General features: G+C 71.5%; 50 protein-coding genes and 1 riboswitch (2 of these 51 running past the window's edge). Of the genes, 19 read left to right on the forward strand and 31 right to left on the reverse strand.

Annotated elements, in window-relative coordinates; translation table 11 throughout:
• Together macS and QIS96_RS04345 are read right to left on the reverse strand one after the other, a co-directional pair.
• Nucleotides 1-355, reverse strand: partial view of a MacS family sensor histidine kinase gene (gene macS / locus QIS96_RS04340; protein ID WP_282540998.1) — the 5' portion only. The gene continues 845 nt to the left of window position 1, outside the view; only the first 355 of its 1200 coding nucleotides appear in the window; it begins with the start codon at nucleotides 353-355; its stop codon lies beyond the left edge, outside the window.
• A gap of 53 nt (nucleotides 356-408) precedes the next feature.
• The gene (locus tag QIS96_RS04345) at nucleotides 409-1152 is read right to left on the reverse strand and encodes a lysophospholipid acyltransferase family protein (RefSeq protein ID WP_282541110.1); all 744 of its coding nucleotides are present in this window, start codon (nucleotides 1150-1152) and stop codon (nucleotides 409-411) included.
• Nucleotides 1153-1335: 183 nt separating this feature from the next.
• Here QIS96_RS04345 and QIS96_RS04350 point away from each other — a divergent pair, with 183 nt between their 5' ends.
• The 4 genes from QIS96_RS04350 (at nucleotide 1336) to QIS96_RS04365 (ending at nucleotide 7315) form a co-directional block, all read left to right on the forward strand.
• A complete protein-coding gene (locus tag QIS96_RS04350) occupies nucleotides 1336-2124 on the forward strand; it encodes an alpha/beta hydrolase (protein ID WP_282540999.1) in 789 nt (262 codons plus the stop codon).
• Nucleotides 2024-2782 carry a hypothetical protein gene (locus QIS96_RS04355; protein WP_408907118.1) on the forward strand — a complete coding sequence of 253 codons (759 nt, stop codon included), beginning with the start codon at nucleotides 2024-2026 and terminating at the stop codon, nucleotides 2780-2782. Before QIS96_RS04350 ends, QIS96_RS04355 begins: the two co-directional genes overlap by 101 nt.
• Nucleotides 2783-2990: 208 nt before the next feature.
• Nucleotides 2991-4964 (forward strand): serine/threonine-protein kinase, encoded by a 1974-nt coding sequence (locus tag QIS96_RS04360; protein ID WP_282541001.1) that lies wholly within the window; start codon nucleotides 2991-2993, stop codon nucleotides 4962-4964.
• A gap of 152 nt (nucleotides 4965-5116) precedes the next feature.
• Complete coding sequence (locus tag QIS96_RS04365) at nucleotides 5117-7315, forward strand: terpene synthase family protein (RefSeq protein WP_282541002.1); 2199 nt, start codon at nucleotides 5117-5119, stop codon at nucleotides 7313-7315.
• Between the two features lie 615 nt (nucleotides 7316-7930).
• Here the strand turns inward: QIS96_RS04365 and QIS96_RS04370 are convergent.
• From QIS96_RS04370 to QIS96_RS04395, 6 genes are all read right to left on the reverse strand, one after another.
• Nucleotides 7931-8680, reverse strand: a complete 750-nt coding sequence (locus QIS96_RS04370) for an endonuclease/exonuclease/phosphatase family protein (RefSeq protein WP_282541003.1) — start codon at nucleotides 8678-8680, stop codon at nucleotides 7931-7933.
• A 73-nt stretch (nucleotides 8681-8753) separates the two neighbouring features.
• Complete coding sequence (locus QIS96_RS04375; RefSeq protein WP_282541004.1) at nucleotides 8754-9707, reverse strand: ROK family glucokinase; 954 nt, start codon at nucleotides 9705-9707, stop codon at nucleotides 8754-8756.
• Between the two features lie 95 nt (nucleotides 9708-9802).
• Complete coding sequence (locus QIS96_RS04380; protein WP_282541005.1) at nucleotides 9803-10255, reverse strand: DUF5304 domain-containing protein; 453 nt, start codon at nucleotides 10253-10255, stop codon at nucleotides 9803-9805.
• A gap of 74 nt (nucleotides 10256-10329) precedes the next feature.
• On the reverse strand, nucleotides 10330-11475 hold the full coding sequence (locus QIS96_RS04385; RefSeq protein WP_282541006.1) for an ArsA family ATPase: 1146 nt from the start codon (nucleotides 11473-11475) through the stop codon (nucleotides 10330-10332).
• Between the two features lie 7 nt (nucleotides 11476-11482).
• Nucleotides 11483-11920 carry an SRPBCC family protein gene (locus QIS96_RS04390; protein ID WP_282541007.1) on the reverse strand — a complete coding sequence of 146 codons (438 nt, stop codon included), beginning with the start codon at nucleotides 11918-11920 and terminating at the stop codon, nucleotides 11483-11485.
• A 139-nt stretch (nucleotides 11921-12059) separates the two neighbouring features.
• Nucleotides 12060-12815 carry a metallophosphoesterase family protein gene (locus QIS96_RS04395; protein WP_282541111.1) on the reverse strand — a complete coding sequence of 252 codons (756 nt, stop codon included), beginning with the start codon at nucleotides 12813-12815 and terminating at the stop codon, nucleotides 12060-12062.
• 333 nt (nucleotides 12816-13148) lie between these two features.
• Here QIS96_RS04395 and QIS96_RS04400 point away from each other — a divergent pair, with 333 nt between their 5' ends.
• Nucleotides 13149-14957: an AMP-dependent synthetase/ligase gene (locus QIS96_RS04400; protein WP_282541008.1), complete on the forward strand. Its 1809-nt coding sequence runs from the start codon at nucleotides 13149-13151 to the stop codon at nucleotides 14955-14957.
• 239 nt (nucleotides 14958-15196) lie between these two features.
• Here the strand turns inward: QIS96_RS04400 and QIS96_RS04405 are convergent, their stop codons facing one another.
• Nucleotides 15197-16339, reverse strand: a complete 1143-nt coding sequence (locus QIS96_RS04405) for a glycosyltransferase family 4 protein (protein WP_282541009.1) — start codon at nucleotides 16337-16339, stop codon at nucleotides 15197-15199.
• A 69-nt stretch (nucleotides 16340-16408) separates the two neighbouring features.
• Here QIS96_RS04405 and QIS96_RS04410 point away from each other — a divergent pair, with 69 nt between their 5' ends.
• Nucleotides 16409-17668: a glycosyltransferase family 87 protein gene (locus QIS96_RS04410; protein ID WP_282541010.1), complete on the forward strand. Its 1260-nt coding sequence runs from the start codon at nucleotides 16409-16411 to the stop codon at nucleotides 17666-17668.
• A gap of 3 nt (nucleotides 17669-17671) precedes the next feature.
• Here the strand turns inward: QIS96_RS04410 and QIS96_RS04415 are convergent, their stop codons facing one another.
• The 5 genes from QIS96_RS04415 to QIS96_RS04435 form a co-directional block, all read right to left on the reverse strand.
• Entirely contained in the window at nucleotides 17672-18859 is a 1188-nt protein-coding gene (locus QIS96_RS04415) for a hypothetical protein (RefSeq protein WP_282541011.1), read from the reverse strand.
• Between the two features lie 57 nt (nucleotides 18860-18916).
• Nucleotides 18917-19972, reverse strand: coding sequence for a C40 family peptidase (locus tag QIS96_RS04420; RefSeq protein WP_408907119.1), 1056 nt, complete (start codon nucleotides 19970-19972; stop codon nucleotides 18917-18919).
• A gap of 451 nt (nucleotides 19973-20423) precedes the next feature.
• Nucleotides 20424-21449 (reverse strand): C40 family peptidase, encoded by a 1026-nt coding sequence (locus tag QIS96_RS04425; protein WP_282541012.1) that lies wholly within the window; start codon nucleotides 21447-21449, stop codon nucleotides 20424-20426.
• 856 nt (nucleotides 21450-22305) lie between these two features.
• Nucleotides 22306-23874, reverse strand: a complete 1569-nt coding sequence (locus QIS96_RS04430; RefSeq protein WP_282541013.1) for an NYN domain-containing protein — start codon at nucleotides 23872-23874, stop codon at nucleotides 22306-22308.
• Between the two features lie 31 nt (nucleotides 23875-23905).
• Nucleotides 23906-24145: a hypothetical protein gene (locus QIS96_RS04435; protein WP_161699610.1), complete on the reverse strand. Its 240-nt coding sequence runs from the start codon at nucleotides 24143-24145 to the stop codon at nucleotides 23906-23908.
• Nucleotides 24146-24326: 181 nt separating this feature from the next.
• Here QIS96_RS04435 and QIS96_RS04440 point away from each other — a divergent pair, with 181 nt between their 5' ends.
• From QIS96_RS04440 to QIS96_RS04470, 7 genes are all read left to right on the forward strand, one after another.
• Entirely contained in the window at nucleotides 24327-25145 is an 819-nt protein-coding gene (locus QIS96_RS04440; protein WP_282541014.1) for a rhomboid family intramembrane serine protease, read from the forward strand.
• Nucleotides 25142-25423, forward strand: coding sequence for an Lrp/AsnC family transcriptional regulator (locus QIS96_RS04445; RefSeq protein ID WP_282541015.1), 282 nt, complete (start codon nucleotides 25142-25144; stop codon nucleotides 25421-25423). Before QIS96_RS04440 ends, QIS96_RS04445 begins: the two co-directional genes overlap by 4 nt.
• Before the next feature lie 94 nt (nucleotides 25424-25517).
• Nucleotides 25518-25832 (forward strand): small secreted hydrophilic protein, encoded by a 315-nt coding sequence (locus tag QIS96_RS04450; RefSeq protein ID WP_282541016.1) that lies wholly within the window; start codon nucleotides 25518-25520, stop codon nucleotides 25830-25832.
• On the forward strand, nucleotides 25819-27258 hold the full coding sequence (locus QIS96_RS04455; protein WP_282541017.1) for a sensor histidine kinase: 1440 nt from the start codon (nucleotides 25819-25821) through the stop codon (nucleotides 27256-27258). Before QIS96_RS04450 ends, QIS96_RS04455 begins: the two co-directional genes overlap by 14 nt.
• Complete coding sequence (locus tag QIS96_RS04460) at nucleotides 27255-27920, forward strand: response regulator transcription factor (RefSeq protein WP_282541018.1); 666 nt, start codon at nucleotides 27255-27257, stop codon at nucleotides 27918-27920. The genes QIS96_RS04455 and QIS96_RS04460 overlap by 4 nt, the downstream gene beginning before the upstream one ends.
• A gap of 82 nt (nucleotides 27921-28002) precedes the next feature.
• Nucleotides 28003-29460 carry an SLC13 family permease gene (locus QIS96_RS04465; RefSeq protein WP_282541019.1) on the forward strand — a complete coding sequence of 486 codons (1458 nt, stop codon included), beginning with the start codon at nucleotides 28003-28005 and terminating at the stop codon, nucleotides 29458-29460.
• Nucleotides 29461-29488: 28 nt separating this feature from the next.
• Nucleotides 29489-30637, forward strand: a complete 1149-nt coding sequence (locus QIS96_RS04470; RefSeq protein ID WP_282541020.1) for a glycerate kinase family protein — start codon at nucleotides 29489-29491, stop codon at nucleotides 30635-30637.
• A gap of 157 nt (nucleotides 30638-30794) precedes the next feature.
• Here QIS96_RS04470 and QIS96_RS04475 read toward each other — a convergent pair whose 3' ends face one another.
• The 6 genes from QIS96_RS04475 to ctaE all read right to left on the reverse strand — a co-directional run bounded on the left by QIS96_RS04475 (nucleotide 30795) and on the right by ctaE (nucleotide 37939).
• On the reverse strand, nucleotides 30795-32171 hold the full coding sequence (locus QIS96_RS04475) for an aminotransferase class V-fold PLP-dependent enzyme (RefSeq protein ID WP_282541021.1): 1377 nt from the start codon (nucleotides 32169-32171) through the stop codon (nucleotides 30795-30797).
• 200 nt (nucleotides 32172-32371) lie between these two features.
• Nucleotides 32372-32489: riboswitch (SAM riboswitch) on the reverse strand.
• An 85-nt stretch (nucleotides 32490-32574) separates the two neighbouring features.
• Complete coding sequence (gene trpD, locus QIS96_RS04480) at nucleotides 32575-33642, reverse strand: anthranilate phosphoribosyltransferase (protein ID WP_282541022.1); 1068 nt, start codon at nucleotides 33640-33642, stop codon at nucleotides 32575-32577.
• A gap of 129 nt (nucleotides 33643-33771) precedes the next feature.
• Nucleotides 33772-35397, reverse strand: a complete 1626-nt coding sequence (qcrB, locus tag QIS96_RS04485) for a cytochrome bc1 complex cytochrome b subunit (RefSeq protein ID WP_282541023.1) — start codon at nucleotides 35395-35397, stop codon at nucleotides 33772-33774.
• Nucleotides 35394-36449, reverse strand: coding sequence for a cytochrome bc1 complex Rieske iron-sulfur subunit (gene qcrA, locus QIS96_RS04490; protein ID WP_282541024.1), 1056 nt, complete (start codon nucleotides 36447-36449; stop codon nucleotides 35394-35396). Before qcrA ends, qcrB begins: the two co-directional genes overlap by 4 nt.
• Nucleotides 36446-37255 carry a cytochrome bc1 complex diheme cytochrome c subunit gene (qcrC, locus tag QIS96_RS04495; protein ID WP_282541025.1) on the reverse strand — a complete coding sequence of 270 codons (810 nt, stop codon included), beginning with the start codon at nucleotides 37253-37255 and terminating at the stop codon, nucleotides 36446-36448. Before qcrC ends, qcrA begins: the two co-directional genes overlap by 4 nt.
• An 84-nt stretch (nucleotides 37256-37339) precedes the next feature.
• A complete protein-coding gene (gene ctaE, locus QIS96_RS04500) occupies nucleotides 37340-37939 on the reverse strand; it encodes an aa3-type cytochrome oxidase subunit III (RefSeq protein WP_282541026.1) in 600 nt (199 codons plus the stop codon).
• A gap of 210 nt (nucleotides 37940-38149) precedes the next feature.
• On the opposite strand from ctaE, the gene QIS96_RS04505 reads away from it, so the two are divergent.
• Nucleotides 38150-38551 carry a DNA-binding transcriptional response regulator gene (locus QIS96_RS04505; protein ID WP_282541027.1) on the forward strand — a complete coding sequence of 134 codons (402 nt, stop codon included), beginning with the start codon at nucleotides 38150-38152 and terminating at the stop codon, nucleotides 38549-38551.
• 87 nt (nucleotides 38552-38638) lie between these two features.
• Here the strand turns inward: QIS96_RS04505 and QIS96_RS04510 are convergent, their stop codons facing one another.
• The 4 genes from QIS96_RS04510 to ctaC all read right to left on the reverse strand — a co-directional run bounded on the left by QIS96_RS04510 (nucleotide 38639) and on the right by ctaC (nucleotide 43121).
• Nucleotides 38639-39883, reverse strand: coding sequence for a L,D-transpeptidase (locus QIS96_RS04510; RefSeq protein ID WP_282541028.1), 1245 nt, complete (start codon nucleotides 39881-39883; stop codon nucleotides 38639-38641).
• A gap of 138 nt (nucleotides 39884-40021) precedes the next feature.
• Nucleotides 40022-40420 carry a cytochrome c oxidase subunit 4 gene (locus QIS96_RS04515; protein ID WP_282541029.1) on the reverse strand — a complete coding sequence of 133 codons (399 nt, stop codon included), beginning with the start codon at nucleotides 40418-40420 and terminating at the stop codon, nucleotides 40022-40024.
• Nucleotides 40417-42165 (reverse strand): aa3-type cytochrome oxidase subunit I, encoded by a 1749-nt coding sequence (ctaD, locus tag QIS96_RS04520; protein ID WP_282541030.1) that lies wholly within the window; start codon nucleotides 42163-42165, stop codon nucleotides 40417-40419. Before ctaD ends, QIS96_RS04515 begins: the two co-directional genes overlap by 4 nt.
• The gene (gene ctaC / locus QIS96_RS04525; RefSeq protein ID WP_282541031.1) at nucleotides 42162-43121 is read right to left on the reverse strand and encodes an aa3-type cytochrome oxidase subunit II; all 960 of its coding nucleotides are present in this window, start codon (nucleotides 43119-43121) and stop codon (nucleotides 42162-42164) included. Before ctaC ends, ctaD begins: the two co-directional genes overlap by 4 nt.
• Before the next feature lie 378 nt (nucleotides 43122-43499).
• Between ctaC and QIS96_RS04530 the strand changes: the two genes are divergently transcribed.
• On the forward strand, nucleotides 43500-44879 hold the full coding sequence (locus tag QIS96_RS04530; RefSeq protein WP_282541032.1) for a cysteine desulfurase/sulfurtransferase TusA family protein: 1380 nt from the start codon (nucleotides 43500-43502) through the stop codon (nucleotides 44877-44879).
• Nucleotides 44880-44958: 79 nt separating this feature from the next.
• Here the strand turns inward: QIS96_RS04530 and QIS96_RS04535 are convergent, their stop codons facing one another.
• Complete coding sequence (locus QIS96_RS04535; protein WP_282541033.1) at nucleotides 44959-45933, reverse strand: carbohydrate kinase family protein; 975 nt, start codon at nucleotides 45931-45933, stop codon at nucleotides 44959-44961.
• Nucleotides 45934-46071: 138 nt separating this feature from the next.
• Between QIS96_RS04535 and QIS96_RS04540 the strand changes: the two genes are divergently transcribed.
• On the forward strand, nucleotides 46072-46272 hold the full coding sequence (locus tag QIS96_RS04540) for a hypothetical protein (protein WP_282541034.1): 201 nt from the start codon (nucleotides 46072-46074) through the stop codon (nucleotides 46270-46272).
• A 92-nt stretch (nucleotides 46273-46364) separates the two neighbouring features.
• Nucleotides 46365-47846, forward strand: a complete 1482-nt coding sequence (locus QIS96_RS04545; RefSeq protein WP_282541035.1) for a hypothetical protein — start codon at nucleotides 46365-46367, stop codon at nucleotides 47844-47846.
• A gap of 173 nt (nucleotides 47847-48019) precedes the next feature.
• Here the strand turns inward: QIS96_RS04545 and QIS96_RS04550 are convergent, their stop codons facing one another.
• A complete protein-coding gene (locus QIS96_RS04550) occupies nucleotides 48020-48376 on the reverse strand; it encodes a HesB/IscA family protein (RefSeq protein WP_030933606.1) in 357 nt (118 codons plus the stop codon).
• Nucleotides 48377-48651: 275 nt separating this feature from the next.
• Here QIS96_RS04550 and nadA point away from each other — a divergent pair, with 275 nt between their 5' ends.
• Both nadA and QIS96_RS04560 read left to right on the forward strand, forming a co-directional pair.
• Complete coding sequence (gene nadA, locus QIS96_RS04555) at nucleotides 48652-49848, forward strand: quinolinate synthase NadA (protein WP_282541036.1); 1197 nt, start codon at nucleotides 48652-48654, stop codon at nucleotides 49846-49848.
• Nucleotides 49849-49920: 72 nt separating this feature from the next.
• Nucleotides 49921-50847 carry a GNAT family N-acetyltransferase gene (locus QIS96_RS04560; protein ID WP_282541037.1) on the forward strand — a complete coding sequence of 309 codons (927 nt, stop codon included), beginning with the start codon at nucleotides 49921-49923 and terminating at the stop codon, nucleotides 50845-50847.
• A gap of 102 nt (nucleotides 50848-50949) precedes the next feature.
• Here the strand turns inward: QIS96_RS04560 and QIS96_RS04565 are convergent, their stop codons facing one another.
• The 5 genes from QIS96_RS04565 to QIS96_RS04585 all read right to left on the reverse strand — a co-directional run.
• Nucleotides 50950-54135 (reverse strand): efflux RND transporter permease subunit, encoded by a 3186-nt coding sequence (locus QIS96_RS04565; protein ID WP_282541038.1) that lies wholly within the window; start codon nucleotides 54133-54135, stop codon nucleotides 50950-50952.
• A 187-nt stretch (nucleotides 54136-54322) separates the two neighbouring features.
• The gene (locus tag QIS96_RS04570) at nucleotides 54323-55015 is read right to left on the reverse strand and encodes a response regulator (RefSeq protein ID WP_282541039.1); all 693 of its coding nucleotides are present in this window, start codon (nucleotides 55013-55015) and stop codon (nucleotides 54323-54325) included.
• A 28-nt stretch (nucleotides 55016-55043) separates the two neighbouring features.
• Nucleotides 55044-56261 (reverse strand): sensor histidine kinase, encoded by a 1218-nt coding sequence (locus QIS96_RS04575; protein ID WP_282541040.1) that lies wholly within the window; start codon nucleotides 56259-56261, stop codon nucleotides 55044-55046.
• Between the two features lie 229 nt (nucleotides 56262-56490).
• Nucleotides 56491-56769 carry a PspA-associated protein PspAA gene (gene pspAA, locus QIS96_RS04580; protein ID WP_282541041.1) on the reverse strand — a complete coding sequence of 93 codons (279 nt, stop codon included), beginning with the start codon at nucleotides 56767-56769 and terminating at the stop codon, nucleotides 56491-56493.
• A gap of 33 nt (nucleotides 56770-56802) precedes the next feature.
• Nucleotides 56803-57324, reverse strand: the 3' portion of a protein-coding gene (locus tag QIS96_RS04585) for a PspA/IM30 family protein (protein WP_282541042.1). It continues 276 nt past the right edge of the window; the window shows 522 of its 798 coding nt (coding positions 277-798); its start codon lies off the right edge, out of view; it ends in the stop codon at nucleotides 56803-56805.

Genomic DNA, 57324 nt, shown 5'->3' on the forward strand with positions numbered 1-57324 from the left:
TCAGGGCGAAGGCGAGCACGGCGCCCGCGGTCCAGATGGTCGGCAGCGTCGGCCCGTCGCCGTGGTTCGGGTCGGCCACCGTGGTGAGCAGGATGCCGACGAGGGCGAGCGTCAGATCGGTGGCCAGGAACCACCTGGTGCAGGCCGGTGCGCTCGACACGCGCGGCAGCGTCGCCAGGGTCCACACGAACAGGACGGCGAGATAGCCGACGGCGACGAACGGGCGCTGGTAGTCGGCCCACTGGTGCACGAAGATCGCGATCGCGTAGAGCGCGGTCAGCACGCGGTACCCGGACACCGCGCGCCACAGCGGCAGTTCGACGGACATCCGCATGACGCGTTCCCGCTTGGCCATGATTCCCCCCACGGTGCGGCCCGGCGGCCGGTGGCCCGACGGCCTCCCGGAATCTACGCCTTGGCGGCCTTGTCCTGCTCGGCCTTCTCCTGCTCGGCCTTTTTCCTCGCGGCTTCCGCCTTCTTCGCCTCTTCCGCGATCTGGCGCTTGGCCGCGGTCGCGTAGATGTCCACGTACTCCTGGCCGGAGAGCTTCATGATCTCGTACATGACCTCGTCGGTGACCGAGCGGAGGATGAAGCGGTCGCCCTCCATGCCCTGGTAGCGGCTGAAGTCGAGGGGCTTGCCGATGCGGATGCCGGGGCGCATCAGCTTGGGCACGACCTTGCCGGGGGGCTGGATCTTCTCCGTGTCGATCATCGCGACCGGGATCACCGGGGCGCCGGTGGCGAGCGCCACGCGCGCGAGGCCACCCGGTTTGCCGCGGTAGAGGCGGCCGTCCGGGGAGCGGGTGCCCTCCGGGTAGATGCCGAACAGCTCGCCGCGCTCCAGGACCTCGATGCCGCTCTTGATGGCGGCCTCACCGGCGCCGCGCGCGCCGGAGCGGTCGACGGGAAGCTGGCCCACGCCCTTGAAGAAGGCGGCCGTCAGCCTGCCCTTCACTCCGGGTGACGTGAAGTACTCCGCCTTGGCGATGAAGGTGACCTTCCGGTCGAGCATCGCGGGCAGGAAGAACGAGTCCGAGAACGACAGGTGGTTGCTCGCGAGGATCGCCGGGCCGTCCGCCGGAATGTTCTCCAACCCCTCGACCCAGGGCCGGAACACCGTCTTCAGACTGCCGCCGACGGTCAGCTTCATCACGCCGTAGATCACCGCGTACGCCTTTCTCATCTGTCGGACCGACCTTATCCCCTGCCCGGCCTGCGCTCCTTCCGGGACGACCCTGGTCGGTGTCGGTCCGGTCGCGTACGGTGAACGCATCCTCCAGTTCCACCCCCGCTCCACCCCCCTGATCCCCGATTCTCGTGAAGGAGACCGAAGGTGCCGGTCCTCCCCGGAGCCGAGCCGTACCGCCACGAGGGCGGTGAGGTCGGCGTGCTCCTCTGCCACGGTTTCACCGGAACCCCGCAGTCGCTCCGCCCCTGGGCGGAGTATCTGGCCGAGCGCGGCCTGACGGTCTCGCTGCCGCTGCTCCCCGGTCACGGCACACGCTGGCAGGACCTCGCAGCCACCGGCTGGCAGGACTGGTACGCAGAGGTGGACCGCGCCCTGCACGACCTGCGGGAGCGCTGCTCGCAGGTGTTCGTCTTCGGCCTGTCCATGGGCGGCGCGCTGGCGCTGCGCCTGGCCGCGAAGCACGGGGACGCGATCAGCGGCCTGGTCCTGGTCAACCCGGGCAACAAGGTGCACGGCCTGGCGGCCCACGCCCTGCCCGTCGCCCGGCACCTGGTGGCCACGATCCCCGGCATCGCCAGCGACATCGCGAAGGAGGGCAGCGAGGAGGTGGCGTACGCGCGCGTGCCGCTGCATGCCGCCCACTCGCTGCGGAAGTTCTTCCGCCTGGTCGACGCCGACCTGCCGCAGGTGACCCAGCCGCTGGTGCTGCTCCACAGTCCGCAGGACCATGTGGTGCCGCCGGCCGACTCCGCGCGTGTGCTCGGTCGCGTCTCGTCCACGGACGTGAGGGAGGTCCTGCTGGAACAGAGCTACCACGTCGCGACGTTGGACCATGACGCGGACCGGATCTTCGAGGAGAGCCTCGCCTTCCTCACCCGGCTCGCGCCCAGTGTCGGCGCAGGCAGCACAGAGGGGACGGCCACCGGTGGCTGAGCACGGCGCGGAGAGAGACGGCAGCCGGGAGGAGGACGACGGCCACCCCCGGCTCGACGAGGACGCGGCCTGGGAGGCGATCGTCGCCGGTTACGGCGAGGAGCCGCCGGACCCGCCGGGCGCCAAGCCGTTCAAGTCGGTCGAGGATCTGGCGGGCCTGCAGGCCGAGGCGAACGACGCGAAGACCACCTCCCGCCAGACCGCTGCCGAGGACGCCGCATCCGAGCCGTCGCCGGACGCCTCCGAGGACGACGACAAGAGCGGCGGCGACAAGGGCAGCGGCAAGGACAGCGGCAGCGGGGACGGCAAGGTCCTCGGCGGGTCGCTCACGTTCGCGCCCGGCGTCGGCCCCGGCCCGCGGGACTACAGCCCGTCGAGCGCCGCGGACGACGACTTCGACGAGGACGACGAGGGCCACTTCGTGCCGCCCGAGCCGCCGCCGCTGCCGGAGGCCGACACGACCGCCAAGTTCGCCTGGCTCGCGGTCGTCGGCGGCCCGGTCCTGCTGCTGCTCGCGGTGCTGCTCGGCTGGGACATGACGTGGTGGCTGACCACGCTCGGCATCGGCGGCTTCGTCGGCGGCTTCGCCACGCTGGTGCTGCGGATGAGCGGGGACGACGACGAGGACGACGACCCGGGCCGCGGCGCGGTCGTCTGACCGACCTCGCGGCCCGACCGGCCGGTCTCCGGTGATCGGTCTCCGGTGATCGGTCGCGCGGACCGCTTCCGGCCCGCCTCCGGTCGTCAACACCCCCTATCCTGACGGCTGTTCACGTTCCCGGGGCCTCCGTCCGCAGAACCGTCGGCGCCCTGCGGACGTCACAGCAGCAGTGACCACACAGGGGCGAACGGGGGCCGGTTCCGGCATGGGCAGCGCGAACGACAACCGGAACGGCGGCCCCGGCCGCATCGAGCCCCTGACCGAGCTCGACCCGCCCATCATCGGCCCGTACCGCCTGCTCGGCCGGCTCGGGGCCGGCGGGATGGGCCGGGTGTACCTGGCGCGGTCCGAGGGCGGGCGGACGGTCGCCGTGAAGGTCGTGCACGAGGAGCACACCTCAGACCGGCAGTTCAGGGCCCGCTTCCGGCGCGAGATCAGGGCCGCGCGCCGCGTCGGCGAGGAGTTCACCGCCCCCGTCCTGGAGGCCGACCCGGAGGCGGCACGGCCCTGGGCGGCAACCGGTTACGTACCCGGGCTCTCCCTTGAAGAGGTGGTCAGGGAGTACGGGCCGCTGCCGGCCAAGTCCGTGCACGCCCTGGCCGACGGGCTGCTGCACGCCCTGCAGGCCATCCACGACGCCGACATCGTGCACCGGGACCTCAAGCCGTCCAACGTGATGCTCACGGTCGAGGGGCCGCGCGTCATCGACTTCGGCATCGCGCGCGCCGTGCAGACCTCCGTCGAGTCCCTGCTCACCGGTACGGGCATGGCGATCGGCTCGCCCGGGTTCATGGCGCCCGAGCAGGTCCTGGCCGAGGAGGCGGGGCCGCGGGCGGACGTGTTCGCGCTCGGCTGCGTCCTCACGTACGCGGCGACCGGGCGGCTCGCGTTCGGGCACGGGGCGAGCAACCAGCACGCCCTGATGTACCGGATCGTGGAGGCCGAGCCCGAGCTCGACCTGGTCACGGACGCCTCGCTGCGCTCGCTGATCGCCCGCTGCCTGACGAAGAAGCCCGACGAACGCCCGGACGTGGCCGAGCTGTTGGCCGACCCCGCCCGCCCGCGCCCGTCCGCCCGGCGCGGGGCCTGGCTGCCGGGCGAGGTGGTGGCGCAGCTGGCCCACCAGTCGGCCCGTCTGCTCGACGTGGAGGCGCCCACGCCTGCTTCGGGGGTACGGCGGGTGGAGGCGGAACCGGAGCCCGAGGCCGAACCGGAACCGGAGCCCGAGCCGGAGGTCGAACCGGAGCCCGAGCCCAAGCCCGCGGAGTCCCCCGCACCTCCGGACAGCTCCACGGTCCGCCTCGGCCCCGAAGCGGAAGCCGAAACAGAAGCAGAACCAGACCCTGACCCGGAGCCGGAACCAGAAGCCGAAACGGAGCCGGAACCGGACCCGGAACCCGAAGCCTCCGAGCCCCAAGAACAGCGGCGTTCCCGGAGCCGAATGTGGCTCGTCGTCGCCGCCGTCCTCGCCGTCCTGGCCACGGGCAGCACGGTGTACCTGATCGACAACTCACCGGACATCCGGGGCGCCGGCGACCCCGGCGCCAGCGCCTCCCCCGGGCCCGACCGCCCCTCCGACTCCCCCTCGCCCTCGAAGTCCGAGAAGGACGACAAGCCGAAGGACGGGGCGAAGGGCGAGGACCGGAGCAAAGAGAGGGAGCAGGGGAAGGACAGCGCCGCGGGCGGCGGCTCGGCGGGCGCGGGAGGGGACGGCTCCACCGCCGAGGACGACGCGGACACCGAGGCCGACTCCCCTGCAGGCGGCGGCGGTTCGGGCGCGGACGGCGGTGGAGGCGGTGGCGCCGACGCCCCGCACGACGGCGTGCCCTCCTACTTCGTCGACACGTGGACGACCGGTGCCGCGTACGGCATCCCCGAGCGGATCGTCATCAAGCAGGCCGCGAACGGGCAGCCCGCCGTGACCTTCTACCGCAACGGCGGCGCCGGCGGTGGAGGGGGCGGCGACTGCGTGAACGTCGCCCGGCTGATCTCCGTGGAGAACGGCGGCGCCCGCCTCAACCTCGACACCGCGAAGGTCGACGCGGCCCGCTCCAGCGGCTTCAGCTGCGTCGACGAGAAGCCCTCGTACATCGACTCCTCGGGGCCGTCCGGGATCAAGTGGTTCAAGAGCAAGACCAACACCAGCGACAACAACGCCTGGCTCTACGCCCGCTCCTGAGCCGCCCGCCCCGTCACCCCCAACTCCCCGCGCTAGTACGACTATTCGCACGCCCGGATGGGCCGTACGGGTCACGGGTAGGCAACGGCAGATGCGATCACCGAGGGTCGTAGGCCGATGACTCCCCGTACTGCGAAAGGCGTGGCACACGCATGGCTCAGCCCTTCAAACTTCCCGACTTCTACGTGCCGTACCCGGCGCGGCTCAACCCCCAGGTGGAGGCGGCCCGTTCGCACACCAAGGGGTGGGCGCGGGCGATGGGGATGCTGGAGGGGTCGGGGGTCTGGGAGGAGCGCGACCTCGACGCGCACGACTACGCGCTGCTCTGCGCGTACACGCACCCGGACTGCGACGCGGAGGCGCTGTCGCTCGTCACCGACTGGTACGTGTGGGTCTTCTTCTTCGACGACCACTTCCTGGAGCTGTTCAAACGGACCCAGGACCGCGAGGGCGCCAAGGCGTATCTGGACCGGCTGCCCGCGTTCATGCCGAGGGACCTCGCCGAGGGCTTCCCCGAGCCGCTGACCCCGGTGGAGGCGGGCCTCGCCGACCTGTGGGCGCGGACGGTGCCGGGCATGTCGGAGGGCTGGCGGACGAGGTTCGCCGAGGCCACCGAGAACCTGCTGAACGAATCCCTGTGGGAGCTGTCCAACATCAACGAAGGGCGGATCGCCAACCCCGTCGAGTACATCGAGATGCGCCGCAAGGTCGGCGGCGCCCCCTGGTCGGCCGGGCTCGTGGAGTACGCGGCGCGGGCCGAACTCCCGGGCGCCGTGGCCGAGTCGAGGCCCTTGCGCGTGTTGCGGGACGCGTTCTCGGACGCGGTGCATCTGCGCAACGACCTGTTCTCGTACCAGCGCGAGGTCGAGGACGAGGGCGAGAACAGCAACGGCGTGCTGGTGATGGAGCATTTCCTCGGCTGTACGACGCAGGAGGCGGCGGACGCCGTCAACGACCTGCTGACCTCACGCCTGCACCAGTTCGAGAACACCGCGCTCACCGAGGTGCCCGGCCTGTGCGCGGAACACGGTCTGGACGCGGCGCAGGCGGCCGCGGTCGCGGCGTACGCGAAGGGGCTGCAGGACTGGCAGTCCGGCGGCCACGAGTGGCATCTGCGCTCCAGCCGGTACATGAACGAGGAGGCGGCGGGGAGCGAGCCGGGCGGCCTGAGCCTGCCCGGCACCGGGATGCGGTTCACGCGGCGGTCCGAGCAGGCCCGGCTGCGCAGCCACAGCCACCGGCCGCACCAGCACGTCGGGCCTTCCCTGCTGCCGGAGTTCAAGCTTCCGTATCCGCTCTCGCTGAGCCCGCATCTGGCGGGGGCGCGACCGCGGTGCGTGGAGTGGGGGCGCCGGATGGGCATGCTGCAGGCACAGCCCGGCCGCCCGCTGTCCGACATCTGGGACGAACACCGCCTCGCCGGCTACGACTTCCCGCTCTGCTCGGCCGGCCTCGACCCGGACGCCACCCCCGAGGAGCTGGACCTCTCGGCGAACTGGCTGACGTGGGGGACGTACGGCGACGACCTGTACCCGGCGCTGTACGGCCGCACCCGCGACCTGGCAGGGGCCCGCGCGGCCACGGAACGGCTCGCCCTGTTCATGCCGCTCGACGGCGGTGCGGCGCCGGAGCCGACGGACGCCCTGGAGCGCGGCCTCGCCGATCTGTGGGCGCGTACGGCGGGGCCGCTGCCGGAGCGGGACCGGGCGGCGTTCCGCAGGACCGTCGAGGACATGACGGCGAGCTGGGTGTGGGAGCTGGCCAACCAGGCACAGCACCGCATCCCGGACCCGGTGGACTACATCGAGATGCGCCGCCTGACCTTCGGCTCCGACATGACGATGTGGCTGTGCCGCCTCAAGCACCGCGAGCGGGTGCCGGAGGAGGTGTACCGCAGCGGCCCGGTCCGCTCCCTGGAGAACGCCGCCGCGGATTACGCCGCGCTGCTCAACGACCTCTTCTCGTACCAGAAGGAGATCCAGTACGAGGGCGAGGTGCACAACGGCGTCCTGGTCGTGCAGAACTTCTTCGACGTCGACTACGCCACGGGTGTGGCCCTCGTGGACGAGCTGATGAACTCCCGGCTGCGGCAGTTCGAGCATGTCATCCGGCATGAACTGCCCGTGCTTTACGGGGACTTGGGGCTGGATGCGGGTACGCGGGCGGTGCTCGACGGGTATGTGCGGGAGCTGCAGGACTGGATGGCGGGGATCCTGCACTGGCACCGTCGGTGCCGGCGGTACCGGGAGGAGGACCTGCGGTCGGGCACGGGCGCGCGGCCGTGGCGGCTCGGCGGGCCGACGGGGCTTGGCACGGCGTCCACGCGGCTGGGCCGGCTGCTGGCGGGCTAGCTTTTCTTTTCCCCACCCCGCCCCTTCCCGAAAGTCCTCAGCGGACAGCTCCGGGGGCTCCGCCCCCGACCCCCAGTCCGGGGCTGCCGCCCCTGGACCCCCGCTTCGGGGCCCGCCCCGGACCCCGTCTCGGGGGCCAGCCCCCGGACCCCCGCTCCTCAAACGCCGGAGGGGCTGGGTTTACCGGGGCGGGCTGGATTCAGCGGGCGTGGGCTGGACTTGCCGGGTGGACTGGATTTGGCGGGCTTGAGCCGGACTTGCAGGGGTGGGCCGGATTTACCGGAGGTCTGGACTTGCCGGGGTGGGTGGGTTTTTTAGGGGCGCGGGGAACTGCGCAACCAGCCACAACGGCGCAGCAGACGAAAAACGACCCCAAGGGCTGGAGGCGGAGCCCCGAAAGGGGCGCGGGGAACTGCGCAACCAGCCACGACGGCGCAGCAGACGAAAAACGACCCCGGAGTGGGGCTAGGGGCGGAGCCCCAAAAGGGGCGCGGGGAACTGCGCGAGCGGCCACGACGGCGCAGCAGACGAAAGACGGCCCCGGGGGCTGGGGGTGGAGCCCCCGAAGCTGTCCGCTGAGGACTTCGGGAAGGGGCGGGGAGGGGAAAGGAGAACTCAAGCCTCGGCCGGGACTCGCAGCGCCGCCAGCACCGGCAGGTGATCCGTGGCCGCCCGGAGGTCCGCCTCCGTGATGCCCGCGTGCTCGGAGGGCACCCCGCAGCCCAGGACCTCGATGCCCGACGTGGCGAAGATCGCGTCGATGCGCTGGTGCGGGTCGGTCGGGATCGAGGTGTACTCGCCGCCCCAGGGCTTCACCGCCCAGCAGTCCTGGAGCGCCGCGGCAAGCCGGCGGAACGTGCGCCCGCCCGGCCGGTCGTTGAGGTCGCCGCCCGCGACGGCGTGCTCGACGCCGAGCCCGGCGAGCCGGTCGAGGAGCATGCCGCCCTGCTCGTACCGCTCGTCGGTCTGCAGGCTCAGATGGCAGCTGAGGACGCCGAGCCGGGCCCCGCCGAAGCGCACCACGGCGGTGGCGAAGCCGCGGCGGTGCAGCCCGGGGGTGAGCGGGAGCAGCACGTCCTCGGTGCGCTCGACGGTGGCGCGCAGCGAGCAGAGCAGCGCGGGCCCGGCCGCGGTGCCGCCGCCGGAGAGGATCACCAGGTCGGAGGCGGCAGCGAGCTTGGCCAGCTTCTTGCGCCAGCGGAAGAACCGCGGCGCCTCCTGGATGAGGACGAGGTCGGGCTCGCAGGCGGCGATGACGCGGGCGAGGGCGTCGGTGTCGTCGCGCATGGAGCGGATGTTGTAGCTGAGGACGCGGATGACGGCCGAACCGTCCGGCTCTGCAAGGGAGTTGGGAAGGGCGGTCATGGCGGTCACGGTACGCGAGACGCCCGCCGCTTCCGTGGAGGATGCGACGGGCGTCCCAGGCGAAGGAGACGGTCTACATCACCGGGTCGGGCTGCCGGGCCAGGTCGGCGGCGCCCACGAGCCCCGCCTTGTTGCCCAGTTGGGCGGCGATGACCTCGGCCACCGGCCGCCAGTTGCTGCCGACCAGCCAGCGCTTGTACGACTTGCGGATCGGGTCGAGGACCAGCTCGCCCTCGTCCGAGAGCCCGCCGCCGATGATGAACGCGGACGGGTCGAACAGCGACGCCAGGTCGGCCAGGCCCGCACCGGCCCAGCGGGCCAGCTCGCGGTAGGAGTCCACGGCGACCGGGTCGCCCTGGCGCGCGGCGAGCGAGATGTGCTTGCCCTCGATGCCGTCGGGGGTGCCGTCCCCGTATCCGAGAAGGACCTCGGCGTTCTCCGGGGTGGCGTTGGCGCGCTGCCGCGCGTACCGCACGAGGGCGCGGCCGGAGGCGTACTGCTCCCAGCAGCCCTGCGAGCCGCAGCCGCACAGGAGGCCGTCCGGGACCATCCGGATGTGGCCGAATTCGGCGGCCACGCCGAAGTGTCCGCGGCGCAGCTTGTTGCCGATGATGATGCCGCCGCCGAGGCCGGTGCCGAGCGTGATGCAGATGACGTTACGGTGGCCCTTGCCGCCGCCGAAGCGGTACTCACCCCAGGCCGCGGCGTTGGCGTCGTTCTCCACGACGACCGGGAGGCCGACGCGGGCCTCGACCTTCTCCTTGAGCGGTTCCTGGCGCCAGTCGATGTTGGGCGCGAAGTACACCGTGGAGCGCTGGCGGTCGACGTAGCCGGCGGCTCCGATGCCCACGCCGACGATCTCGTGTCCGGCTCGGGCGCCCTCGACGGCCGAGGCGATCGCGTCGACGATCCCGTCAGGCGTGTTGGGGGTCGGCACCTTGAAGGTGGAGAGGATGTTCCCCTCTTCGTCGACCACGCCGGCCGCGATCTTCGTACCGCCGATGTCGACGCCGATGGTGAGTCCCATGTGTCCCTCAGTTTTCGGTTCGAGCCCCGCTAGGGCCAACCGTACCCGAGGGCGGACACCCCTCTGCCCCGCTCCGGTCCCGGCCCGGTCCCGGCCTAGTCCAGGTCGATGTGCTCCCCCGGGCCGGTCCCCTCGGGCTTTTCGCCGGGCCGGTCCTGGGGGCATGCCGCGTCCGGGCCCGCGGTCCAGCGGCGCTCGTGGCCGGAGACGGCGCTGCGGTAGGCGGCGAGCAGCTCGGAGCCGGCGTTGGCGAGGTGGTCGAAGACCTCGGGGTTGCGCTCGATGACCGGTTCGACGGCGGCCTTGGCCTGCTCGACGAAGTGCTGCACGGCGCCCTGTGCAGCGGCGCCGGCGATCGGGGCCTGGAACGAGGAGAGCTTCTCGGCGACGGCGTCCATCAGCTTGCGCAGCTCCTCGGCTGCGGAGCCGGGCTCGGCGGTCCCTTCGCCGTACCGCGCGCGGCGGCGGGCCTGCTCGGCGGCGAGGTCCTCGGCACAGGCCTTCTCCCAGGCGTCGGCGTCGGATGCGGTGCGCTCGGTGTCGCTCATGGGAGGCTCCTGCGGCGGCTGCGTACGGCGGGTGGCTGCGTACTGTCGACGGTACCCGAACGGCGGTACGCCGTTCACCGTCCTTGCGGCCACAGGCCGGGGTCGGGTGTGAAGCGGATGCGGAGCTCCCCGTCGCGCAGGCCCGCGCCCGCGACGGAGCAGCGGCGCAGGGCGGACGGCAGCGGCACCATGCGGCGGAACGGGCCGACGGTGACGACGAGTTCGTCGCCGCGCCGCACCAGGTCGAGCTCCTCGCGGACCGCGCCGGGCAGAGCGATCCGCCAGATCAGGAAGCCCTCGTCCTCCAGGCGGTCCTCGATCGGCCACTGCACCGGCTGCGGGGCCATGTCCGGGGCGGGCAGGGCGAACGCGGCCAGGTCGTCGGCGCCGCGCGGGTCCCGGCCGAGGTGGGCGGCGGTGCGCAGCGGGTACGCGCCCCGCCACTCGGCGAGGGCCTTGTCCTGCTGGGCGGCCGCCACGGCGAGCCACGGGTCGGCCGAGCCTGAAGGCAACACCCGGTTGGCGACGAGGAGTTCGGTGCGCAGGCCGTGCAGGGCGAGCCCGGTCGCGGTGGTGTGCACAGCGTCGGCCCCGGCCGGTCCGGGCTCGGCGACGAGGCGTACGGCGGTGGTGTCGGCCTCGACCGCCGACTGGACGGCGGCGAGGTGCTCGTCCCAGTGCGCGGCCGTCTCGTACAGCCACTGGGCGGGCATCGGGACGCCGGCGAGCTGGGCGAGCATCGGGCGCAGCGCGCGGGCGGCCTGCCGCTCGGGCGGCAGGATGCGGCGCAGATAGCGGCGGAGCTGGGCGGGGAGCGCGAGCAGCGCGAGGGCCTGCGGCGCGGGCGGCAGGTCGACGACGACCAGGTCGTACGGCTCGGCGGCCGCGTCCCGGACCGCGCGGAGCAGGGCGAGCTCGCCGGCGCCCGGGAGTTCGGTGAGCTCCTCCTCGTCCAGGCGCTGGGCGCCGAACATGTCGAGGGCGGTGGCGGCGCGGTCCTGGAGGGCGAGGAGTTCGCGCCGGAAGTGGGCGCCGCTGTCCACGTGCCGCACGGTGAGCCCGGTGCTTTCCCCGTCGCCGAGGACGGCGGGCAGGGTGTCGTGGCGGTCGGCGCTCAGGAGCAGGGTGCGCCGGCCGTCGCGCGCGGCGGCGAGCGCGGTGGCCGCGGCGACGGTGGTGCGACCGCCGCCGCCGGGGCCGGTGACGAGGAGGGTGCGCATGACGGGCTTAACTTCCGGACTCGACCCGCTTCTTGAGGCCCGCGAGCGCCCGGTCGATGATGACCTTCTCGGCCTTGCGCTTGATCATGCCGAGCATGGGGATCTTGACGTCGACGGTCAGCCGGTAGGTGACCTCGGTGCCCTTGCCCTTGGGGGCCAGGGCGTAGGAGCCGTCGAGGGCGCGCAGCATCTGGGACTTGACGAGGGTCCAGCTGACCTCGTGGTCGCCGGTCCAGGTGTACGCGAGGACCTGGTCGTCCTTGATCGCGCCGGCGTCCATGACGAGGTGGACCTGCTCGGCGCGGCCCTGCGCGTCGGAGGCGAGCACCTCGGCCTGCTTGACCTCACCGGTCCAGTCCGGGTAGCGGGCGAAGTCGGCGATCACCCCCATGACGTCGGCGGGCGCCGCATCGATCTCGATGCTCGAGCTGGTGTGTTCCGCCATCGCCGTGGCTCCTCCGGTGCGGTTCCGTCGAGGGTGTGATCGGCGGCGTACCACGTGCGCACCGCCCGCGTGAAGGCTACCGCGCTCGGTTGACTCGCCGTCCCAGGCCCCGGGCCTCAACTCTCCGGCGCCCGGGGCCTCACCACTCCAGGGCCCAGGGCCTTCCGGTGCCGGCGAAGTGACCGACGTTCACGCACTCGGTGACGCCGATCCGCATGCGGCGTACGAGGGGTTGGTGGACGTGGCCGAACAGGGCGTAGCGCGGGCGGGTGCGGTGGATGGCGTCGAGGAGGGCACGGCTGCCGCGCTCGAAGCGGCGGGCCACGGTGTCGTACACGAGCTCGGGGACCTCGGGCGGGATGTGGGTGCACAGGACGTCGACCTCGCCGACGGCCTCGACCTTGGCGGCGTACTCCTCCTCGCTGATCTCGAAGGGCGTGCGCATGGGGGATTCGAGGCCGCCGCCGACGAAGCCGAAGACGCGGCCGCCGATCTCCACCCGCTGGCCGTCGAGGACGGTGGTGCCCGCTCCGGCGTACTCGCTCCAGAGGGCCGGCATGTCGACGTTGCCGTAGGTGGCGTACGTCGGGGTGGGGAAGGCGGCGAACAGCTCGGCGTACTGCTTGCGGACCGCTTGCTCGATGGCCGTGGCGCGGTCCACGTCGAGCCCGGCCCACAGTCGCGCGCCCAGTGCGCGGGCCTCGTCGAAGCGGCGGGCGGTGCGCAGCTCGACCAGGCGGGATGCGTTCTGCGCGCCGAAGAGCTCGGGGAAGATGCCGCGGGAGTGGTCGGCGTAGTCGAGGAACAGGATGAGGTCGCCGAGGCAGACGAGGGCGTCGGCGCCGTCTCCCGCTCGGGCCAGCGCCTCCGCGTTGCCGTGCACGTCGCTCACCACATGTACCCGCATACCTGGCATGCCGATCACCCTAGGACGAGCCGCTCGGAGGCGGTAGAGGCCGCCGGACCTGCGACGACTTCCGGGTGACCCGCGAGGTGGATTACTGTGCGCGAAGAAGCACAGCGTGGTGCGACGCGATGTGTGACGCAGCGAACATCTGGCCCGACCCCCCTACCGAAAAGCCAGTACCGGTGGGTAACGTCCGGGCAGTCCAGTCGTGCTCGATGTACCCCACCTGCAATTTCAGCCGTCGAGCACCTGCCCGATCTTGGACCGCACCGTCGCATCGCACAGTGTCGTGGCGCCGGCGCCCTATGAGGAGCAGCAGTCTTGCGCGAGTTCAGCCTTCCGGCCCTTTACGAGGTCCCTGCGGACGGCAATCTGACCGACATCGTCCGCCGCAACGCCGCGCAGCACCCCGATGTTGCCGTCATCGGCCGCAAGGTGAACGGCACTTGGACCGACATCTCGGCCAAGGAGTTCCTCGCCGAGGTGCACGCCGCGGCCAAGGGCCTGATCGCCTCCGGCGTCGGCCCCGGCGACCGCGTCGGCCTGATGTCCCGTACGCGGTACGAGTGGACGCTCCTGGACTTCGCGATCTGGAGCGCGGGCGCGGTGACCGTGCCGGTGTACGAGACCAGCTCGCCCGAGCAGGTCCAGTGGATCCTCGGCGACTCCGGCGCGGTGGCCTGCCTGGTGGAGCTCGACGTGCACGCCAAGGCCGTCGAGGCGGTGCGCGACCGGCTGCCGGACCTGGCGCACATCTGGCAGATCGAGACGGACTCCCCCGCGACGGGCGCGGTCGAGCAGCTGCGGCTCGCGGGCGCGGGCGTCTCCGACGAGACCGTCGAGGAGCGCGGCTCGCTCGCCAAGGCGGACGCCCCGGCGACGATCGTCTACACCTCGGGCACCACGGGCCGCCCCAAGGGCTGTGTCCTGACGCACCGTTCGTTCTTCGCCGAGTGCGGCAACATCGTGGAGCGGATCCGCCCGCTGTTCCGTACCGGCGAGTGCTCGGTGCTCCTTTTCCTGCCGCTCGCGCACGTCTTCGGGCGGCTGGTGCAGATCGCCCCGATGCTGGCGCCGATCAAGCTCGGCCACGTGCCGGACATCAAGAACCTCACCGACGAACTGGCCTCGTTCCGGCCGACGTTGATCCTCGGCGTACCGCGCGTCTTCGAGAAGGTCTACAACTCGGCGCGGGCCAAGGCGCAGGCCGACGGCAAGGGCAAGATCTTCGACAAGGCCGCGGACACGGCGATCGCGTACAGCCGTGCGCTCGACACGCCTTCGGGCCCGTCGCTCGGCCTGAAGCTCAAGTACAAGACGTTCGACAAGCTGGTCTACAGCAAGCTGCGGGCGGTCCTCGGCGGCCGTGGCGAGGCGGCGATCTCCGGCGGCGCCCCGCTCGGCGAGCGCCTCGGCCACTTCTTCCGCGGCATCGGCTTCACGGTCCTGGAGGGCTACGGCCTCACCGAGTCCTGTGCGGCCACCACGTTCAACCCGCACGACCGGCAGAAGATCGGCACGGTCGGCCAGCCGCTGCCCGGCTCGGTGGTGCGGATCGCGGACGACGGCGAGGTGCTGCTGCACGGCGAGCACCTGTTCAAGGAGTACTGGAACAACCCGGGCGCGACCGAAGAGGCCCTGTCCGACGGCTGGTTCCACACCGGTGACATCGGCACGCTCGACGAGGACGGCTACCTCGCGATCACCGGCCGCAAGAAGGAGATCATCGTCACGGCCGGCGGCAAGAACGTCGCGCCCGCGGTGATCGAGGACCGCATCCGGGCGCACGCCCTGGTCGCCGAGTGCATGGTCGTCGGCGACGGCCGGCCGTTCGTGGGCGCCCTGGTCACGCTCGACGAGGAGTTCATCGGCCGCTGGGCCGAGGAGCACGGCAAGACCGGCAAGTCGGCGGCCGGGCTGCGCGACGACCCGGAGCTGCTCGCGGCGATCCAGCGTGCCGTGGACGACGGCAACGCGGCCGTGTCCAAGGCCGAGTCGGTCCGTAAGTTCCGCGTCCTGGGCTCGCAGTTCACGGAGGAGTCGGGGCACCTGACGCCGTCGCTGAAGCTCAAGCGGAACGTTGTGGCGAAGGATTACGCGGACGAGATCGAGGCCCTCTACCGGGGCTGAGCCCCGGCCCCCTCCTGCACGCCCACTCGCCGTGGGCCCTGCGGCTGTCTCGCGGCTTACAGCGCCGCTGTGCCTGGTCGCGCAGTTCCCCGCGCCCCTGAAGGCATGCGGCTTCGCCGCTGCCTTCCCCGATGAGATGCCGCACGCAGTGCGCATCTCAAGGGGCGCGGGGAACTGCGCGACCAGCCCCCACCGGCCCGCAGCCGCGCTACAGACGCCCGGGGGCACCCCAATAGGCGCTACAACAGCTCCCGCAACCGCTCCGCGAGGAGATCCCAGCGCCACCTCTCCTCGACCCACGCCCGCCCCCGCTTCCCCATCCGCTCCCGCAACTCCGGGTCCAGGAGGAGCGTGACGATGCGGTCGGCGGCCTCCGAGGGGGCGCCCCCTCGTACGACCCACCCCGTCTCCCCGTCGAGCACCGCGTCCGGCGCGCCGCCCGAGTCGCCCGAGACGACCGGCAGGCCCGTCGCCGAGGCCTCCAGGTAGACGATGCCGAGGCCCTCCACGTCGAGGCCGCCGCGGCGCGTACGGCAGGGCATGGCGAAGACGTCGCCGGCGCCGTAGTGCGCGGGCAGTTCCTCCCAGGGCACGGCCCCCGTGAAGCGCACGGAATCGGCCACCCCGGTCTCCGCGGCGAGCTTCCGCAGCTCGGACTCGCACGGGCCTCCGCCGACGATGAGGAGCACCGCGTCCGGCACCTTCGCGAGGATCGCGGGCATGGCCTGGATCAGCGTGTCCTGGCCCTTGCGCGGCACGAGCCGCGAGACGCACACCACGACCGGCCGGTCGCTGAGGCCGAGCCGCGCCCGGATCTCGTCGCCGCCCGAGCCGGGGTGGAAGGTCTTCTCGTCGACGCCCGGCGGGAGTTGCACCATGCGGGCCGCGGCGGCCGGGCTCAGGGCGCGCGAGATCCGCGAGCGGGTGTACTCGCCGAGGTACGTGATCGTGTCGGTGGACTCCCCGATCCGCCCCAACAGGCCGCGCGCCACCGGGAGTTGTGCCCAGCCCGCCTCGTGCCCGTGCGTCGTGGCGACCAGGCGCTCCGCCCCGGCCCTGCGCAGCGCGGGCGCCATCAGGCCGAGCGGCGCGGCCGCCCCGAACCACACCGACGTACAGCCGTGCTCCTTGAGCAGACCGGCCGCGCGGCGGGTGACGCGCGGGGTCGGAAGCAGCATCGTCGTGCGGTCCCGTACGACGGTGAAGGGCTGCTCGGCGTCGAAGGCGGCGGTGGCCTCGACGCCCTCGCGGCCGCGCTTCCAGGTGGAGGCGTAGACGACGAGCCGGTCCGGGTCCAGGCGCAGCGCCATGTTGTGCAGGAAGGCCTGGATGCCGCCGGGGCGCGGCGGGAAGTCGTTGGTGACGATGAGGGTCTTGTGCATCGCCGCCGACAGTACCGAACGGCCGCGCCTCACGCCCCGGCCGATCCCCTCCCGGCATCATGACTCCCCGTGCACCTCCGGCCCCCAGGTCGTCTCCTGGCCCTCTGGCTCACCAGCCGGACGCTGCTTCTGCTCTGCGTCCTGAAGGTGCTCACCGTGCCGGGGCCGGACGTCACCAGCGACGTGGAGGTCATCTACCAGAGCTGGTACGAGATCCTCCGCGCCGGCACCTTCCCGCTCGACGACGTCACCTGGCAGTACCCGCCCGCCGCCGCGCTCGCCGTGCTCTCCCCCGGCCTGCTGCCGTTCCTGGACTACCCGACCGCGTTCTTCACGCTGTGCTGCCTCTGCGACGCGGCGGTCCTCGCCCTGCTCCGGTACGCGGGCACGCGCCCCGGCCGCCGTACGACGGGGGCGTGGGCCTGGACGGTGGGCGTGCCGCTGCTCGGGCCGACGGCGTACGCGCGCTACGACCTGATGGTCACGGCCGTCGCCGTCCTCGCGCTGCTCGCGGGCGTACGGCACGCGCGCGTGCTCGGCGCTCTCGTCGCCCTCGGTGCCCTGCTCAAGGTCTGGCCCGCGCTGCTGCTCCTCGGAACGCCGCGCGGCCCGGTCACGCGCCGCGCGTGGCCGGCCGCCGCGGTGACGGCCTGCGTGCTGCTGCTCGCGTTCACCGCGACGATGCCCGGCGCGCTCGCCTTCCTGGACTTCCAGCGCGACCGGGGCACCGAGGTGGAGTCGCTCGGCGCCCTCGTCCTGCAGGTCGCGCGCGCCTTCGGCTGGCCGGGCCGGCCGCAGCTCAACTACGGCTCGGTGGAGTTCCTCGGCCCGTACGTCCCGCTGGTGAGCGCCGCCGCGCAGGCGCTGACCGCCCTTGCCCTCGGCTGGCTGCTGCTCTGGCGGCTGCGGGCGCGCACCTGGTCGCCGAGCACGCCCTGCGACGCGGCGTTCGCGGCGGTGCTGCTGTTCACGACGACGAGCCGGGTGATCAGCCCGCAGTACCTGCTGTGGCTGGTGGGGCTCGCGGCCGTCTGCCTCTCGTACGGCGCGGGCCGGATGCGGCGGCCCGCGCTGCTGACCCTGGCCGCGACGGGCGTCACGTTCCTGGAGTTCCCGGTCTGGTTCTCGCACGTGGTGGAGGGCGACGCGCTCGGCGTCTCGCTGCTCCTGGTCCGCAACGGCCTCCTGGTCGCCGCGACCGTGACCGCGTGCCTCGCCCTGTGGCGCCGGACGGTGACCGAGGTGCCGCCCGCCGGACCTCACCGGGTGCCCGAACAGCCCGTACGGGACGGGCAGTTGGTCGAGTCACGAGGCGGGGCCGCGCGGTGAGGGTCAGCCGAGCGCGCGGCGCACGTAGTCCCGCCACTCCCGCGTGAACGCCTCGGGGGTCAGGCCGAACACGTCCTGCAGCGCGCCCGCCACCGCGCCCGCGCGCCGCGGGTGGGCGCCGACCTTCCGGTAGAAGTCGACGAGCGCCGCCTCGCCGTGCCGCTCGGCGATCATCCGGCAGGCCAGCCAGCCGCTCTCGTACGCCCGCGCGAGGCGGCCCGCGTCGCCCGCGAAGCCGAACGCCTCGTCGTCCGGCAGCCGCTCCGGGGCCCGGCCGGCCCGCACCGCGCGGTGCAGTTCGGGCGCCGCCTGCTCGGGCGTGCGGCCCGTGCCGCGGTACCCGACCCAGTCCGCGAAGCCCTCCGAGAGCCACAGCGGGGTGGCGTCCGAGGTGTGCGCGCGGGTCGCCACATGGGTCGTCTCGTGGGTCAGGACGACCTGCTTGCCCAGGTCGCCGAGCAGGTCGTACGACTCGGGGTTGACGATCACCCGGTCCGCGGGCGCCTGCCCGTCGCCGCCCGCCTCGCCCGTGGTGACCGCCGCTATCCCCTGGTACGCGGAGGCGGCGGCGCCGAGCAGTCCGGCCATGTCCTGCGTCGAGTCCGGTACGAGGACCACGACGCGCCCCGGCCAGCCCCTCCCCCACGCGCTCTGCACGGCGGGCACGGCACGGTCGGCGAGGGCCGCGTACCGGCGCAGCCGCCGCTCGCCCTGGCCCACGCCGAGGACCAGGCTGCGCTCGCCGCGCACCGCCGTGACCGCGCCCTGTTCCCACAGCTGCTCGCCGGCGTCGGGGGCGGGCCGTTCGGCGGCGACCTGCCAGCGGCCGTCGCGGTGCGTCAGGTCGAGGGTGCGCCGGACGGTGACCGGGGCCCGGTCGTGGCCCTCGATGCGGTAGGCGAGCGCTGCCGTGGCGGTGGCGCCGGCGCGGGTGCGGTCGAGCCGGGTCAGCCGGTACTCCCAGGAGCCGAGCGGGACCTGCGCGAGGTGGTCGAACTCGTCGTCCGGCCGGCCGGTCGCCGCGTACGCCGCCTCGTCCCGGTCGAGGACGGCCGCCGCGCGCCGCTCCAGCAGATCCTCGACGGCGGCGGTGGCGGAGTCCTGCGGGGCCGGGGCCGAGCAGGACGTGCCGACGAGGAGCGCGGCGCACAGCGCCCCCGCCGCCCGCACCCACCGCGCCCGACCTGACATCCTTCCGATGTTACGAGGTCGGGGCCCGTACGGATCCAGGGTTGTCGGGGGCGGGGCTCAGACCCGGGTGATCCCGGAGATCGGCATCATCCCGACCGGGTCGTAGCGCACCGAGGCCCCCGGGTAGGGGGCGTGCACGACCTGCCCGCCGCCCATGTACATCCCGATGTGGCTGGCGTCGTCGCGGTACGTCACGAGGTCGCCGGGCCGGGCCTCGGCGAGGGTGACCTGGCGGCCCGCGCCCCGCTGGGCCTGCGAGGTGCGCGGCAGTCCGACGCCCGCCTGCCCGTACGCCCACTGGGTCAGGCCTGAACAGTCGAAGCTGCCGGGCCCGTTGGCGCCCCACACGTACGGGCGTCCGACGGCCTGCTTGACCGCGGCGACGGCGGCGGCCGCCCGGCCCGATGCCGCGGTCCCGGTGAGCTCGGGGACGGTGCCGGAGCCCTCCGCGTAGGCCAGACGGTCCTGCGGCGAAAGGGAGTTGAGCAGCCGCCGGGCCTCGGCGAGCTTGGCCTCGACCTTACGCTTGTGCCGGGCAACGGTCTTCCTGGACGCCTCCAGGTCGGCCAGCTTGCGCGTCGTCTCGTCGCGTTCCTGGGCGAGTTCGCGCTGGGCGGTGCGCAGCTTGTCGAGCCGGCGGGCCTGGTGGGCGTTGAGCCGGTCCAGGGCGGAGGACTTGGCGAGGTAGCCGTCGGGGTCCTCGGACAGCATCAGGGCGAGCGTCGGGTCGAGGCCGGCCGAGCGGTACTGCGCCCCGGCCAGCGAACCGAGCGCGCCCCGCATGGTGTTGATGCGCTCCTGCCCGCGGGCGACGCCGTCCTTGGCGTGCGCGATCTCGCGGCGCAGCCGGTCGGCCCGCTCGTCCGCCTTGTCGTACGCCTGCGTCGCCCGCTCGGCCTCCTCGAAGAGGCGGTCGACCTGGGCCTTGGTCCCGGCCGGGGTCGCCCGTGGGTCGGCGGTGGCGGTCGGTGCGGTGAGGGCGGCGGCCGCGGTGGCCGCGGTGGCCGCTGCCGCGGTCAGCACGGTGGTGGTGCGGGCGCTGCGGTCGCGGCCGAGCCCTGGCCCGAGTCCGAGTCCGAGTCCGAGCTGCGAAGGACGGCGATGGGACGCCACGGGGTACGTCGCTCCTTCCCGCGCCGCTGCGTCCACCGCCCTCGCGGGCGGCGGATCTGCCGGAGAACAGCGGCGGTCCGGACGTCCGCCGCGGCCCTCGGGCCACGGCTCCGGTCTGCTGTTCCGCGGCGCGGAGCGGCTCCCGGCGGGTTCCTGCTTCGCGGGCCGGGCCCGGGACTTCGTCCCGGCCGAAGAGGCCTCCACAGGCGTCACTTCCCGCCCGTCCGGCGGTAGGTCCGCGGCGCTCGCCGACGAACAGCGGGGAAGCTACCAGCAGCCGGGGCGCGCGAGCGGCGCACCACACTCCCGCCCGAACGCCGAAGCCCCGCCGTCCACGCAGGTGGACGGCGGGGCGCCGGGTCGGCACAAGATCGGTGAATTCGCCCGTTCGGAGGGCATGTTGGGGCCTGCCGAAGCCCCGGTGATCCGTTTCCGGACGCGTCAGAACGCGTCAGATACGTACGCCGAACATGAACGGCATGTTGTCGATCGACTCGTAGCGCACGGCGGCACCCGGCTTCGGGGCGTGCAGTATCTGGCCGTTGCCCGCGTAGAAGCCGACGTGGTGCAGGTCGTCGTAGAAGATCACCAGGTCGCCGGGCTTGAGCTCGCCGCGGCCGAGCCGGGTGCCGGCGTTGGCCTGGTCCTGCGAGATGCGCGGGATGGAGACGCCGGCCTGCGAGAACGACCACTGGGTCAGGCCCGAGCAGTCGAAGGAGCTGGGTCCGGTGGCGCCGTAGACGTACGGCGAACCGATCCTGGTCTTCGCGGCGTTGAGGGCGGCGGCGCCACGGCCCGAGACGGGCGCTTCGTCCCCGAGGTCGGCGCGGTCACCGGCGTCGCGGCTCGCGCGCTCCTCCTCGGCGGCGAGCGCGGCGCGCTCCTTCGCGGTGAGGGTGTTGAGAAGCTTCTGGGCCTTGCCGAGCTTGGCCTGGACTTCCTTCTTCTTCTCTCCCAGTTCCTTACGGGTGTCCTCCAGGTCCTTGAGCTTGCCGGAGGCCTCGGCGCGCTGCTGCGCGAGGGTCCGCTGCTTCGCCTGGATCTTCTGGAGGGCGTCGGCCTGCTTGCTCGTCAACTGGTCGAGCGAGGAGGCCTTGTCGAGATAGGAGTCCGGGTCGGACGAGAGGAAGAGCTGCACGGAGGGGTCGATGCCACCGGAGCGGTACTGCGCGCTGGCCAGCGAACCCACGCCGGAGCGCAGTTCGTTGAGCTCGTCCTGGCCGCGGGCCACCTTGTCCTGCAGGTCGTCGATCTGCTCTTCGAGCTTGTCCTGCTGCTCACGGGCGCCGTTGTACTTCTCGGTCGCCTGCTCGGCCTCTTCGTAGAGCTTGTCGACCTCTGCCTTGACTTCCTTCTTGCTCGGCTTCGGGTCGGCCTGAGCGGCCTGCGAGGTGAGAGCGACGGCGGCTGCGGCGGTCGCGGTGAGCACGGTCACGCGCGCGCGGCTCGGCTGCTTGGGTCGACGGTGGGACGCCACGGGGGCGGCTCCTTCTTCCTCCAGCCGCCTACCGATCGCGGTGGGCGGGACCCCCACCGCCACTCCTGATGAGTGATCAACCGAGCGGAGGTTCGAAGCCAGACACTAAGTGACCTCATCGTGATCGTTCAAATCCTGCCGAGGAAAATCTCGGCCGAGGGCGGGATTCTTTACTCTCAACGCACATGCGGTGATGGGTATTTGACGCGGTGTAGCGCCAAGGTCACGTCAAATCGGGCATTCGGCGCAGGAGTTGCCTTGTTCCTCGAATGCCGCGAGCGGGTACGTACAGAAGGTGAACGCCACATGCACCGCGGGCGCTTTGTCCCCTCCCCGCCCCTTCCCGAATCCGGGGCTTTGCCCCGGACCCCGGCTGTTGGTCGGCTTTCCCTCCGCCGTGGCTGATCGCGCAGTTGCCCGCGCCCCTGAACAACCAGCCCCTCCGAGAGCAGACCCCCACCAGGGGCGCGGGGCAGTGACAAAGGTGGCTGCACCGCGTGCGCGCACCCAGGGCCACAACGGGGCGGGGCGAAGCCCCGGACAGGGGCGCGGGGCTGTGACATTTGCGGCTCCGCCGCGTGGGCGCGACCGGCCACGACGGCGCGGCAGCCGAAAAGCAACCGGGGCGGGGGGGCGAAGCCCCGGACAGGGGCGCGGGGAACTGCGCGACCGGCCACCACGGCGCGGGCAGCCGAAAAGCAACCGGGGCGGGGGGCGAAGCCCCGTCAGGGGCGCGGGGAACTGCGCGACCGGCCACCACGGCGCGGGCAGCCGAAGAACAACCGGGATCCGGGGCGAAGCCCCGGACGGGGCCCGGGGGCGCAACCCCGGCGCCGCCCGCTGAGGTCGACGGAACCTACCCCCGCGACAACCTCTTCAGCAGCACCGCGGACGCCACCGGCCGAGCCCCCGCCCTCGCGATGCCGTCCGCCACCTCACGGTCCGTGGACACGACCGTCACCGGCCGTCCGGGCGGCTCCGCGCGGACGAGTTGACGGATCAGCTCGTCCGCGGTGACGCCCGGCTTCGAGAACAGCACCCGCACCCCGCGCGGCGGCGCGAGCAGCACCGGCGCGGCCAGCTCCGCACCGTCGAAGACGCACGTGACCTCCGCCCCGGTCTGCGCGGCCAGGGCGGAGAGCGAACCGAGCAGCCGCAGCCGCTGCTTCTCCAACGGCATCGTGGGATAGCCGGTCTTGGTGACGTTGTACCCGTCCACGACCAGGTGCGCCTGGGGCAGCGCGAGCAGCTGGTCGAGGATGGCCGGGTCGTTCTCGGACAGCGCCCGCGCGGCGATGTCCTTGGGCGTCATCCGTCCGGGCTCGACCGCGTCGACCGTCTCGGCGGGTCGTACGGACACGGGCGGCAGGGCGAGTTCCCGGCGCAGGCCCTGCGTGGACTCCAGGAGGGTGTCGAGCAGCAGCCGCACCCGCATGTCCTCCACGGACCGCCCCTCGCGGCTCGCCTTCCGGCTCGCTTCGAGCGCGGACTCGGCCTCGCCGAGGCGAGCCTTGAGGCGGCGGGCCTCGCTGTCGGCGGCGGAGAGCTGGGTGTGCGTCTCGGCGCGCACCGCCTCGGTCTCGGCGGCGGCCTTGCGCAGGGCCGCCTCGCCGCGCTTGACGTCACTGAGTGCCGCGCGCAGCTTGCGGTGCAGCGACTCGGCCTCGCGCTTGGCGGTGTCGAGCTCGGCGCGCAGCCGCTCCGTCTCGGACTTGGACTTGTCGCGCGCCTCGGCCAGTTCGCGGCGCAGCCGCTCCAGCTCCGAGCGGGTCTCCTCGCCGACGCGCTCGGCGTCGGCGCGCTGCGCCTCCTCGCCCGCGGCGGTGACGAGCTTGACCCAGCCGGCGGGCCGCAGGACGTACGCGGCGGCCGCGACGTCCAGCGGATCGGCGGCCGGGGGCGGGGTGCCGGAGTCAAGGGCGCCGGCGAGTTCGGGCTGTGCCTCACGGAGGCGCTCCCCGATCCGCTGCCGGAAGAGGGTGTCGCTCTCCAGGGCCGCGGCCATCGCGTTGCCCGCGAACTTCAGGCGCCGGGTGGGGGTGAAGCGCGCGTACTGCCGTAGCTGGGTGGGGAGTTCGCCGACGGTCAGGCCGCCGAAGCCCTCGGCGGCGATGGCCACGACGCGGCGGCGCACGCCCTCGGGCAGCGGGCGGTCGAGCGTCTCGGCGGAACCGTCGGCCGCACCGGCGTCGACCGCACCGGCGGACCCAGCACCGGCGGCCTCGGAGGACCCGGCGGACCCGGCGGACCCGGCATCAGCCCCGCCCACAGGCTCGGACCCGGCGGACCCGGCGGCGACCCCGCCCACGGGCTCGGACCCGGCGGACCCGGCGTCGGCCCCGCCTACAGGCTCGGTCCCGGCGGACGCAGCGTCGGCCGCCTCGGCAGGCTCGGCACCGGAGCCACGCTCACCTGCCTCCACCATCCGTCACCCCACTTGCTGTGGGCGGGACCCCTCAGGATTCCGCGCCCGGCCTGTCCACCAGTTCGATCTGGTCCACCGCGTTGCACCAGCGGCAGCGCACGGACTCGATGGTCTCACTGACCACCTCGCGTTCCTCCACCTTGGGCTCACCGGCCAGGTCGAGGTGGACGTACTCCACCACCTTCGACGAACGCGTGACGTCGAAACGCGTGAGGTTGCCGCACAGCGTGCAGCGCCAGCGGGTGGTGTCGGTCGGCAGGGGAACCGTCATCGCGCTCGTGCGCCTTTCCTCGGGGTGTGCTCGGTGGGAAACACTCCGTTTCAACCCTACGGCCTGCCGGTGGGCCTGGGTACGCCGCGTCCACGGGCCGGTACGGCGAGGCGGTCCGTCCCGTCAAGCCCCGTTAAGTCAGGATCTGTCACATGATCGCGGAACGGGGAACGGCAGCCTCATGAACCAGCACAAGGACCGGAACAAGGACCGGAACAAGGACCGGAGCAAGGATCAGCACAAGAACCGGCACAGGAACAGAAGCGATCCCAGCCCCGCCGCCAAAGCCCTCAAGGAGCTGCTGCTCGGCCACGGCCCCGTCGTCACGTACGCGCTGGTCGCGCTCTGCTGCGCGGTGTTCGTGCTCTCCCCGGCCTCCGGCCTGAACCCCGTGTACGGCACCGGAAGCGACGAGCTGCTCGCCGCTCAGCGCGGCTACTTCCAGCGCTGGGGGGTGATCCCGGCCGAGCTGTTGACCGGTGACCCGCGGGCCGCCCTGACGCCGCTCACCGCGCTGTTCGTGCACGGCAGCTGGCTGCATCTCCTCGGCAATGTGCTGTTCCTGTGCGTCTTCGGCGTGATGGTCGAGGAGCGGATGGGCCATCTCCAGTTCGCGCTGTTCTACCTGGGCTGCGGGGCTCTCGCCCTCTGTGCGTACGCGATGGCCAACCCGGACTCGCAGCAGACCCTCGTCGGGGCCTCCGGGGCGATCTCCGCGGTGCTCGGGGCGTTTCTGCGACTGTTCCCGAAGGCCCGGGTTACCAGCCTCTTCCCGTTCCTGTTCTTCGTGCCGCTGCGCTTTCCCGCGTGGATCGTGCTGCCGTTCTGGGTGGCCCTGCAGTGGCTGGCCGCGCAGCGCGACTCGGGCGGGCCGGGCGTCGCCTATCTGGCGCACCTGGTGGGGTTCTCGCTCGGCTTCGTCTACGCGTGGGTGCGTTATCCCCGTACGGCTAGGCTGGGGGGCACTGCGACGGCCACCGAGGGAGACAGTCAGCCGTGATCACCGCGATCGTGCTCATCAAGACCAGCGTGGACCGGATTCCGGAGATCGCCGAGTCGATCGCCGCGCTGGAAAGCGTCAGCGAGGTCTTCTCCGTCACCGGCACGTACGACCTGATCGCCATGGTGCGGGTCGCGCGCCACGACGACCTGGCGGACGTGATCCCCGGCCGGATCAGCAAGATCCCCGGCGTGGAGGGCACGGACACGCATGTCGCGTTCCGCACGTACTCCCAGCACGACCTCGAGGCGGCCTTCGCCATCGGGCTCGACTCCTGACGTTCGCACGACGTACGTGGTGAGCGGCGCCGGATGAAGGTTCCTTCATCTGCGGCTCATGCTGGCGCCGCCCTGCGTACCGCACGCTCGATGCATGGCTTTCTCCCATCGCATGGCGGCCCTCGCCGCCGTCGTCGCTATACCGCTCGGGATCGCGGCGACCAGCTACGCCCTCACCGACAGCCCCGAGCCGCCCAAGTCGCCGCCGAAGCTGGAGCTGGACAGCGGTTCGCCGAGCCCGTCCGGCTCGGGCTCCGGTACGTCGAAGCCGAAGCCGACGCCCAGCGACGAGGTCGTGTCCCGGCCGCCGGTGAGCGACGGCCCGTCGGGCGACGACGATGACGGCGGCGGCGCGGACGACGCCGACGACGACAGGAGCGAGCGCGGCGGAGACGGTGACGACGGCTGAACCCCTGCCCGCGCGGTGGATATCCGCGCGGGTCAGGATCCTGCTCTGGCTGCTCGTCGTGATGGCCGTGGCGCTCGCCGCGGTCGCGATGACGACCCGTTCCGTCCTGGTGCGCGACGTCGACCATCGGATAGCGCGGCTGCTCGCCCAGGAGACCAGCGAGTTCACCAACTTCGAGGCGCAGGGCGTCGATCCGGAGACCGGCCGCCCGTTCACCGACCCAGACCGGCTGATCCACGTCTTCCTGGAGCGGCAGTACGCCGACACCGACGAGGAGCTGCTCGGCCTGGTCGCCCGCGAGGGCCTCTCCCCCGCACAGCGCGTACAGCAGCGCGAGATCGCCGTGCAGCGGCCGCTGCACGAGGACGCGGCCGCCCGCCGTGCGATCTTCGCTGCCGACGAGGCCACCGGCGCCCTGGACCGCCCCGAGGGCGAGATCCGCTGGGCCAAGGTGAGCGTCGCCCGGCACGGCGGCGAACCCGAGGCGGCGTTCGTCGTCGCCTTCCACCCGGAGCGCGAACTGGCGCGCGTGGACGAGGTGTTCCGCCTGATGCTGGCGATCTCCGGGGTCGCGCTCCTGATGACGACGGGCATCGGCTGGGCGGTCGCGGGCCGCATCCTCAAGCCGGTACGCACGGTCCGCACCGCCGCCGCCCAGCTCACCGAGCAGGACCTGACCCGGCGCATCCCGGTGCAGGGCCGCGACGACGTGGCGGCGCTCGCCGAGACGTTCAACGCGATGCTGGACCGCCTGGAGCGGGCGTTCGCCGCGCAGCGCGAGTTCGTCGACGACGCCGGGCACGAGCTGCGCACCCCCATCACCATCGTCCGCGGCCACCTGGAGCTGATGGGCGACGATCCGGCGGAGCGCGAGGAGACCGTCCGCCTGGTCACCGACGAGCTGGACCGGATGAGCCGGATCGTCGAGGACCTGCTGCTGCTCGCCAAGGCCGAGCGGCCCGACTTCGTGACCCCGGCGCCGGTGCAGCTCGCGGAGCTCACCGCCGATGTCTTCGTGAAGGCCCGCACGCTCGGCGAGCGCGACTGGCAGCTGCCCGAAGTGGCCGACGGCGAGGCCGAGTTGGACGCCCAGCGGATCACGCAGGCGATGGTCCAGCTGGCCCAGAACGCGGTCCAGCACACCACCGCGGGCCAGACCGTCCGGATCGGCTCGCGCATCACCGGGGACCGGGTCGAGCTGTACGTCGCCGACTCGGGCCCCGGCGTGCAGCCGCAGGACGCCGAGGTGATCTTCGAGCGGTTCCGGCGAGGCACGGCCAGGCGCGGCGCCCGTACGTCCGGGGCCGGGCTCGGCCTGTCCATCGTGCGGGCCATCGCCGAGGGCCACCGGGGTGGGGTCCGGCTCGAACCGGCCGACGCCGGCGCCACTTTCGTACTCGATCTGCCGTTGGAGGAACCCCGGTGAACCGGATACTCATCGTCGAGGACGAGGAGCGCATCGCCTCCTTCGTCGAGAAGGGGCTGCGCGCCAACGGCTTCACCACCACCGTGGTCGGCGACGGCGACGCGGCCTACGACTACGCCCTGACCGGCGGCTTCGACCTGGTCGTCCTGGACATCGGCCTTCCGGGCCGGGACGGCTTCACGGTCCTTCGGCAGCTGCGCGAGGCCCGCGTCACGGTCCCGGTGATCGTGCTGACCGCCCGCGACTCCGTACGGGACACCGTGGCGGGCCTCGAAGGCGGGGCCGACGACTGGATGACGAAGCCCTTCCGCTTCGAGGAGCTGCTCGCCCGGGTACGGCTCCGGCTGCGCACCGCGGCCCGCGCGCCCGAGGTGACGGTGTTGCGCAGCGGCGAGCTGAGCCTCGATCTCCGTACCCGCAGGGCGCGTTCGGGCGAGCGGACGGTGGACCTGACGGCCCGCGAGTTCGTGCTGCTCGAACTGTTCCTGCGCCACCCCGGCCAGGTCCTGGCCCGCGAGCAGATCCTGTCCCACGTGTGGGGCTACGACTTCGACCCGGGCTCCAACATCGTCGACGTGTACGTACGGGCACTGCGCAAGAAGCTGGGCGCGGAGCGGGTGGAGACGGTGCGCGGGATGGGCTACCGGCTGCCGGGGGCGTGACGTAAAGGCAGGTCGCCGCGGGTGAAGTTCCTTTCATGTGCGGCTCATAGAGGACTCACGGCGGACCGCGAGGCTGCTGTGCGTGACCCTGAATCTCCGCCAGTCGGTGACCTTGTGCGTGGCGCTCTCGCTGTGCGCCCTGCTCGTCGTCCCCGGCAACTTCCCCGGCCTCGGCGGCGACGCCCGCCTCACCCTCGCCGTGTTCGCGCTCGCGACCTGCGCGTGGATCGGTACGCCGATCGACGACACGTACATCGCGCTGGGCGCCGGACTCGCGCTCACCGCGACGGGGGTGATCAGCAGCGACACCCTCTTCGGCACCCTCGGCGACGAGACGGTGTGGCTGCTGATCTGCGCGTTCGTGCTCGCCGCCGCCGTGGCGCGCACCGGGCTCGCGGGGCGCGCGGCGGTCTTCTTGCTTTGCGGGGCGCGATGGGGGTCCCCCCTGTCCGAGCGAAGCCGAGGACTTGGGGGAGTCCGGCAGTTGACGCACCTCACCACCGCCGCCCTGGTCGTGACGGCCTTCGCGGTGCCGGCCACCTCGGGGCGGGCGGCGCTCGCGCTGCCGGTGTTCCTGGCGCTCGCCAAGGTCCTCGCCGACCGTAAGCGCCTGGTGGTGATGCTGGCGCTGCTCTTCCCGACGGTGATCCTCCTTTCGGCGGTCGCGACGCTGATCGGCGCGGGCGCGCACCTGATCACGGTCTCGGTCCTGTGGGAGGCGACCGGCGACCGTATCGGCTTCACCCAGTGGCTGCTGCTCGGCCTTCCGCTCGCCGCCGCCTCCTCCCATCTGGCCGCGGAAATAGTCCTGTTGACGACGACCCGGCGGGCCGACCGGCGCGGCCCCGTCCGGATCACCGCCGACCAGATCCAGGAGCACAGCGAGCAGCCCGTCACCGGCCCGCTCTCCGCCGCCGAGGCGCGCTGCGCGCTCCTTCTCGCCACGGTGGTGGCGCTGTGGTGCAGCGAGCCGCTGCACCAAGTGCCGCCCGCCGTGGTCGCGTTGATCGGCGCGGTCGTCGCGTCATCGCCCGCGCTCGGCACCGTACGACTGAAGGACGCGCTGAAGACCGTGCCCTGGTCGCTGCTGCTCTTCATGGCCGCGACGATGGCGATGGGCGTGGCCCTCGCCGACTCGGGCGCGGCGAAGTGGCTGGTGTCGGGGCTGCCGGTGGCCGTGCCGCCGTGGCTCTTCCTCACCGTGGTCATCGCGCTCAGCACGGCCGCCCACCTGATCCTGCAGTCCCGCTCGGCCCGCTCGTCGGTCCTGGTCCCGCTGGTCGTGGCGGCGGCCGTGGGCGCGGGCGTCAACCCGGTGGCGGCCGCGCTCGCCTCCACGGCGGCCGCGGGCTTCTGCCACACCCTGCCCGCCTCGGCGAAACCCGTGACGCTCTTCTCCGACCTGCCGGGCACGCCCACGTACACCCCGCGCGACCTGCTGCGCCTGTCCGCCGTACTGGCCCCGGCGACGGCGGCCCTTGTCCTGCTCTTCGCGCTCACCGTCTGGCCGCTGCTCGGCGTGCCGGTCCTGAAGCCCTGAACCCGCCCTCTACTCAACGGAGTTGACCATGCTGACCCGTGTCGTCGTAGCCCCCAGCGGCTTCAAGGAGTCCCTGTCCGCCCAGGCCGCCGCCGAGGCCATCGCCGCAGGCGTACGCCGGGTGGTACCTGAAGCGGAGGTCGACCTGATCCCGCTGGTCGACGGCGGCGAGGGCACGGCTGCCGCGCTCGCCTCGGCCACCGGCGGCCGGCTCGTCGCCCTGCCCGCCACGGGCCCCGTCGGAGAGCGGATCGGCACCCACTTCGCGCTGCTCGACGGAGACACGGCGGTGGTCGAGATGGCCGCCGTCGCCGGCCTCTCCCTGGTCCCGCGCACCCTGCGCGACCCGGGCGCCACGACCACGTACGGCGTCGGCGAGCTGATCCGCGCCGCCCTGGACACGGGCGTACGCCGCATCCTCGTCGGCTGCGGCGACTCCGGCACCTCGGACGGCGGCGCGGGCGCCCTGCAGGCCCTCGGCGCCCGTCTCCTCACCGAGAGGGGCTACGAACTCCCGCGCGGCGGACGCGAGTTGAGCCGCCTTGACCGCATCGACCCGACCGGACTCGACCCGCGCCTGAAGGACGTCGAACTGCAGGTCGCCTGCAACCCGTTCAACGTGCTCTGCGGGGACCGCGGCGTGGCCCGCGTCTTCGGCCCGCAGAAGGGCGCGACCCCCGAGCAGGTCGAGGAGCTGTCGGCCGGCCTGGAGCGCTGGGCGTACGTACTGGAGCGCGACCTCGCCGCCACCGACCTGCGCGAGGGCCCCGGCACCGGCGCGTCCGGCGGCCTCGGCGCGGGCCTCGCCGCACTCGGCGCCCGCCTGCTCCCCCGCTTCGACGTCCTCCTCGACCACCTCGACCTGGACGCCCGCCTGGCCCGCGCCGACCTGGTCGTCACCGCCGAGGGCGCCCTCGACCACCAGACCCCGCGCGGCAAGGTCCCGGCCGAAGTGGCCCGCCGGGCCAAGCAGTTCGGCCGCCCGGTCCTCGCCCTCGCGGGCACGATCGGCGAGGGCGCCCATCAGGTCACGGCGGCGGGCGTGGACGCCTACAGCTCCATCCTCCCGGCCCCGGTGTCCCTGCCGGAGGCGTTGGGCAGGGGCGGAGAGTTCCTCACGGACGCCACGGAACGGGCCCTGCGCATGGTCCTGCTGGGGGCTCGGCTGGCGGCGTAGGCATTCGCCCTGCGGGGGGGGGCGCCCCGCTAGGGCGCGGGGAACTGCGCGCCCAGCCACGACGGCGGGAAAGCCGAACGAACACCCCGAATGCGGGGCCCTGGGGCGCAGCCCCGGAACAGCAACCAAGCCGACGGTACGGGTCGGACGACAGAACCTAGGCCGCAGCCGAAGTATCCGGTACGCACCGCCCACCCTCGGTCCGGTAGGACCACCGCGCCCCCTCCCGCACAAGCTCCCGCACAGCAGTGACGAACCGCTCCACATGCTCATCGGGCGTCCCCGCCCCGAAGCTGACGCGGATCGCGTTGAGGGACTTCTCCCCCGGCGCACCCTCCGGCGCCCCGCACTCGCCCTGCTCCTGCGGGTCGCTCCCCAGCAGGGTCCGCACCAGCGGGTGGGCGCAGAAGAGCCCGTCCCGTACGCCGATCCCGTACTCGGCGGACAGCGCGGCCGCGAAGTGCGAGCTGTTCCAGCCGTCCACCACGAACGAAAGGACGCCGACCCGCGGAGCGTCGTCGCCGAACAGCGAGAGCACCTTCACCTCTGGCACCTCGGCGAGCCCGCTCTGCACCCGGGAGATCAGCTCCTGCTCCCGCGCCACGAGCGAGTCGAACCCGGCCTCGGTGAGCGCCTTGCAGGCGGAGGCGATGGAGTACGCGCCGATCACGTTCGGCGAACCGGCCTCGTGCCGGGCGGCGGTGGTGTGCCACTCGACGTCCACACCGCCGTCGACCCGCCGCGCCACGGCCTTGGACGCCCCGCCGCCCGCGAGGTACGGCTCGGCCTCCTGCAGCCAGTCGGCCCGCCCGGCGAGCACGCCGGAGCCGAACGGCGCGTACAGCTTGTGCCCGGAGAACGCGACCCAGTCGACGTCCAACTCCCGTACGGACAGCGGGTGGTGGGGCGCGAGCTGGGCGGCGTCGAGGACGATCCGCGCGCCGTGCGCGTGCGCGGCGGCGGCCAGCTCCTGCACCGGCCACAGCTCACCGGTCACGTTGGACGCGCCGGTGACGCACACCAGGGCGGGGCCGTAGGGGTCGCGGTCGGCGAGCGCCCGCTCCAGGGTGGTGACGGCCTCGCCGGGCGTACGGGGCGCGTTGAGGTACGTGACCCGCGCATCGCGCCACGGAAGCAACGACGCGTGGTGCTCGGTCTCGAAGACGAACACCTGGCAGTCGGCGGGCAGCGCCGCGGCGAGCAGGTTCAGGGAGTCGGTGGTGGACCGGGTGAAGACCAGCTGGTCGCCCTCGCGGCAGTCGAGGAACTCCTCGACGGTGCGGCGCGCGTTCTCGAACAGGTCGGTGGAGAGCTGCGAGAGGTACCCGGCCCCGCGGTGCACGCTGCCGTAGTACGGGGCGTACGCCGCCACGTCGTCCCACACGCGCTGCAGCGCCGGCGCGCTGGCGGCGTAGTCGAGGGCCGCGTAGGTCACTTCGCCGCCGGTCACCAGCGGAACGGTGACGTCCCGGCCGAGGACGGGCAGCGGGGCACAGACGGACTGGTCGGCGGCGGCAGAGGTGGCGACAGACATGGCGAACTCCCGTAAGAGGCAGGCGAATTCACCGCGACCGGACGCAGGCCTCAAGGCACACACGGGTGTGCACGGAGACGCGTCGACGGCGCGGGAGAAGGAAAAGAAAAAATGGTGCGCGGAAAGGGGCTGTACGCCCTATCGCATTCGCTTGCTCACGAGACTGCTCCCTTGAGGACCAGGACCCCAGGGTGTGCAGGGGTCCGCGCTTGCCGCAGACCTCGCTGCCTGCGGCCTGGTCTTCACCCGGGGCACCCCGCCACGGACGGAGGGTTGCCGGACAGCGGGCCGGGGCCTAGATCGCTGTCACTCATGACCTGTTGAGCATCTTGCCAGAAGATCGGGTACGCGCAAGGCGCAGTCCAGATTCCGGACTGCGCCTCGCGTCACACTTCCTCGGGGTTCAGGAGTTGCTGGCCCTGACCCACCGTTCGAGCGCCTGCCGCGCGGCCCCGGAGTCGATCGACTCGGCCGCCTTCGCCATCCCGGCCCGGATCTGCTCGACGAGCGGCGCCTCGCTCGGCGCCAACGCCACCAGGGCCGCAGCCGAGTTCAGCAGCACGGCGTCCCGTACGGGCCCGGTCTCGCCGCTGAGCAGCCGCCGCGCCACATCGGCGTTGTACGACGCGTCCGCGCCGCGCAGCGCCTCCACGGGCACGAGCTCGATGCCGACGTCCCGGGGGTCGAAGGCCTCCTCGCGCACGCTGCCGTCCCGCACGATCCACACCCGCGAGGTGGCGGTGGTGGTCAGCTCGTCCAGGCCGTCGTCCCCGCGGAACACCAGGGCGCTGGAGCCGCGCTTGGCGAGCACTCCGGCGACGATGGGCGCCATCCGCGCGTCCGCGACGCCGGTGGCCTGGGCCTTGACGCCCGCCGGGTTGGTCAGCGGCCCGAGGAAGTTGAAGGTGGTCCGGATGCCCAACTCCTTGCGGGCGGCGGCCACATGGCGCAGCGCGGGGTGGAACTTCACGGCGAAGCAGAACGTGATGCCCGCCTCGTCGGCCACCTCGGCGACCCGCTTCGGCGTCAGCTCCAGGTTCACCCCGAGCTTCTCCAGGACGTCGGAGGCCCCGCTGGCGCTGGACGCGGCCCGGTTGCCGTGCTTGACGACCTTGGCCCCGGTGCCGGCCACCACGATCGCGGACATGGTCGAGATGTTGACGGTCTTGGCGCCGTCCCCGCCCGTGCCGACGATGTCGACGCTGGGACCGGGCACCTCGATGGTGTTGGCGTGCTCGTACATGGTCCGTACGAGACCGGAGATCTCCTCCACGGTCTCGCCCTTGGCCCGCAGCGCCACCGCGAACCCGGCGATCTGCGCGTCCGTCGCCTCGCCGCGCATGATGCGGTCCATCGCCCACGCGGTGTCGTCGGCGCTCTGGTCCCGCCCCTCGAGGAGTCCGTTCAGTACGTCGGGCCAGGTACGGCCCGCCGCGTGGTTGCCTCCAGCGGGGGTCGTAGCGCTGCTCATGGCTACTCCTGGTCTCGTACGTACGAAAAGGGTGTGGGGTCAGCCTAGCCAAGGCCGGGGACGGCAAAGAGCCCCGTCCGACGATTGGACGGGGCTCCTGCCGTGGCGTTCAGCTACAGCTGACGGGGATCAGTGGTGGCCGTGGCCGCTGGTGATCTCCTTGTACTCCTCCGCCGTGGGCTTGGGGATCTGGTTGTCCTCCCCGTAGTAGCCCTTCGACAGCTTGGCCCGCAGCTTCTCCGAGCGCGGCAGCTTGCGCGCCACACCGTTCTCGTCGACCTCCGGGCCGAGCTCGAGCGGCTTGTACTGCTCGTGAGCGGTGAGGGTGTGCAGCTGCTCCTGGTTGAGCGGCTCGTGCACCTCGATGAACTCGCCGTGCGGCAGGCGCTTGATGATGCCGGACTCGCGCCCGTGCAGCACCTTCTCCTTGTCACGCCGCTGCAGACCCAGGCAGATCCGCTTGGTGATGACGAACGCGAGGACCGGGGCCACGAAGAACGCGATCCGGACGAACCAGGTGATCGAGTTGATCGACAGGTGGAAGTGGGTCGCCCAGAGGTCGTTTCCACCGCCGACAAGGAGCACCGAGTACCAGGTCAGCCACGCGACACCGAAGGCCGTACGGGTCGGGGCGTTGCGCGGGCGGTCCAGGATGTGGTGCTCGCGCTTGTCGCCGGTGACCCAGGACTCGATGAACGGGTAGACCGCGATGGCCGCGAGGACCAGCGGGAAGATCACCAGCGGGATGAACACACCCAGGACGAGCGTGTGACCCCAGAGGTTGATCTCCCAGCCCGGCATCACACGGATGAGGCCCTCGGAGAAGCCCATGTACCAGTCGGGCTGGGCGCCCGTGGACACCTGGTCCGGTCGGTACGGGCCGATCGCCCAGATCGGGTTGATCGTGGCGATCGCCGCGACGACGGAGATGACGCCGAAGACGAGGAAGAAGAAGCCACCGGCCTTGGCCATGTAGACCGGGAGCAGCGGCATGCCGACCACGTTCTTGTTGGTCCGGCCGGGACCCGCGAACTGGGTGTGCTTGTGGTAGAAGACCAGGATCAGGTGGGCCACGAGCAGGCCCATCATGATGCCGGGCAGCAGCAGGATGTGCACCGAGTAGAACCGGGCCACGAAGTCGCCGCCGGGGAACTCACCGCCGAACAGGAACATCGACAGGTACGTGCCGACGATCGGCACGGACAGCACCGCGCCCTGCATGAAGCGGACACCCGTACCGGACAGCAGGTCGTCCGGGAGCGAGTAGCCGGTGAAGCCGGTGAACATGCCGAGCACGAGCAGCAGGAAGCCGAACAGCCAGTTGACCTCGCGCGGCTTGCGGAACGCGCCGGTGAAGAAGACGCGCATCATGTGCACGAGCATCGCCGCGACGAAGATCAGCGCGGCCCAGTGGTGGATCTGCCGGATGAGCAGACCGCCGCGGACCTCGAAGCTGATGTGCATCGTCGAGTTGAACGCCTCGGACATCAGCTGACCCTGCAGCGGGACGTAACTGCCCGCGTACTCCACCTCGTTCATCGACGGGTGGAAGAACAGCGTCAGGTACACACCCGTGAGGATGATGATGATGAAGCTGTAGAGGCAGATCTCGCCCAGCATGAAGGACCAGTGGTCCGGGAAGATCTTCCGCATGTTGGCCTTGGCCAGGGAGTAGATCCCGAGCCGGCCGTCGGCCCAGTCGGCTACGCGCTCGCCGGCCGGTGCCTTCCTCGTGTTGCTTGCGTTGTCGCTCATCCGCGCTCCCAGAAGGCAGGACCGACGGGCTCTTCGAAGTCGCCGAGCGCCTCGAGGTAGCCCTCCTCGTTCACACCGATGCGCAGCTGCGGCAGGGCGTGACCGGCCGGGCCGAAGATCACTCGGGCACCGTCGGAGAGGTCGAAGGTGGACTGGTGGCACGGGCACAGGGCGTGGTGCGTCTGCTGCTCGTACAGGGAGATCGGGCAGCCCACGTGGGTGCAGATCTTCGAGTAGGCCACGATGCCCTCGTGCGACCACTCGAGCTCGCGCTTGTCCTTGATGTCGTCCGGCTGGATGCGGACGATCATCAGGGCGGCCTTGGCGATCTCGGTCTGGAAGTCGTGGTCGTGCTCCGACATGCCCTCGGGCATGGCGAAGGTCAGCGAACCCACGGCGACGTCCGCCGGACGCAGCGGCTCGTGCGTGTTCATGTTCACGAGCATCTTGCCCTTGGCCCAGCGCGTGTGCCGCAGCTTGTCCTCGGGCAGCGGACCGAGGTCGCGCAGGAGGACGACGCCGGAGAGCGGCACGAGGGCCATGGCGCCGAACATCGTGTTGCGGATCAGCTTGCGCCGGCCGAAGCCGGACTCCTCGGCGCCGGCCGCGAAGTCGGCCATGACCTTGGCCTTGACCTCGGGCTCGGCCTCGATCGCGTGCCGCTCGTCGGCGATCTCCACGTCGGACATCAGGGTGCGGGCCCAGTGGACCGCGCCCGCGCCGATGCAGAAGAGCGCGATGCCGAGGGTGACGCCCAGGGCGAAGTTCAGCGCGCTGATGTGCCCGAGCGGCCAGATGTAGACGATCTTCTCGACCGGGAAGGCCACGTAAGAGGCGATGAAGCCGACGGTGGCGAGCATCGAGATGGTGAACAGCAGGGCGACCGTACGCTCGGAGCTCTTGGCGGCCCGCTCGTCGATGTCCTGCACCCGGTGCTCGTGCGGGGGCAGACCCGGGTCCGCGAACGGGTCGTCCGCGGTCTTCTGCAGGGTGTGCCCGGCAGCGTCCTGCTCGCTCGGCAGGTTCTCTTCTGGAATGTCTTGGCTACTCATGACTTCTTGGCCTTTGCGGTCCGAGCGGCTACCCAGACGGCGACGGCGATCAGCGCGCCGAGACCGAAGATCCAGGCGAACAGACCCTCGCTGACGGGGCCGAGGCCACCCAGCTTGAGTCCACCCGGGCTGGCGGTCTTGTCACCGTTGACCGCGTCGAGGTACGCGATGATGTCCTTCTTCTCCTTCTCCGGCATGGTGGTGTCGGGGAAGGACGGCATGTTCTGCGGGCCGGTCTGCATGGCCTCGTAGATGTGCTTCGGGTCGACGTCCTCGAGAGTCGGCGCGAACTTGCCGTGCGTCAGGGCGCCGCCCTCACCGGTGAAGTTGTGGCACTGCGCGCAGTTGCTGCGGAACAGTTCGCCACCCTTGCCGATGTCGGCGCCCTCAGGGTTGTACTGCTTGTCGTTCGGCACCGAGGGACCGGCGCCGAGCGAAGCGACGTACGCCGCGAGCTGGTCGATCTGGGCCTGGTTGTAGATGACCTTCTTGCGCGGCACCTGGGCGCCGGGCTGCTGGGCCGGCATACGGCCGGTGCCCACCTGGAAGTCCACCGCCGCGGCGCCGACGCCCACGAGGCTCGGGCCGTCGGAAGTGCCCTGACCACCGGTGCCGTGGCAGCTGGCGCAGCCGACGGCGTAGAGCTTCTTGCCCTCGTCGATGGCGAGGGACTGGGCGGTTTCATCGGCCTGCGCCTTGTCCGCGGGTGCGAACGCGGCGTACAGCCCCCCGGTGGCCGCCAGCGCGAGGAGTAGGACGACGACCGCCGCCAGCGGATGGCGTCGTCGTGCGGAGAGCTTTTTCACGGATTACCCCGGTGTCAGGATCTTCTGCGTCGATGCTTCTGGAATGTGATGAGCGGCGGGTCCGTCGTTCGGACCCGGGCCCGATTACTTGATCATGTAGATCGTGGCGAAGAGGCCGATCCAGACGACATCGACGAAGTGCCAGTAGTAGGACACGACGATGGCGGAGGTTGCCTGCTCGTGAGTGAACCTCTTGGCCGCGTACGTCCTGCCGAGAACCAGCAGGAAGGCGATCAGGCCACCGGTCACGTGCAGACCGTGGAAGCCGGTCGTGAGGTAGAACACCGAGCCGTACGGGTCGGACGAGAGCGAGAGGCCCTCGTGCTTGACCAGCTCGGTGTACTCGAAGACCTGACCGCCGATGAAGATCGCGCCCATGATGAAGGTCACGATGAACCAGGCCCGGAGCTTCTTCACGTCACCGCGCTCGGCGGCGAAGACGCCGAGCTGGCAGGTGAGCGAGGAGAGCACCAGGATCGTGGTGTTCGTCGCCGAGAAGGGGAAGTTCAGGGCCGAAGCCATTTCCTTCCAGTGTTCGGCACCCGTAACCGAACGGAGGGTGAAGTACATCGCGAAGAGGGCCGCGAAGAACATCAGCTCGGAACTCAGCCAGATGATGGTTCCGACGCTGGTGAGGTTCGGTCGATTGACCGACGGGTGCGCGTGCCCCTTGTCTACTGTCATTGCTGTCGCCACGCCGACATTATGTCGGTCGCTTATCCAGCCCTCACTCCGGGGGGTGCCGTTCGGAGTGTTCCCGGCCCATGTCCAGCCCGGATGGCCCATCAGCGGCCTGTCCGTACCGGTGTTGACAGGGCGTCGGGGGGAGTAGCATCCGCGCATCGGAACCGAGTTGATCGGCCGAGCCTTGCACCTCGACGAAGCGGAGCAATCATGCAGTCGACCGCCACGGTCCTGGTCTACAGCGACAACGCGAACACCCGCGAGCAAGTGCGGTTGGCGACGGGTCGCAGGCCGGCCGCGGACGTTCCCCGGGTCGAGTTCATCGAGTGCGCCACGCAGGCGGCGGTCCTCAAGGAGCTGGAGCGCGGCGGCGTGGACGTCTGCGTCCTGGACGGCGAGGCGGTGCCCGCGGGCGGCATGGGCGTGTGCCGGCAGATCAAGGACGAGGTCTTCCAGGCCCCGCCGGTGCTGCTCCTCATCGGCCGCCCGCAGGACGCCTGGCTGGCCACGTGGAGCCGTGCGGAGGCCGCCGTGACGCTGCCCGTGGACCCGGTCGAGTTCGCGGACTCGCTGGCCGCTCTGCTGCGCAGCCGGCTCGCCGCGACCGCCTGATCCCACTCCCCCGGTTCGACCGACACCCCTGCCTCGTACGCGCCAACTGCCGTACGGAGCAGGGGTGTCGGGCATTCCGGGCTCGTTTCAGACCTGGGGGCGCAGGCGGGCCTTGTCGACCGGGGACTGGCCGTCGCGGGTGTCGGCGAGCAGGACGCTGCCCTTGCGCCAGTCCTTCCAGCTCATGTTCCAGTCGCCGAGGCCGTTGCCGAAGGTGGGCATGTCCTCGCCGTAGCTGTTGATGGTCTTGACGAGGTCGCCCTGGCGCAGGGTCTCGAAGAGCCAGGCGGCGTTGTCGGTGCTCATGCCGACGCAGCCGTGGCTGGTGTTGGCGTAGCCGTGCGAGCCGGCCGACCAGGGGGCGGCGTGCAGGTACTCGCCGGTGTCGGTGACGCGGGTCGCGTAGTACACCATCTTGTCGTAGAAGTCCGAGGCGCCGATGCTGGCGCTGGTCATGCGGACCGCGTACTCCTGGCCGAGGACCACCTTGACGCCGTTGCGCGTGGAGTAGCCGGGCTTGCCGGTGGTGACCGGCACGGAGTTGATCTCCTCGCCGTTGCGGAAGACCGTCAGGTTGTGCGAGCCGGCGTCGACGACGGCCTCGACGCGGTCGCCGGTCTTGAACTTCAGCGGCTTGGTCTCGGTGCCCCACAGGCTGTCGTCGACCTTGATGCCCTCGAGGTGGGACTGCACCTCGATGGTGGCCTTGGTCGGCCAGTAGTCCTTGGGGCGGTAGTGCAGCGTCTTGCTGTCGACCCAGTGCCAGGCCCCCTCGGCGGCGGGCACCGAGCGCACGGTCAGGGCGCGTTCGACGATCGCTCTGGCCTTCTTGGTCTTGACGGCCTTGCTGAGCTTCGCCGTGACGGGCTGTCCGACGCCGTACGTGCCCTTCTCCGGGCCGAACTCGACCTTCAGGACCTTCTTCTTGGGGGCGTCGGTGTCGAAGCTGAGGAGCTTGCTTCCCGGGGCGCCGTCCTCGTCCTCGGTGCTGACCTTCAGCTCGTAGTGCACGCCGGCCGCGAGCGGGCCGGTGCTGTGCCAGCGGGTGCCGTCGGCGGAGAGTTCGCCCGCGACGTAACGGCCGAGCTCGTCGGTGGCGGTGACGTCGGTGATGCGCCCCTCGTCGCCCTGGGCGGTCACCTCCAGGGGCTTCTCCGGGTCGGCCTTCTGTGAGCCGTCGGGGCCGTTGAAGTCGATCTGGTCGGCCGCGTCGTAGGGCTTCGCCGAGAGCGGATGGCCGTCGGAGCTGCCGCACGCGGTCGCTCCCGCGCCGAGCGCGACGACCAGCAGAGTGCAGCTCAGAACCGTGGTGATGCGCGGTGAGTTGCTCATGAACACACGTTATGAAGATTCGTCAGCGAGGGCGCGTCGAGTGCTCCGTACGGGGCATGTCGACTGCTGCAGAAGAGGGGCCCGGACACTCCTTCTCGGAGTGTCCGGGCCCCTCTTGCGGTGCTACGTGCTAGCGGCTCACTGGTTCTGGTTCTCGCCGCGGTAGTACTCGTACACCCAGCCCCACAGACCGATGAGGATCAGCGGAGCGGAGAAGTACATCAGCCACCAGCCGAAGACGACGCCCATGAAGGCGAGCGCGCCACCGATGGCCAGGGAGAGCGGCTGCCAGCTGTGCGGGCTGAAGAAGCCCACCTCGCCGGCCTCGTCCGCGACGTCGGCCTCCTTGTTGTCCTGCGCCATGGCGTCGACCCGCCGGGCCGTGAAGGCCAGGTAGTAGCCGACCATGATGCACAGGCCGAAGGCCAGGAAGAGCGCCGTGGTACCGGCCGGCTCCTTCGACCACACGCCATAGACGATCGCCATGGCGAGGACGAAGACGCTCAGCCAGATGAACATCTTGCCCTGGATCTTCACTTGCCGACCTCCTTGCCGCCCGCGAGCGCCTTGTCCGACTCGTCACCGTGGCCGAGCTGCTCGAGGGCCGCGATCTCCGGGTGGTGCAGGTCGAACGCCGGGGATTCGGAGCGGATCCGCGGCAGGGTGAGGAAGTTGTGCCGCGGCGGCGGGCAGGACGTGGCCCACTCGAGCGAACGGCCGTAGCCCCACGGGTCGTCGACCTCGATCTTCTTGCCGTACTTGGCGGTCTTCCAGACGTTGTACATGAACGGCAGGATCGACAGGCCGAGCAGGAACGAGGCGATCGTCGAGACCGTGTTCAGGGCGGTGAAGCCGTCGGCCGCGAGGTAGTCCGCGTAACGCCGCGGCATGCCCTCGGCGCCGAGCCAGTGCTGCACCAGGAACGTGCCGTGGAAGCCCACGAACAGCGTCCAGAACGTGATCTTGCCGAGCCGCTCGTCGAGCATCTTGCCGGTGAACTTCGGCCACCAGAAGTGGAATCCGGAGAACATCGCGAAGACCACGGTTCCGAAGATCACGTAGTGGAAGTGCGCGACCACGAAGTACGAGTCCGAGACGTGGAAGTCCATCGGGGGCGAGGCCAGGATGACGCCGGTCAGACCACCGAAGGTGAAGGTGATCAGGAAGCCGACGGCCCAGAGCATCGGAGTCTCGAAGGACAGCGAGCCCTTCCACATCGTTCCGATCCAGTTGAAGAACTTCACGCCTGTCGGAACGGCGATGAGGAACGTCATGAAGGAGAAGAACGGAAGAAGCACGCCACCGGTGACGTACATGTGGTGCGCCCACACCGTCACGGAAAGACCGGCGATCGCGATGGTCGCGCCGACCAGACCCATGTAACCGAACATCGGCTTACGCGAGAAGACCGGGATGACCTCGGAAATGATTCCGAAGAACGGCAGGGCGATGATGTACACCTCTGGGTGTCCGAAGAACCAGAAGAGGTGTTGCCACAACAAGGCGCCGCCATTGGCCGCGTCGAAGATATGGGCACCGAACTTGCGGTCCGCCTCGAGGGCGAACAGCGCGGCCGCGAGCACCGGGAAGGCGAGCAGCACCAGAACGCCGGTAAGGAGCACGTTCCAGGTGAAGATCGGCATCCGGAACATCGTCATGCCGGGAGCGCGCATGCAGATGATCGTGGTGATGAAGTTGACCGAGCCGAGGATCGTGCCGAAGCCGGAGAAGGCCAGACCCATGATCCACATGTCGGCGCCGATGCCCGGCGAACGGACGGCGTCCGAAAGCGGGGAGTAGGCGAACCAGCCGAAGTCGGCCGCACCCTGCGGGGTGAGGAAGCCGCCGACCGCGATCAGCGAGCCGAAGAGGTAGAGCCAGTACGCGAACATGTTCAGCCGCGGGAACGCCACGTCGGGCGCGCCGATCTGCAGCGGCATGATCCAGTTCGCGAATCCGGCGAACAGCGGCGTCGCGAACATCAGCAGCATGATCGTGCCGTGCATCGTGAACGCCTGGTTGAACTGCTCGTTCGACATGATCTGCGTGCCGGGACGGGCCAGTTCGGCGCGCATGAAGAGCGCCATCAGACCGCCGATGCAGAAGAACGCGAACGACGTGACCAGGTAAAGCGTGCCGATCGTCTTGTGGTCGGTGGTGGTCAGCCACTTCACGACCACGTTGCCGGGCTGCCTGCGCCGAACCGGGAGCTCGTTCTCGTACGGTTCACTGCTTGCGGCGCCTGCTGCACCAGCACCCTGGGGTTCGTTGAGGATGCTCACAGTTGGTTCTTCTCCGCATTCCTGGCCGGGTCCGTCTGCTCGATGCCGGACGGGATGTAGCCGGTCTGCCCCTTCTCGGCCAGCTCCTTCAGATGCTGCTGGTAGCGCTCCGGGGAGACGACCTTGACGTTGAAGAGCATCCGGGAGTGGTCGACGCCGCAGAGCTCGGCGCACTTGCCCATGAAGGTGCCCTCCTTGTTGGGGGTCACCTCGAAGGTGTTGGTGTGGCCCGGAATGACGTCCTGCTTCATGAGGAACGGCACCACCCAGAAGGAGTGGATGACGTCACGCGAAGTCAGAACGAAGCGGACCTTCTCGCCCTTCGGCAGCCACAGGGTCGGACCCGGGTTGCCGTTCTGCGGGTTCCGGGTGCCGGGCGTGCCGACGTCGAAGACACCGCCGGCGTTCTCCGGGAAGTCCTTCTGGAACTTGTCCGGAATCGCCGCGAGGTCCTTGTTCGACTTGGCGTCGCCTTCGGAACCAGGGACGTTCTCGATGTAGTTGAAGCCCCAGCTCCACTGGAAGCCCACCACGTTCACGGTGTGCTTCGGCTTGTCGGAGAGTGCGAGGAGCTTCGATTCATCGCGTGCGGTGAAGTAGAAGAGCACCGAAACGATGATGAGCGGAACCACGGTGTACAGCGCCTCGATGGGCATGTTGTACCGGGTCTGCGGAGGAACCTCGACCTTGGTGCGGCTGCGCCGGTGGAAGACAACGCTCCACAGGATCAGGCCCCACACGAGCACGCCGGTGGCGAGCGCCGCGGCCCACGAGCCCTGCCACAGGGAGAGGATCCGAGGAGCCTCTTCCGTGACGGGGGTGGGCATACCAAGCCGAGGGAAGTCCTTGTATGTGCAACCGGTCGCGGTCGCCAGGACCAGGCCCGCAGTCAGCACCTGCGGCAGCTTCCGCCGCATCGGGCGCCGCGACGAGCGGTCGGAGCCGTTGGGACTCACGTAGCGCCTTCCCGAGAGTCTCGCCCGCTCGGCCGGCGCTCGGCCGGTGTTGCTGTCGGTCGGGCTCCGGACCCTGTACGGGCAGGGGTTTGGATGTTTATGCGGACCAAACCCTACTGGACGCTATTTGGGGTCGCGCGGGGAGGGTGCCCAACGCGCCGTCGCACGACCCGAAGGGGTGGCCGAAACCCCCTCGCCGAGGCTCAACGCCGCACGTGAACGGGCAACTGACGCCCCCTTGGGGGATACCGACACAGAGTCGGCGGCGCCCCCCGGAACGACCTCTTCCGGGGGTGCGCCCCGCGGTGTCCCGCGTGGCGTGTCGGGAGTTGTCCACAGGCCTCCGAGCCCTTCCCGTACTGCGGGTAGCGTGACGGCGTGCCCTACTTCGACGCCGCATCGTCCGCCCCCCTGCACCCCGTTGCCCGCCAGGCGCTGCTCGCCGCGCTCGACGAGGGCTGGGCCGACCCGGCCCGGCTCTACCGCGAGGGCCGGCGGGCCCGGCTGCTGCTCGACGCCGCGCGCGAGGCCGCGGCGGAGGCGGTCGGCTGCCGCCCGGACGAGCTGGTCTTCACTCCTTCGGGGACGCGGGCGGTGCACTCGGGCGTCGCGGGCGTGCTCGCGGGCCGCCGCCGTGTGGGCCGGCAGCTCGTGGTCTCCGCCGTCGAGCACTCCTCCGTACTGCACGCGGCCGCGGCGCATGAGGAGCAGGGCGGTACGACGGTGCAGGTCCCGGTGGGGCGTTCGGGGCGGGTGGACGCCGGGGAGTTCGCCGGTGCACTCGGCGGAGAGACGGCGCTGGCCTGTCTGCAGTCCGCCAACCACGAGGTGGGCACGGCGCAGCCGGTGGACGAGGTGGCCGAGGCGTGCCGGGCCGCCGGGGTGCCGCTGCTCGTGGACGCGGCGCAGTCCTTGCCGTGGGGGCCGGTCGGGGGCGCCTGGTCGGCGCTCGCGGCGAGTGCCCACAAATGGGGCGGACCGTCCGGGGTCGGGCTTCTGGTCGTACGTAAAGGGGTGCGGTTCGCCGCTCAAGGGCCGTCGGACGAGCGGGAGTCGGGGCGGGCGCCGGGGTTCGAGAACCTGCCGGGGATCGTCGCGGCGGCGGCCTCGCTGCGGGCCGTGCACGCCGAGGCTGCTCAGGAGGCCGTGCGGCTGCGGGAGTTGACGGAGCGGATCAGGGCGCGGGTGCCGGAGCTGGTGCCGGACGTGGAGGTGGTGGGCGATCCGGAGCGGCGACTGCCGCATCTGGTCACCTTCTCCTGTCTTTATGTCGACGGTGAGAGCCTGCTGCACGAGCTGGACCGGGCGGGCTTCTCGGTGTCGTCGGGCTCTTCGTGCACGAGCTCCACGCTGACGCCGAGCCATGTACTCAAGGCGATGGGCGTGCTGAGCGAGGGCAACGTACGGGTGTCGCTGCCGGTGGGCACGGAGGCCGCGGATGTGGAGCGGTTCCTCGGGGCGCTGCCGGGGGCGGTGGCCGCGGTGCGGGAGAAGCTGGGGGCTCCGGCGGCCGTGGCGGCTCCGGGCCCGGGTGACTCGCTCGTCCTCGACGTGCTGGGGAAGCGGTGCCCGATCCCGGTGATCGAGCTGGGCAAGGTCATCGGCGACGTCCCGGTGGGCGGCACGGTGACGGTGCTCTCGGACGACGGGGCGGCCGGGCTCGACATCCGGGCCTGGTGCCATATGCGGGAGCAGGAGTTCGTGGGCGAGGACCCGGCGGACCGCGGCACTGCTTATACGGTCCGCCGGGTCTCCTGAGGCGCCAGGCCGTTTCCTTCGGATCCGGCCTGATCCGAAGGAGACACCCCCTAGGGCACTGCCCGTGCCGGGGGCCGGGTCAGGCCAGGTGGTCCTGGACCTCGGTGGCGGCCTCGTGACCGTACGCCTTGGTGAAGCGGTCCATGAAGTGGGCGCGGCGCAGGGTGTACTCCTGGGTGCCGAGGGTCTCGATGACCAGGGTGGCCAGCATGCAGCCGACCTGGGCGGCGCGCTCCAGGCCGACACCCCAGGACAGACCGGAGAGGAAGCCGGCGCGGAACGCGTCGCCGACGCCGGTCGGGTCGACCTTGGAGTCCTCCTCCGGGACGCCGACCTCGATCGGGTCCTCGCCGGCCCGCTCGATGCGGACGCCGCGCGCGCCGAGGGTGGTGACGCGGTGGCCGACGCGGCCGAGGATCTCCTCGTCGGTCCAGCCGGTCTTGGACTCGATGAGGCCCTTCTCGTACTCGTTGGAGAAGAGGTAGGTCGCGCCGTCGAGGAGGGTGCGGATCTCCTCGCCGTCCATGCGGGCGATCTGCTGCGAGAAGTCCGCGGCGAACGGGATGGAGCGGGTGCGGCACTCCTCGGTGTGCCGGAGCATCGCCTCGGGGTCGTCGGCGCCGATCAGGACGAGGTCGAGGCCGCCGACGCGCTCGGCGACGGACTGCAGCTCGATCTGGCGGGCCTCGCTCATGGCGCCGGTGTAGAAGGAGCCGATCTGGTTGTGGTCGGCGTCCGTGGTGCACACGAAGCGGGCGGTGTGCAGGACCTCGGAGATGCGTACGGAGTCGGTGTCGACGCCGTGCCGGTCGAGCCAGGCGCGGTACTCGTCGAAGTCGGAGCCCGCGGCCCCGACCAGGATCGGGCGGGTGCCGAGCTGCCCCATGCCGAAGCAGATGTTGGCGCCCACCCCTCCCCTGCGTACGTCGAGGTTGTCGACCAGGAAGGAGAGGGAGACCGTGTGCAGCTGATCCGCGACCAGTTGGTCGGCGAATCGGCCGGGGAAGGTCATGAGGTGGTCGGTGGCGATGGAGCCGGTGACTGCGATACGCACGGCGTATGTCTCCTGCGGGAGAGGCTGCGGTGGAGAGTGACACCTCACGCTATCCGGTGGGAGCCGGTCCCCTGAACCGCCAAAACTACCCGATAGTAGACCTTTTTCTGCGAGGTTCCGCGTGCGTACGGTGCGTATATGTCGAAGCACACCGCCATGCCGGAACAGCCCGACCTCACCCTGGAGCAGCTCCGGGGTGACTGCGCCCGGATGGCTCCGCACTGGAAGCAGGTGCGCGAGAGCGCGCCGCAGCCCGTCTCGCCGGCGAGCATCCACGGCGTGACCGTGCCGGGCACCTCGGCCAGGCTCCTCGACTCGATGTCCGACTACGGGGACTGAGGCAGGGCGGCCGGGAACCGTACGCCCCGCAGGACCGTCCCACCGACAGTCGCCCCCGCACGGGGAGTCGGCGTGGACGAAGGAGCGATGCGGTGGGCAGCGAGGAGACGCACGAGGGCGCCGGTCGGCGGCAGCCCGGAGTCGTGGCCGTCTCGGTGGCGGCCGCGGTGCTGCTCGCCGGGGGCGGCGGCGCGTATGTCGCGGCGAACGCCTCGGGCGGGTCCGGCTCGGGTTCCGGTGCCGGTGCGCCCGCGGGCGATGAGACCCCTCCCCCGCTGGTCCTGGACGAGGACGCGGCGCGTGGCGTCGCGCCCGGCGAGCCGGCGCCCGGCGGCGTGACGTACCGGGCGGGCGGCGAGCTGCCGAAGGGGCCGGACTCGGCGCCCGTCCACCGGCTGCGCGGCTCGGTCGGCGCGGCCCAAGTGGCCAGGCTCGCCGAGGCACTTGACGTGTCCGGCACGCCGCGCGCCGAGGGCACGGTGTGGAAGGTGGGCCGCGCCGGGGACGGGCCGGTGCTCACGGTCGGCAAGGAGGCGCCGGGCACCTGGACGTTTCAGGCGCACCAGGGGCGTACGGACGACTGCGTCAAGGGCAAGCCCTGTGCGGCGCAAGGCAGTTCGGGGCAGGGTGACACGGAGCCCGGACCGGTGAGCGAGCGGGCCGCCAAGAGTGCCGCCGCGCCCGTGCTGAAGGCGGTCGGGCAGGGCGGTGCCGCACTCGACGCCTCGCAGACCCTGGGTGCGGTGCGGGTGGTGAACGCCGACCCGAAGGTGGGCGGACTGCCCACGTACGGCTGGTCGACCGGGGTGCAGATCGGCTCGGACGGTCAAGTGGTCGGCGGCAGCGGGCAGTTGACGAAGCCGGTGAAGGGCGCCTCGTACCCCGTGCTCAGCGCGGCGAAGACGATCGCGGAGCTGAACGAGCTCGCCACGAAGACCGGGCCGGGAAGCGGCAGCGGCGGTTGCGCTCGGCCCGTGCCGCACGGCGAGGGCTCCGCACCGCAGGGCATCGCTCCGGGTGAGCCCGCTCCCGACGGGGGCGCGAAGGCGGGGCAGCCGTGTCCGCCGGAGCCGAAGGGCGGCGGACCGGAGCCGGTCGAGGTGTCGAAGGCGACGTTCGGGCTCGCGCTGCACTTCGAGCGGGGACGCCAAGTGCTCGTACCGTCCTGGCTGTTCCAGGTGAAGCCGGACGGGGCCGAGCGGGCGTTCACGCTGACGCATCCCGCGGTGGACCCGGCGTACCTGGCCGAGCCGGACGCGCCGGAGCCGCGGCCCGAGCCGACCGAGAAGCCGACCGCGGACGGCCCGGCGTCCAGGGACGTGCCGGTGACCTCGTACCGCGTGGACGGGCAGAAGGTGACGCTGCAGTTCTGGGGCGGCGCGTGCAGCGAGTACACGGCGCGGGCGACCGAGAGCGGCGGCGAGGTGCGGGTCGCCGTGGCCGAGAAGCCGCAGAAGAAGGGCCAGGTCTGCGTGATGATCGCCGAGGAGCGGACGGCCGACGTGACCCTGGACAAGCCGCTCGGCGAGCGCACCGTGGTCGGCACGAACGGGGTCGCCGTGCAGCGGAAGTAGCCGTTCCGCCCCGGCGCCGCGGACAAGGCGGAGGCTCGGATACGACGGCACGCCGCGGACACGGCTGCACCGCGGATGCGGCGGAGGCTCGGATACGGCGAAGGCGGCGCCCCCTGCAGAGGGGAGCGCCGCCTTCGGCGTGCGTACGCCGGTGACTCCAGGAGCCGGTCGGCTCAGCTGAAGGAGTCGCCGCAGGCGCAGGAGCCCGTGGCGTTGGGGTTGTCGATGGTGAAGCCCTGCTTCTCGATGGTGTCGACGAAGTCGATCGAGGCGCCGCCGAGGTACGGGGCGCTCATGCGGTCGGTGACGACCTTGACGCCGTCGAAGTCCTTCACGACGTCACCGTCGAGCGAGCGCTCGTCGAAGAACAGCTGGTAGCGCAGGCCGGAGCAGCCGCCGGGCTGAACGGCGACGCGCAGCGCCAGGTCGTCCCGGCCCTCCTGCTCAAGAAGGCCCTTGACCTTGGCCGCGGCGGCGTCGGACAGGAGGATGCCGTCGCTCACGGTGGTGGTCTCGTCCGATACGGACATCTGCTTCTCTCCCGGGTTGTTCGGACTGCTTGCCGACGGTTGCAACCGTCGGGGCCGCGGATTCATTCCGGGCCCGGCACGCTGTTTCTGCGTTTCCGCCTGTCTCTTCATGCTCGCACACCCTCACGGGGCAAGGCGCCGGTGTGCGGACCGGTTATGCGTCACATCGACACGATGGCCATCGTCAAACTGACGTGAAGCGGTTATGATAGATAGCGTCAATTCGACGAAAAGCAGGCCCGGACAGCGGGTTCTGCCCGCCGGAAGAAGAAAGGGTGCGTGTCGTGACCACCGCCCAATCCCCCGTAGACCTGGCTGTCGAGCCCACGCCGCTCGCCCTCCTGCTGCTCGGCCGCGAGGCCGACCCGAAGAGCGAGCGCGGCGTCGAGTGTCCTGGCGACCTGCCCTCGCCGTCCGACCCGGACCTGGTGGAGCGCGCCCGCGCCGCCAAGGAGAAGCTCGGCGACAAGGTCTTCGTGCTCGGTCACCACTACCAGCGCGACGAGGTCATCCAGTTCGCCGACGTGACCGGTGACTCCTTCAAGCTGGCCAGGGACGCGGCCGCCAAGCCGGAGGCCGAGTACATCGTCTTCTGCGGTGTGCACTTCATGGCCGAGTCGGCGGACATCCTGACCACCGACGACCAGAAGGTGGTCCTGCCCGACCTCGCCGCCGGCTGCTCCATGGCCGACATGGCGACGGCCGAGCAGGTCGCCGAGTGCTGGGACGTGCTGACCGAGGCGGGCATAGCCGAGCAGGTCGTGCCGGTGTCGTACATGAACTCGTCCGCCGACATCAAGGCGTTCACGGGCAAGCACGGCGGCACGATCTGCACCTCGTCCAACGCGAAGAAGGCCCTGGACTGGGCCTTTGAACAGGGCGAAAAGGTGCTGTTCCTGCCCGACCAGCACCTCGGCCGGAACACCGCCGTGCGCGACCTGGGCATGTCCCTCGACGACTGCGTGGTCTACAACCCGCACAAGCCGAACGGCGGCCTGACCGTCGAGGAGCTGCGCGCCGCCAAGATGATCCTGTGGCGCGGCCACTGCTCGGTGCACGGCCGGTTCTCGCTCGACTCGGTGAACGACGTGCGCGAGCGCATCCCCGGCGTGAACGTCCTGGTGCACCCCGAGTGCAAGCACGAGGTCGTGGCCGCCGCGGACTACGTCGGGTCGACGGAGTACATCATCAAGGCCCTGGAGGCCGCGCCCGCCGGCTCGAAGTGGGCGATCGGCACCGAACTGAACCTGGTGCGCCGGCTCGCCAACCGCTTCGCGCCCGAGGGCAAGGAGATCGTCTTCCTCGACAAGACGGTCTGCTTCTGCTCGACCATGAACCGGATCGACCTGCCGCACCTGGTGTGGGCCCTGGAGTCCCTCGCCGAGGGCAACCTGGTCAACCGCATCGAGGTCGACAAGGAGACGGAGAGCTTCGCGAAGCTCGCCCTGGAGCGGATGCTGGCGCTGCCGTAAATCCCTCCGACGGGGCCTTGCGGTCCCGTCAATCCCGTTCCCACGCGTCGGCGGTGTCCGTAGCGTGCGGGCATGATCCTTCGCCCGCTGCGGGACACCGCCGACGATCTCCACGCCGCCCGGCAGGTCGCCACCGAGGCCTTCGCCGCGTTGGGGGCCGCGCTCGGGGACCCGCCGGAGCCTCCGCCCACCCCGGCCGAGGTCGACCGCATCGACGCCCTCAACCGGCATTTCGTACGCCATGATCCCGAGGGCTGCTGGATCGCGGAGGCCGAGCGCGGGGGCGGGGGCGGGCAGGCTCTCGGTGTCGCCGTCGCGTCCCGGCGGGAGGCCGTGTGGGGACTGTCGCTGCTTGTCGTCGCGCCCGGGGCGCAGGGCACGGGCGTCGGCCGCGCTCTGCTCCAACGAGCCCTGGAATACGGTCAGTCGTGCCCGCGCGGCGTCATCTCCGGGTCGCGCGATCCGCGGGCGGCTCGCGCCTACTGGGGCGCCGGGTTCGCTCTGCACCCGGCGATGCGTCTGCAGGGCGCCGTCGACCCGGCGCGGCTCGACGCCCCCGACGGGCCGGTGACCGAGGGCGGCGACCCGGAGTTCCTGGACGCCGTCGACCGGAAGGTGCGCGGCGGGGCGCACGGGCCGGACCACGCCCAACTGCTGCGCGACTGCCGCCTGTTGACGGTCGACGCCCCGGGTCATCAGGGGTACTGCTTTATCGACATGTCGCCGTCATCCGCGTCCGAGGCCGAGCCCGAGTCCGGCGCCGTCGAGCTGATGGGCCTCTGCGCCACCACCGAGACCGCCGCCGCCCGGTTGCTCACCGCCGCGCTGCGGGACGTGCCCGCCGGCCGCAAGGTCAAGATCCCCAACGTCACCGCCGAGCAGCGCTGGGCCGTCGACGTCGCCCTGACCGCCCGCCTGCAGCCCGTGCCCGGCGGCTATCTGTGCCTGCGCGGGATGGCCCCGCCGGTGGGGTTCGTGCCGTCGGGGCAGTACCTGTAGCGGCGCGCGTACGCGAAGGGGGCGCCCCTCTCCGGGAGTTGACCGGAGAGGGGCGCCCCCCCTTGTGCGTAGGGCCGTCGCTCTTGTGCGTAGGCCCGTCGCTCAGACCTTCGCCGGCTCCGGCTCGTCGGACCGGTCCGACTCCTCCGTGGACTCGGGCTGCTCCGGGACGACGCCCGCCTTCTTGGCGCGCTTCGCGGCCCGCTTCTTCGCGCGGCGCTCCTTGCGGAGTTCGATCATCGCGTAGAGCGTCGGGACCAGGAGGAGCGTGAGCAGCGTCGACGTGACCAGGCCGCCGATCACCACGATGGCGAGGGGCTTGGCGATGAAGCCGCCGTGGCCGGTGACGCCGGCCGCCATCGGGGCGAGGGCGCAGATCGTCGCCAGGGCCGTCATCAGGATCGGGCGGAGGCGGTGGCGGCCGCCCTCGATGACGGCTTCGACGGTGCCGTAGCCCTTCTCGCGGTACTGGTTGATCAGGTCGATCAGGACGATCGCGTTGGTCACCACGATGCCGATGAGCATCAGCATGCCGATCATCGCCGGGACGCCCATCGGGGTGTCGGTGGCGATCAGCAGGCCGATCGCGCCGGTCGCCGCGAACGGGATGGAGACGAGCAGGATCAGCGGCTGCACCAGGGACTTGAAGGTCGCCACGAGCAGCATGAAGACGATCGCGATGGCCGCGAGCATCGCCAGGCCGAGCGAGGCGAACGCCTCGTCCTGGTCCTCGGAGACGCCGCCGATCGACACCGAGGCGCCGTCGGGCAGCTCCTTCTCCAGCTCGTTCAGCTCGGTCTGCAGCTGGGTGCTGACCGCGCCGGTGTTGTCGCCGGTCGGGCGTGCGGTGATCGTCGCGGCCCGTGCGCCGTCGATACGGGTCATCGAGACCGGCCCGTCGACCAGCTTCACCGTCGCGATGTCACCCAACTCGACCCGCCCGAGCCGCAGTTCACGCAGCTCCTGCAGGGTCTCGGCGGGCTTCGCGGACTTCACGACGACGTCCCGCTCGGTGTCGTCGAGCACGGCCTTGCCGCTGGGGGTGCCGCGGACGGCCTGGGCGACGGCCTGGCCGAGCGTGGTGTCGTCGAACCCGGCCGCGGCGGCCTTCTCGTTGGCCTTGACCGAGATCCGCGGCACCGACTGGGACAGGTCGCTCTGCACGTCGGCGACGTCGTCGAGCTCCGCGACCTCGTCCCTGACCTGCTCGGACGCCTTCTCCAGTACGTCGGCGTCGGCGGCCTTGACCACGACGCTGAGGTCCTGCCCGGCCATCGGGTCGCCGGCGGTGATGCGGGTGTCGCCGATGCCGTCGAGGGCGGCGAGCTCCCGGTCGATGGCGTCACTGGTCTTCTCGAAGTCGGCGTCGTCGGCCAGGGTCACCTGGTACGAGGCCTGGTTGGTGTCGGTGCCGCCGCCGAAGGCCGCCATGAAGCCGGACGAGCCGATGGTGACCTGGTAGTCCTCGACGCCGTCGACGCCGGCGAGGGCCTGCTCGACCTTCTTCGCGGCCTTGTCGGTGGCGGCGAGGCTGGTGCCGGGCGCCAACTCCTGCTTGACGGACAGGACTTCCTGCTCGCCCTGGTCGAAGAAGTTGGTCTTCAGCATCGGGGCCATGCCGAACGTGCCGACGAGCACGACGACCGCGAGCAGCAGGCTGGTGAAGCGGCGCCGGGTCGCGAACCGCAGCACCGGCACGTAGAGCCGCTGCAGCCGGCTGCGGGCCTCCTTCTCCTCGGCCTTGCGGCGCGCCTCGTCCGGGTCGAGCCCCGCGGTCGCCTTGGGGGCGCGCAGGAACCAGTACGAGAGCACCGGGACGACCGTCAGAGAGACGATCAGGGAGGCGAGCAGGGCGGCCGTGACGGTCAGCGAGAACGAGCCGAACAGCTCCCCCACCATGCCGCCGACCAGGCCGATCGGCAGGAACACCGCGACGGTGGTGAGGGTGGAGGAGGTGACCGCGCCGGAGACCTCCTTGACCGCGGTGAGGATCGCCTCTCGGCGCTCCTCGCCGTAGCCGAGGTGCCGCTTGATGTTCTCCAGGACCACGATCGAGTCGTCCACGACGCGGCCGATCGCGATGGTCAGCGCGCCGAGCGTGAGCATGTTGAGCGACAGGTCGCGGGTCCACAGCACGATCAGCGCGAGCACGACCGAGAGCGGGATGGAGACCGCGGTGACGAGCGTCGAGCGGATCGACGTCAGGAAGATCAGGATGATGACGACCGCGAAGGCCAGGCCGAGCGCACCCTCGGTGGTCAGGCCGGCGATCGACTTGGAGACGGCCGGGCCCTGGTCGGAGACCACGGTCAGCTCGGCGTCGGCGCCCAAGTCCTTGCGCAGGTCCGGGAGTTCGGCCTTGACCTCGTCGGAGATGGCGACGGCCGAGCCGTCCTTGTCCATCGTCACGACGACGGCGAGGCTGGGCTCGCCGTTCGTCCGGGTCAGCGAGGTGGCCGCGGCCTCCTGCTGCTCGACCTCCGCGACGGAGCCGAGGCGCACGGGCTTCCCGGGCCGGCCCTGCGGGGCGCCGGGCGCCGCCTGCGGGGCGACCATCAGGTCCTCGACCTGCTGCAGCGAGGTGAAGCCGCCGCCGACCTGCACGGTGCGGTTCTTGCCTCCCTCGTCGAACGCGCCGGCCGGCACCGAGGCCCCGCCCTGCTGCAGCGCCTGCACGAGCGCCGCCGGGGTCAGGCCCGCGCGCGCCAGCCTGCGCTCGTCCGGGGTGACCGTCACCTGCACGTCGCGGACGCCGTCGACCGAGACCTGGCCGACGCCGTCGATGTCCTCCAGGACGGGTACGACCGAGCGCTCCAGCTTGTCGGCGAGCGCCTGCTGGTCGATGCCGTCGGCGGAGGCGGCCAGGACCACGGTCGGGATGTCGTCCGTGGAACCGGCGACGACCTGCGGGTCGACGTCCTCGGGCAGCTGGGCGCGGGCCCGGTTCACGGCCTGCTGGACATCGGCGACGAGCTGCTTGGAGTCGCTGTCGCCGTAGTCGAACTGGGCCATGACCAGGGCGTTGCCCTCGCTGGCCGTGGCGGTGACGCCGGTGATGCCGTCGACCGCCTCGATGGACGACTCGAGCGGCTCGACGACCTGCTTCTCCACCACGTCGGGCGACGCGCCCTGGTACGGGGCTATGACGGAGACCATCGGCAGTTCGATGGACGGGAGCAGCTGCTGCTTGAGCTGCGGGACGGCGATCGCGCCGAACGCGATCGCCACGATCGAGATCAGCCCGATCAGGGCCCGTTGGGCGAGGCTGAATCTTGACAGCCAGGACATGGGTGAGGGTCTCTCTTCTGTGGCTTGCGCGGCAGGAGAGGGCGCAGCCTGCGCCCGGTCGCCGGGGCACAGGACACAGCCGCGCCCGACCCTTCAACCCTCGGTCATGCCGGTGCCGGTATTCCTCGCTCGCAGGTCCCTTTCCTTATACGGCGCCTACTGCGAGCGCAGTACGGCCCTTCGGAGCTCAGTCCACCCGTGGACGTACCAGGCCCGACTCGTACGCGATGACGACGAGTTGCGCCCGGTCGCGGGCGCCCAGCTTGGCCATGGCGCGGTTCACGTGGGTCTTCACGGTGAGCGGGCTGACGGTGAGGCGCTCGGCGATCTCGTCGTTGGAGAGGCCGCCCGCGACCTGCACGAGGACCTCCCGCTCGCGTCCGGTGAGGGCCTGCAGGCGCTCGGCACGGTCGCCGCCGGTCCCGTCACCGTCGTCCGAACTGCCGCCCTGGGCGAGGAACTTGGCGATCAGGCCCTTGGTCGCGGCGGGCGAGAGCAGGGCCTCCCCGGCGGCGGCGACGCGGATGGCGTTGAGCAGCTCGTCCGGCTCGGCGCCCTTGCCGAGGAACCCGGAGGCCCCCGCGCGCAGCGACTGCACCACGTACTCGTCGACCTCGAACGTGGTGAGCATGACCACCCGGACCCCGGCGAGATCCGGGTCGGCGCTGATCGCACGGGTGGCGGCGAGGCCGTCCGTACCGGGCATGCGGATGTCCATGAGGACGACGTCGGCGCGCTCGGAGCGAGCGAGGGCGACGGCCTCGGCGCCGTCGGAGGCCTCGCCGACGACCTGCATGTCGGGCTCGGAGTCGACGAGGACCTTGAAGGCGCTGCGCAGCAGGGCCTGGTCGTCGGCGAGCAGCACCTTGATGGCGGTCATGCGGTCTCCCCCGGGCCGGCAGTGCGGTTCATGTGGTGTCGCCGGCGGCGGCCGTGCGGTCGGCGACGGGCAGGATCGCATGGACGCGGAAGCCGCCGCCGTAGCGGGGCCCCGCGGTGAGCGCGCCGCCGAGCGCGGAGACGCGTTCGCGCATGCCGAGCAGCCCGTGGCCGCCGCCGGCCCCGTCCGGTTCGGCGACGCCGGGCCCGTCGTCGATGACGGTGATCTCCACGTTGGCGCCGACCCGGATCACGCTCAGCTCGGCCTTGGCGTCGGCGCCCGCGTGCTTGTGGACGTTGGTGAGGGCTTCCTGGATGACGCGGTACGCGGCCAGGTCGACGGCGGCGGGCAGCGGAGCCTTCTCGTCGGCGCAGGCCACCTCGACGGGGATGCCGGCGTTGCGGAAGCCGTCGACGAGGTCGCCGAGGCGGGCGAGCCCTGGCGCGGGTTCGGTGGGCGCCTCGGGGTCGCCGGTCTGCCGCAACAGGCCGACGGTGGCGCGGAGTTCGTCGAGCGCGGAGCGGCTGGCCTCGCGCACGTGGCCGAGCGCCTCCTTGGCCTGGTCGGGCCGCTTGTCCATGACGTGCGCGGCGACGCCGGCCTGGACGTTGACGAGGGCGATGTGGTGGGCGACCACGTCGTGCAGGTCGCGGGCGATCCGCAGGCGCTCCTCGGCGACCCGGCGCCTGGCCTCCTCCTCGCGGGTGCGTTCGGCGCGTTCGGCCCGCTCGCGGATGGCGTCGACGAAGGCCCGGCGGCTGCGCACGGCGTCCCCGGCGGCCGCGGCCATGCCGGTCCAGGCGAAGACGCCGAGGTTTTCCTGCGCGTACCAGGGCAGCGGTCCGGTGAGCATCGCGGTGCCGGTGAGCACGGCCATGGTGAGCAGGCCGACCCGCCAGGTGGTGTGCCGGTCGGTGCGCGCGGCGACGGTGAACAGGGCGACGACGGCGCACATCGCGACGGGCGCCCGCGGCTCCCCGGTGACCACCTCGACGAGGGACACGGCGACGGTGGCGGCGAGCACCAGCCAGGGGCGGCGCCCGCGGAAGATCAGGGCGACGGAGCCGACCAGCATCAGGGCGACGCTCAGCCCGTCGGGACTGCGCCCGAAGTAGGGCCCGCGCGGACCGTGCGGCTCGACGAACGACCCGAGCAGCATGCAGACGAGCACGGCCAGGGCGAGGCTCGCGTCGAAGGCCAGCGGGTGCGCCTTCTGCCAGTCCCTGGCGCGTACGAGGGTGCTCACGACTGGCAACGGTACCGGTGCGGTCGTCCGGGGTTCGGTCCCCCCAGGGCTGCCGCCCCGGACCCCGCTCCCTTCTACGGCCTCCGGCCTTGTCCTCAAACGCCGGACGGGCTGGATATTCGCCCTGCGGGCTCGTCCTCAAACGCCGGACGGGCTGAATGTGGCGGGCGCAGGCGGGATGCGGCCGGATTCACGCCGGATGCGGCCGGGACAAGCTGAGCTTGCCCCGTCAGCCCGGGATCAGGCCGTCATCGCTCAGCATCCGCCGGACCTCCTCCAGCGTCGCGTCCGACGCCGGAAGGATCAGCTCCGAGGGTTCGAGCGCATCGTCGGGCAGGGGCGTGCCGAGCTCGCGGACCTTGTCCAGGAGCGCGTGCAGTGTGGTGCGGAAGCCGGGACTGTCGCCGCTCTCCATCTCCGCGAGCAACTCGTCGTCCAGCTTGTTCAGTTCGGCGAAGTGGCTGTCCGCCAGCTCCACCTGCCCCTCCCCCATGATCCGTACGATCATGACGCTCTCCTCGGAGTCCGGACCGTCAGGCGGCTACTGCTTGTCGAAGCGGGGCGTGTCCTGCTGCGGCTGTCCCTGGGCCTGGCCGTTGCCGCCGCCCTCGATGGCCTGCTGGGAGGGGCCGGAGCCCCCGGCGAGCTCGGCCTTCATGCGCTGCAGCTCCAGCTCCACGTCCGTGCCGCCGGAGAGGCGGTCGAGCTCGGCCTGGATGTCGTCCTTGGTCGAGCCGGACTGGTCGTCGAGCGCGCCCGAGGCGAGCAGCTCGTCGATGGCGCCGGCGCGGGCCTGCAGCTGGGCGGTCTTGTCCTCGGCGCGCTGGATCGCCATGCCGACGTCGCCCATCTCCTCGGAGATGCCGGAGAAGGCCTCGCCGATCCGGGTCTGGGCCTGCGCCGCCGTGTACGTCGCCTTGATCGTCTCCTTCTTCGTACGGAAGGCGTCGACCTTGGCCTGCAGGCGCTGGGCGGCGAGCGTGAGCTTCTCCTCCTCGCCCTGCAGCGTCTGGTGCTGCGTCTCCAGGTCCGTGACCTGCTGCTGGAGCGCGGCGCGACGGGA

This window comes from Streptomyces cavernicola, from assembly GCF_029968035.1.
GTDB classification, from domain to species: domain Bacteria; phylum Actinomycetota; class Actinomycetes; order Streptomycetales; family Streptomycetaceae; genus Streptomyces; species Streptomyces cavernicola.

Coding starts and splice junctions, on each gene's coding strand:
- QIS96_RS04540 (WP_282541034.1), top strand. CDS start 46,072: ATGTCGAAGCACACCGCCATGCCGGAACAGCCCGACCTCACCCTGGAG.
- QIS96_RS04560 (WP_282541037.1), top strand. CDS start 49,921: ATGATCCTTCGCCCGCTGCGGGACACCGCCGACGATCTCCACGCCGCC.
- QIS96_RS04375 (WP_282541004.1), bottom strand. CDS start 9,707: ATGGGACTCACCATCGGCGTCGACATCGGCGGTACGAAGATCGCGGCC.
- QIS96_RS04430 (WP_282541013.1), bottom strand. CDS start 23,874: ATGGTGGAGGCAGGTGAGCGTGGCTCCGGTGCCGAGCCTGCCGAGGCG.
- qcrA (WP_282541024.1), bottom strand. CDS start 36,449: ATGAGTAGCCAAGACATTCCAGAAGAGAACCTGCCGAGCGAGCAGGAC.
- QIS96_RS04345 (WP_282541110.1), bottom strand. CDS start 1,152: ATGAAGCTGACCGTCGGCGGCAGTCTGAAGACGGTGTTCCGGCCCTGG.
- QIS96_RS04405 (WP_282541009.1), bottom strand. CDS start 16,339: ATGCACAAGACCCTCATCGTCACCAACGACTTCCCGCCGCGCCCCGGC.
- ctaE (WP_282541026.1), bottom strand. CDS start 37,939: ATGACAGTAGACAAGGGGCACGCGCACCCGTCGGTCAATCGACCGAAC.
- QIS96_RS04435 (WP_161699610.1), bottom strand. CDS start 24,145: ATGACGGTTCCCCTGCCGACCGACACCACCCGCTGGCGCTGCACGCTG.
- QIS96_RS04475 (WP_282541021.1), bottom strand. CDS start 32,171: ATGTCTGTCGCCACCTCTGCCGCCGCCGACCAGTCCGTCTGTGCCCCG.
- QIS96_RS04365 (WP_282541002.1), top strand. CDS start 5,117: ATGGCTCAGCCCTTCAAACTTCCCGACTTCTACGTGCCGTACCCGGCG.
- QIS96_RS04450 (WP_282541016.1), top strand. CDS start 25,518: ATGGCTTTCTCCCATCGCATGGCGGCCCTCGCCGCCGTCGTCGCTATA.
- QIS96_RS04370 (WP_282541003.1), bottom strand. CDS start 8,680: ATGACCGCCCTTCCCAACTCCCTTGCAGAGCCGGACGGTTCGGCCGTC.
- pspAA (WP_282541041.1), bottom strand. CDS start 56,769: ATGATCGTACGGATCATGGGGGAGGGGCAGGTGGAGCTGGCGGACAGC.
- qcrB (WP_282541023.1), bottom strand. CDS start 35,397: ATGAGCGACAACGCAAGCAACACGAGGAAGGCACCGGCCGGCGAGCGC.
- QIS96_RS04390 (WP_282541007.1), bottom strand. CDS start 11,920: ATGGCGGAACACACCAGCTCGAGCATCGAGATCGATGCGGCGCCCGCC.
- QIS96_RS04360 (WP_282541001.1), top strand. CDS start 2,991: ATGGGCAGCGCGAACGACAACCGGAACGGCGGCCCCGGCCGCATCGAG.
- QIS96_RS04550 (WP_030933606.1), bottom strand. CDS start 48,376: ATGTCCGTATCGGACGAGACCACCACCGTGAGCGACGGCATCCTCCTG.
- QIS96_RS04380 (WP_282541005.1), bottom strand. CDS start 10,255: ATGAGCGACACCGAGCGCACCGCATCCGACGCCGACGCCTGGGAGAAG.
- QIS96_RS04385 (WP_282541006.1), bottom strand. CDS start 11,475: ATGCGCACCCTCCTCGTCACCGGCCCCGGCGGCGGCGGTCGCACCACC.
- QIS96_RS04510 (WP_282541028.1), bottom strand. CDS start 39,883: ATGAGCAACTCACCGCGCATCACCACGGTTCTGAGCTGCACTCTGCTG.
- QIS96_RS04440 (WP_282541014.1), top strand. CDS start 24,327: ATGAACCAGCACAAGGACCGGAACAAGGACCGGAACAAGGACCGGAGC.
- QIS96_RS04505 (WP_282541027.1), top strand. CDS start 38,150: ATGCAGTCGACCGCCACGGTCCTGGTCTACAGCGACAACGCGAACACC.
- QIS96_RS04415 (WP_282541011.1), bottom strand. CDS start 18,859: ATGTCAGGTCGGGCGCGGTGGGTGCGGGCGGCGGGGGCGCTGTGCGCC.
- QIS96_RS04355 (WP_408907118.1), top strand. CDS start 2,024: ATGACGCGGACCGGATCTTCGAGGAGAGCCTCGCCTTCCTCACCCGGC.
- QIS96_RS04470 (WP_282541020.1), top strand. CDS start 29,489: ATGCTGACCCGTGTCGTCGTAGCCCCCAGCGGCTTCAAGGAGTCCCTG.
- trpD (WP_282541022.1), bottom strand. CDS start 33,642: ATGAGCAGCGCTACGACCCCCGCTGGAGGCAACCACGCGGCGGGCCGT.
- QIS96_RS04565 (WP_282541038.1), bottom strand. CDS start 54,135: ATGTCCTGGCTGTCAAGATTCAGCCTCGCCCAACGGGCCCTGATCGGG.
- QIS96_RS04570 (WP_282541039.1), bottom strand. CDS start 55,015: ATGACCGCCATCAAGGTGCTGCTCGCCGACGACCAGGCCCTGCTGCGC.